Consider the following 57,671-nt stretch of genomic DNA (forward strand, 5'->3'; position numbering starts at 1 on the left):
ATTTGTCTAGTGTCCATGAACTTAACATCCTTGTTGCTTTCGTTAGCATATTGAATAACTAACACAAGCTCAAAACCCTTGTCTTTTAAATTAGCCAAAATTGTTTCAGCTGTAAATCCGTCAATTGCAGGGTAGTTATGATTGATAGACAAACAAGGGATTGATAGCTTTTCACAAAATGCAATTGTTGCTCTTGAAGCAGAAACATCATCATATCCACCGATGTAGACAGCAATACTATCGGCAGGCCTGGTAACAAAGCTAGATTTATTGCCTGTTACGCTTGTTCCTGATTCAGATTGATTTGAAATTAATAACAATAATATCAATGAAATTGATTTAAGCATGCCTCCTCCTATTTTTAGTAAGCCACACAACACACGATTTAATTGTACAAGAATTACAGCTGTAAGAAAACATTGACATTAATTTCAGAAATCCTTGATATCTGCTGGATTATGTATTGATGATAATACTGGTCAGGTCACTGATTCACTACAGGTGAACCGACAAAGAAAACGTCAGGTGTTAGGTTTGTCAGTGACCAACTTATTAACAGGGAATGAAAAATGATGACACAACCAAAGAATATAAAAGCACTGATTCAGACGGCGCATTATTTGCAAAGGCCAGACATTGAGCTACTGGATAAACTGCAACAGTTGAAAGATGAAATTGTGCGGGTCTCACATCAACCAGAGCCGGATTTAAAGTTACACAGATTTTTAATGAACCACTTGAAAAGAACACAACAACAGTTGTCAGAGTTTAGAAAGTCAAACAGCTTCGATGGTTAATTTTTACACACTATAAAAAGAATTTTCCGACACCGTAAAAGGGGGAATTTTCTGACACCGTAAAAGGGAAGGTACGAGGGGGTAAAAAAGTAAATAACACTGTATCTGGAAAAACGAACGCCCCGACATTTTTTTATTTTTCCAGAATTTCACTTTGTTGGCATAAACCTAGCAAAGATAGCTTTTGTGTTCTGACCAACAAACTTGTGGTCTAGGTGTTTGGCAGATGCATTGATAAACGATGAAATAATCCCTAATCTTGGTACAAAACTTGGTACATCTGGTTTACATAATCAATATAACCTTTGTTTTCAGTGATTTATGTGGTCAATATGACTCTTGGTGTCGGCACCATTTCTTCTATTCAATTCATCCGACCAATCACCGAATAAATTCAACCTTTTGACTTAAATGGCCAAGGCTTCTTTGTGCTTTAAAACCCATAAGATTGGATGGTTTCTTTCGACCAACTTTAATAAACTAAAGTGTAATCAATCAAAAAAGTTGGATGACAGTCAATATTCCTTCAGTTGCTTTCTGGATGAAGATGGTTCGCCACTTTTTGATGTCATTCTACAAAATTGGGATGAATTGTATTCAGAGGAATGAATTTTAGGAATTTAAAGCATCCATGGTTCTGGCATAATAAGGTTGTTTTAACGGTTGTTATGTTTTCAAATAAACTGGTAAATCCGATTATGATTGAATTTTTGATGAGTCAATGAACCACAAGCCATTAAACCAGCACGCCATTCAATGGGCTTCAGCCTTGTTGATGGTGATGATGGTTGGTTTTTATGCTTGGAGCTTTGTTTACTCAGTCTTGGTGCTTGACAGCTCACGTGATCTTTACCGAGCCACGCAAATCAGTCAATTAACACATTTCCCCCTGCTTGGACCGGATGTTGGCGGCATGTTTCATACCGGACCACTCTGGTTTTATATTTTGGCCATTCCAGCTTTTTTTGGTTCGCTGCCATGGGTGGCATATTTTGTCGGTGTCTTGGCCGGTTTAAAGTTTGTTTTTGCCTACCTGCTGGGACGAGACTTGATCAATCGTCGTTTTGGATTGATATGGGCTTTGATGCTGTTGATACCTGGTTGGCAATTTTTAAGTCAGGTTTTTATCAACCACACCAATTTGCTTGAAACCCTTTCCTTGTTATTCTTGTTGATGTTGTATCGTTATTACCAGCGGGGTGACATCAAATATGGTTTATGGTCAGCCTTGGTCTTGGGTTTGGGTTTCCATGCACATCCGAGCTTTTTGGTGCTGGTGGTGTTTTATGTTCCGCTTATTTGGCACAGCAAACATCCTGTTGCTTTCAGCCACTTGCTGATTGCTGTGCTTTTATTTTTGTTGCCATTGTTACCCTATCTGATTGATCAAGTGATCAATGGGTTTCCTGATTGGACCAGATTCTTACAACATGATTCGCTACAAAACCAAATCAAAGCCAGTGGATCGGCCTTGCATGCAGACACCCATATTCTCCTGCATTTCTGGCAGAACCTAAAGGCCGTTTTGTTCGGTGGTCCTGACCGAATCATCACTTTTGTTGCTGCAGGGTCTCCTCAAATGGGCCTGTGTTTAGCTTGGCTATTTGGGCTGGTTGTGGTGACGTCTTTGTTGGGAATTGGCTGGATTATGAGTGGTTCAACTCAATTCAGAAAAGGGTTGGTGCATGGGTCAATATGGGTTTTGTGTGCTTTGTTTTTGCTAACAGCACTCAGGTCGTTTACGCCTTTTTATATGTTATTGCCCATCATTGCTTTGGTACACGGTATTTTGGCCCTTGGCTTTTATCAAGTGATCAGTGGCCTGAAAAATGCTTGGCATTTATGCCTGCCCATGCTGTTTGTACCGCTGGTCGTTTTGCCCTTTTGGGCACTGCAAAAAGCGGCAGTCAATGGCCAAGTCAATTTTGGTTCAGTGATGAATGTGAATGTCGAAATGTCTGATGATTGGACCAAACAGCAGAACACACTGGATCTGATGAGCATCAATGAAAGCCAGCCCATTGCAGATTATTTTTGTGATCAATCAGTGACATTACATGGCCCCTTCACTGCGGTGTTGGACGTCACAGCAGCTGTTCCCTTGTACTTTTATTGTGATCAGTTTGGTTTGATTTTGGGTGGTCAATTTAAGCCGGCCTACAAATCGATCTTTGTCATGCACAAATCATTTTGGGATCAAACGGGATTGGTGCCACAGCAGTGGTTGTCACCATCATGGGGGCTGACTGAGGGTCATCAAAATCACAATTCAGCACAAGGCTTAAGTCTGCCGGTATTTAATGATTATGTGCACCCTCCCAGATCAAACCATCAGCTGAAAGCCGTTAAAACCCATCAACTTGAGATTCAGAGCAAAGCTTCCAGTTATTTGGTTTTAAGTAATATGTTGCCCTTCAATGTGCAGTTTGCTGTGAAGAATATCACCGCAAATCATCGGCCCGTTGAATTAGTGGTGGCGAATGCCGCCAATCGTTTGTATCATTGTGCTGACTGTCAAAGCGAGCCAGTTACATGGCGCATATCACTCAGCACCAATGACATCAATGTGATTGACATCAACACCCTATAAACCCAATTTTTTCGGATTATTTTGAATTTAAGCCCAACTAAAATCAACAGTGACTATTTCAAAGCAGCTTTGATCTATGCGGTTTTGGTTTTGGTTTTTTTCTATCCGGTCTTCCAAGGCAAGGTGATCACGCAAACTGACTTTTTGAATTTTGTCAGTCCTTGGGATGCAGTTAATGTCGAGGGATTAACGGCACCCAGCAACAGCCATTTACAGGACCAAAGCACAGAGTTTTTGCCTTTTTTTATGGAAGCCAAAAGACAGTTTGCGGCGGGTGATTTTCCATTGTGGAACCCTTATATATTTGCCGGAAACCCATTGTGGGCCAACACCCAATCAGCACTGCTGTTTCCTTTGAATCTGTTTCACTATGTACTTGAGCCCCCATTGGGTTTCACCATCAGTGCCCTATTGAAATTGTTTTTTGCTTGTTTCTTTATGTATGTATTCATCAGAAAGCTCAGTCTGGCTCATTATCCAGCCTTGTTATCGGGGGTTGCTTTTGGTTTTTGTGCGTTCACTGTTTTTTGGCTGAACCACCCTCACATCAATGTGGTTTGTTTGATACCGCTTAGTTTTTATATGGTCGAGCGGTTGTTACAGCAGCGCGATGCCAAAAATATAAGTGGGTTTGCCTTGGTGGTGGCTTTGACCTTAATTGCGGGGCATGTGGAAATTGCGTTCTTAACCGCAGCGGGTTGTGGTTTGTATTATCTGATCAGGTTGGTACAACTGAAAAAATTCACCATAAAAGCATTGTTGGCATTTTTTACCGTGTATGGCTTTGGATTGTTGTTGGCTGCTGTTTTGGTGTTCCCATTCATTGAGTTTTTGTTCAATACAGCGATCTGGACTGAGCGCGATGCAATCAAACAGTTACACATTCCAACAGCTGGTCTGATTAATTTGTTCATGGGGGAGTTTTTTATATTCAATGGCTGGCATGACAATCAAATTGGTTTTCATGCCTTCAGTCCATACGTGGGTGTGGCTTGTTTGCCATTGGCGGTATATGCAGCGCGAGTCAACTTTAAACAGTCTTTGCCTTTTTTGCTTTTGACCTTGCTTTCATTGGCGGTGGCCTTTGGCGTCAATCCATTTTATTTTTTGGTTAAAAGCCTGCCTTTATTTAACCACTTACCCCTGTTTTACTTTTCTGTGTTGGCTGCATTTGGTACGGCTGTGTTGGCAGCCATGGGTTTGCACCAAGTCATAAAGCAACAACCTAAAATCACTGACATGGTGGTTTTACTGGCTACAGCCGCCTTAACTTATGTGGCCATCAAGTGGTTCTGGCAACCGGGTGATTTAAGTCCGTTTGTGCAATCAGCAACTGACTTGGTCACAACAGTCAGGGGTTATGCTGATTGGTTGATTCTGGCCTTGGTGTTGGTTATATTGTTGATGACATTGGCCAACCGCTTTTCTGCCATGGCCTCGGTGTTGCTGATTGCTTTGGTGTTTGTTGATTTGTTTCAACAGGGACATGAGTGGAATCCTGTGGTGGAAAAGGCCCACGCCTTACCAACAAAAACACCAGCGGCATTGAACTTTCTTCAATCCCAATCACCCCCTTTCCGAACAGTGGGGTATGATTATATTTTAAAACCCAGCACCAATATGTTGGCACAGGTGCATGACATCCGTGGTTATGATGTCCCTGTGATTGATCGCTACCATCATTTTTTCAACCAAGCCCTGAATGGAAAAGACGCTTTTTGGTATTATGATTTGGCGGCATTTGACCCGGATATTTTGCCATTTCTAGATATTTTGAATGTGCGTTTTTTGTTGTCGAAAAAGGATTTGAGTGCAAAAATCCCACCACAAATCGAACTTGTTTATGACGATGAAATTAAAATATATCAAAACCAACAAGCCAAAGGATTGGCTTATATGGTGCAGCAAAGTCTTTGGGTTGATTCAGCCGAACAGGCATTAGCGCAAGTCATCAACCAAAAACTGAATTTGTCCGATGTGGTGGTTTTAGAAGGTGATCAAGCAAAACATTTGGATGAAGGGCCTGTCGGCTCAATCAGCAACCATCAACACATTGAATACGGTACAATAAAAGCCAACCAAGTCGATATGCAAGTCACAACAACGCAAAACGCCTGGTTAATTTTTTCACAAAATCACTACCCGGGTTGGCAAGCCAGTATCAATGGTGAAAAAACAACGATATTTGCTGCCAATTATGTACTCCAAGCCATTAAAATACCCGCTGGGTCTCATTCAGTGACATTTACTTATAAACCTTTCAGCTTCACATTAGGCTGGGTGGTCAGCTTAAGCAGTTTGATATTTGCCTTATGGATAATCAGAAGAAAAACAAAATAGTCATCATCATGCCAGCATACAATGCTGAAAAAACCTTACAGGACACGCTTGACGCCATCCCTAAGGATTGCTGTGATGAAATCATCTTGGTGGATGATTGCTCCTCTGATCAAACAGTGAGTCTGGCCAAGTCACTTGGACTCAGTGTTTTTGAGCACGAAACCAACAAAGGCTATGGCGGCAACCAAAAGCTGTGTTACCAACAGGCATTGGATGCTGGGGCTGACATCATTGTGATGCTCCATCCGGACAATCAATACGACGCCAGTTTGATTCCATTTTTTACGGGCTTCATTGATCACGGCGTCTGTGATTTTATGTTGGGTGCTCGCATCAGAACACGCAAGGAAGCATTGCATGGTGGCATGCCATTTTATAAATATTTCAGCAATCGGATGTTGACCTTGATGATGAATGTCATTTTGGGCCAAAACTTAGCCGAAGGGCATTCAGGCTTTCGGGTTTACCATCGCAAAGTATTGGAAACCATTCCATTTGAGAACAATGCCGATGACTTTTCATTTGATGCCGAATTGATTACTCAAGCGGTTTATCATGGCTTTAAATTGGGTGATGCACCGATGCCGGTTCGGTATTTTTCTGAAGCATCCAGCATCAGTTTTAAAGACAGCAGCATTTACGGTTTGAAAATAATCAGTACTTTATGCAAATTCATGCTGACCAAGTTAAAAATTAAAAAATCAAAATTATTCAAAGATAAATCAGCCTGATTCATTGTTAACCATGACTTCTCGCACTGTTTAATAACATTTCTTTCATACATAATGATATCATTATGATATTAAGTAGGAGAAAGAAAATGGTTACTGAAAAAAGAATCAATGCCAAAAGTGGCATTCCCATGTTGTTGCTGTTTTTGTTGTTGTTGGCATTAGACATTGTGTTATTGATCTATGCCGGAAAGTCCAGAATCATTCCATTGATAATATTTGCTGTGTTGATGTTGCCGACCATCCTAGTCATGATGGCGGGGTTGTTTATGGTGAACCCCAATGAATCCAAAGTATTGCAATTATTCGGCAAATATGTGGGCACGGTCAATGATTCTGGCTTACGCTGGGCCAATCCTTTTTACGGTAAAAAAGCGGTTTCATTGCGTGTGCGTAATTTTGAAAGTGGCCAATTAAAGGTCAATGACAGTGCCGGAAATCCGATTGAGATAGCCACTGTAGTGGTATGGAAAGTGGTGGATACAGCAGAGGCGATATTCGAAGTTGATGACTATGAGTCTTTTGTTCACATCCAAACTGAAGCTGCTTTGAGAAATTTAGCCACTGCACATCCCTATGAGTCACACAACGATGAAAAAATCACATTGCGATCAGATCCTCAAGGCATTGCTAACCTACTACAAAAAGAAGTACAAGATCGCTTGGATAAAGCCGGTGTGGAAGTGATTGAAGCTCGAATCTCTCATCTGGCTTATGCGCAAGAAATTGCTGCATCGATGTTAAAACGACAACAGGCGCAGGCCATTGTTGCAGCCAGAACACAAATTGTTGCAGGCGCTGTGGGTATGGTTGAGTTGGCCTTGAATCAATTGAGTGAGAAGAACATCATTGAATTGGACGATGAGCGCAAAGCCGCTATGGTCAGTAATTTATTGGTGGTCTTGTGTGGGGAGGAAAATGTCCAACCTGTGGTTAACTCTGGTAGTTTGTACTGAACCAATGGCCAAGAAAAAATCATTTCCCTTAAGGATAAATGAAGACACCTTATCAGCAGTCCAACAATGGGCTGCTGATGATTTGCGCAGTGTGAATGCGCAAATTGAATATGTATTGAGAGAAGCACTGCGCCAATCTGGAAGAATTAAAAAGAAGCCTCCAGGCAATAAGTAAGACTTCGGTGTGAAGTGGTCATTGGTCGCTCATTTCTGTGACACATGACCTTAAAATAGACATGATATTTATGATAGAATTTATTTGACCTTGAGAAATATAATAAATGAATGAACACTGAGTTGGACCGAGAAATATATCAACAATTAAAAATCATTGCCAATAAACTCATGTCCAATGAACGAAATAACCACACCTTATCACCCACTGATTTGGTGCATGAAGCCTTTGTTAAAATTAAATTCCCTGCGCTTACAGATTTAGCAACAGAACATGGTGTTTTCATACTTGCCAGACAAATGCGACGCTTATTGGTTGATTATGGCAGGCAAAATTCAGCCCTAAAAAGAGGGGGTAATCAGCAAAAAATCATGTACACCGATGCCCTTGGCATTCACAACAATAATTTGACTGATTTTTCAATCATCAGTGCTGCCATTGATGATTTGGAAGCCATGGATAGCAGGGCGGCAAGGGCCATCGATTTGTTTTACTTCACCAGTATTGATAAATGTAAAACGGCAGAAATTCTGAATATTTCAGTACCTACCTTGGAAAGAGATTTGCGTTTTGCCAAGGCACACATCAGTCATTACCTGAGTGAACAGGCTTAATGCCAGAAGACCAGCAAAATCCCTTAACCCGAGGCCAACAGATCAGGCAACTGTTTGACCAATGTTTGGATTTGACTTTGTCAGAGCAAATCGATTTGATACAACATTCAGCGGCATCGCCTGAGGTAAAAAAACATGTTTCTCAACTGCTGCAATTCAGTGAAGCAGAGATAGAATTGACGCAAGCCGTGGTTAACCGGGTTCAGCTAAGCTTAGACATTAAACCGATTGTCCCTCAAATGAAAATTGGTGCTTATGAATTGATTAAGCCCCTGGGTGAGGGTGGCCAAGGAGAGGTCTGGCTGGCCTGTCGCAGTGGCGGAGATTTTCATCATCAAGTTGCGATTAAATTCCTTAAACCTGTGCACAGCCAAATTGAATTGGCTCGATTCCAAAGTGAACGAGAGTTGTTGGCCAGTTTAAAACACCCCAACATTGCCCAATTACTTGATGGTGGCGAATTGGATGACAACAGGCCATACATGGTCTTGGAATTGGTTGAGGGATTACCATTACTTGATTACTGTAAACAAAATCAATTCACCCTCAAAGACTATTTAAAATGCTTTTTACAAATATGTGATGCCATCAGTTACGCCCATGCCCATTCGGTGATACATCGAGACATCAAGCCGTCAAACATTTATGTCACCCATGATGGCACCGTCAAGTTACTGGATTTCGGTATCGCTAAATTCATGGACAAGGATGAAGTCAAAACCCAAACCTTGCCTATGATGACTTTGGCATACTCAAGTCCAGAACAGGTGACCGGTTCACCGGTTTCAACCACGACGGATGTATACACCCTGGGTTTGCTGTTGTATGAAATGTTGACCGGTCAAAGGGCGCAAGCCGTTAAAAGTGATGTACCGGCTGAGTTGATGCATGAAATCACTCAATTAACACCCATACTACCCAGTCAGTTAATCCAAACCATAGACTTTAAGCGCAGTTATGGGCGCAGTCAGCTCAAAGGGGATTTAGACAATTTAATTTTGATGGCAGTACGTAAAGAACCGGCACGACGCTACCAAAGTGTTGAAGCCATTTCACAAGACATCAAAAATTTTCTCAACGGAATGCCATTATTGGCCGCAGGTGACAGCCATTGGTATCATGCCAAAAAGTTTGTCACAAGAAATCCATTGGCGTCCACCTTATCGACGGTGCTGGTGTTGTTTATGGTTGCCTTACCTTTGGTACTAATAAATAACCAAAAACACCTTAAAGTTGAGAGAGACAAGGCCCTGCTGGCACAAGAAGTAGCCCAAGAACAATCCACCATAGCCAACAGGACAACAGATTTCTTGGTCAATATTCTAGAGTCAGCTTCACCTTTGGCGAATAAAGGAGAAGCCATTGATTTAGATGATGTATTGGCCAGTGCAGAGCGACAGTTGGCCGTAGGTTTGGATGAACAACCTAAGATTAAGGCCACTTTACTCAGTAAATTGGCAGGTATTCAACATCAGTTGGGCCACCATGATCAAGCCATAAAATATTACTTGTCGGTGCTTGAACTGCACCAAGCAGAAGGCAACCTCAGCGGTCAAGCGTATGCTTACGGGCAGTTAGGCATCATGGCATATTTTGCAGATGATGAAACGGCCGCCATTGAGTACCAAAAAAAAGCGATGGCATTGGTGGATGATGTGGCTGATCCAAAAGATTTGGCTTGGTTGCATATTCGCATTGCCACCATTGATGGTTTTTTCAGAAAAGACGAATTGGTCATTGACAGATTGCAGCAAACACTCGAAAGTTTGCTGGCACAAGGCATTGAGGACCAAGCGTTGTTAGGCAGGATTTACAATGAAATGTCAAATGTCACACCTGATAAAGAATTGGCTTTGCAATACATCAGCCTGGCTGCTGAATACGCTGAAGCCTTGAATGGCCGCATGCACCCCTTATTTCAAGTTCGGCAGCAAAACAAAGCTTTGAAGTTAAAAGAGCTGGAACGGTATGCAGAAGCAGAAGCCATTTTTATTGAAAACCGTGAAAATGCCCGAAAACTGTATACTGAAGAACATCCTAATTATTCGAGTGTCACTGCGGAGTTAGGTGCTTTGTATCATGACCAAGGGAAATATCAAGAGGTTAAAGCCATTTATGCAGAAGCCATAGACATCAGTCAGCGGGTTTCTGGTAAAAAAAGCCTCAATTATGTGCTACAAATAAACAACATGGCCTACTTATATGAAGACATGGGTCAATTTGAATTGGCCGAACCATTGTACCGAGAATCCATTGAATTAAGACAAAAGTACCATTCTGGCAGTCCATATCGAATCGCCAGCAGCCGCAGTAACTTGGCTCGATTGTTGTCAAAAATGGGACGACACCAAGAATCACAAAAAATATTGGATGAAATTATCCCAATTTATGTAGCGTACCAAAAATCGAACCTGCAAAATGACATCACCGCCATTGCCAATTTTATCGGCCAAAATCCCAGCACAGCCACTTGTCAAAGCGCTTGGCAAAAAATAAATACCTTGTTGCCAGCGTTAGAGCAGTTGTCAGATAAAAGTTGGCGACGCATGTTCAATGAATTGCGGCTGGGCGAGCTGGCCTATGAATGTGGCAGGCAAGAATTGGCAGAATCTTTGTTGTCTGCGGCTGCCAAAAAATCCATGCAAATATACGCAACGGGATCAGACGGTCAAAAAATGATCCAATTTAAAGTCAATTCTCTACTCGATTAAATAGGCCTTGAAGGCACTGAACAATGGAAAGTCGTACCAAGAACTTCATTGCAGAATGAGATTAATTTTTATCCAATAAGCCTTAATTCTTGATGGCATAAAATCCGATTCTTTCACTATTTCAATTTTTTTTTAAATACTTTGATGGAAATTAAGCTGAATTACGCTTTATAGGGTAATGACAAATGTCATTGTACGTAGGATTTTTATTTACCTGTCCTACCGAATGCTGGATTAATTAGGGCTATTAATGCAAGCATTCTACTTATATCGACTCGTTGGCATGTGGGGGAAGCTGCACTCAACGGGTCTTTTTTTTACTTAAAGGTTGGTGGCTGAGGTGATCAATCATCAACAGTTATTAACCCTTAAAATACAATCTCTGATTCAAGGCCATACCTGTGGTGATTGTCATGGGGTGAACCAAATTGATCAAGCAGGGCAACTCCCTTCGCTGATTAAAGCTGAAGCCTTTCAGCCATTGTTGCTCCATTGGGCTGCCAGTTTTAGATATTTAATATTGGGCGATGATTTTGAGTAAAAGGGGCTATTCGTTTTCTGCCGTGACTTCGAAGTTCAAGATAGATTCACCATCTGTTTGTACTTGAAACACCAGGGGCCGGCAACACACATAACAGTCTTCAACATAGGATTGATCAGACACTGAACAGTCAACAACAGCTTCAAAAGTTTCCCAACAACATGGGCATTGAACCAAGGTGGTAATTAATCCATTCATCTTTGTGACTAAGACCTATATTCATGACTTTCTTCACTATAGTCATTTATAGGTATATTTTAAAGTGTAATAACCACATGCTTAATAACATCAGTAATAATCAGTGCTTAATTACACTGCAGATACGTTAAAATTTAAAACTGATAAGTTAAATCGTCAGGGTATAAATCAAAGCCACTGCTTTATTAGGAAAGATATGAAATATAAATTATTGGGCATAATTGGCCTGTGTTCCATTCTTTTGTCTTGCGCAGACAGGAACAAACCGCTGGATACAAATCTTGTCATTGATACCATTGCTTTTGGATCTTGTAATAAAGAATATGAAGCGCAACCATTCTGGGCTGAAGTTGCAGCCCAAAATCCCGATCTGTGGATATGGTTGGGTGATAACATCTACGCCGATACAGCTGACATGACATTGATGGCCGAGAAATACCAGCAACAACAAGATATACCTGAATACAATGCCTTCAGAAGCCGTATACCGATAACCGGAATTTGGGATGACCATGATTATGGGATGAATGATGGTAACAGAACCTTCAGTCAAAAGGAGGCAGCCAAAGGTCAATTCATGAAATTCATGGGCCTGGATTCGACTCATGCGGTTAATCAACATTCGGGGATTTATCAAAGCCTACAATTCGGCCAACCCCCACAGCAAATTAAATTGTTTTTGCTGGACACCCGAACCTTTCAAGACCCCTTGGTCAATTTACCCAAGGGCAGTGAGAAAAATTATGCCGTCAACCCAGGGACCATTCTGGGTGCCGAACAATGGGCTTGGCTCAGTAATGAATTGCATCAATCTGACGCCAATATCAATTTAATAGCCAGCAGCATTCAAGTGATTGCAGCAGATCACCGTTATGAAATGTGGGCTAATTTCCCACAAGAACGTGAAAAACTATTGGATTTGATCGTTGCATCAAAAATCAAAAATCCTTTGATATTGTCAGGTGATCGTCATTTGTCTGAAGTATCAAAAATCAACTGGCATGGACAAATTATTTATGACATCACTGCCAGTGGTTTGACTCACTCATACAATGGCACGGAGGAGTACAACTCACATCGTGTGGGTCATTTAGTCACTGATACCTCTTTTTCAACCATGAAACTCAACTGGCAGAACAGTACGGTAACAGTCACCCAATTCAGTACCCAAGGTCAGGTCTTGAATCAAGTAGAAATTAAATTACAGTGATCAGCTTACAGTTGTCATTTAATGCATTGATTGAAAAAATTTGAGGCAATCAGTGGATTCATCATTGTCCTCGCTTCAATTTATTCCAGACATTACTTACCATCTAATAACCATTGATGAATTGATTGTTTGTAACATTCAGGCTCATCCAGCGTTATCAATAACAAGCCATTAAAATCAAAGAGGACAGAACCATGAAAAAAACAGCGATTATCAGTGCCATCAGCCTGGTTTCATTATCAGCCATATCAGCCAATAACTTGAAGTTTGACCGGTCTCTAGAAATGTCTACAGATCGCATCAGCGCGGTTGAATTTGATGTTGGGGCAGGGTCATTAAATATTGTAGGGACCACTGGCAACGAAATCAGAATCAATGCAACCATAGAGTCAGAAGATTACAGAAAATTGGATGACTTGGTCGATGCTTTTGAAAATAAAATGTTGTTTTCGATTGAACGACAAAGTGAATATGCCATGGTGTATGCCAAAAAGAAAGAAAGCATGGGATGGGGTAATTCGAAGAACATCATGATTCATTTGGAAGTTGAACTGCCTCGTGGGATGGACTTGGTGATTGACGATGGGTCTGGTTCCATGACAGTAGAAAATATCGCCGGTGAACTCAAAATAGATGATGGTTCAGGGTCCATTACATTGAGAGACATTGCTAACGATGTACAAATAGATGACGGATCAGGTTCAATTCAAGTGGCTGGCGTTAATGGAGACCTCAGTATTGAAGATGGATCTGGGTCGATAGAATTGAAAAACATCAGTGGTTCGGTTGACATTGAAGATGGGTCTGGTGGCATCATGGCAAAAGACATCGGTGGTGATTTCACCGTAGATGATGGCTCTGGTGATGTGGTGGTCAAAAACTTAACAGGGCAATTTACATTGATTGATGATGGCTCTGGATCAGTCACTGTTAACGGCGCGCGGTGGGGCAAAAAATAATCCATTTGACAACACAAACTTAAAGGCGTGGTGATTACCCGCCTTTTTTATTGGGCGCCAGCTGTTTTGAAAGGGGTTGGATGGCTCAATATCATCGGACTTCAACGTGTCTGATTAAAGCATCAACCACCACCAAGCGTTCAACGCCTGATCTTTCTACAACCACCCCAGAGTGATCAGTGGTGAGGCAGGTAAATTCAGTTTCAGTGATGTGTTGATCTGTGGCTTTCATGGCATTGATTTGCCAATGGATGGAACTGAATTGGTCAAAGAATTTTTTCATCATGGCCATGATGTCGTCGATGCCATAATATAAACCAGTATGGGCAGAACTGTAGGTGGCTTCGGGATGAAACAACAATTCGATGGCGTTTAAGTTGGCTTGATTGGATAAGTTGAAATAAAGTTCAGTGATTTTAAGTGGATCATTATTCATACCGGTATTTTGACATAAAAAAGCCCGATTGGTTGATCGGGCTTTAAAATGATTTTTCTGATTTATGATCAGCCAAAGATGGCTTTCAAGATAAAGAAAAACACAATCGACAAGCTGGCACCTGCAGGAATGGTGATGACCCATGAGGCAAAGATATTGCGCACCACTTTCAAGTCAATCGCTGAAATACCGCGCGCCATACCGACACCCAATACAGCACCAACCAAGGTTTGTGTGGTTGAAATGGGCATGCCGGTTCCTGAAGCCACCACAATGGTGACCGAAGCAGCTAATTCAGCAGCAAAGCCGCGTGACGGGGTTAAGTGAGTGATTTTTTGACCAACCGTCCTGATGACGCGGATACCATAAGTGGCTAAACCAATCACAATACCAATACCACCTAACAACAGTATCCATGTTTGCACCCCTGCTTTGGCTGAAACGATACCGGTTTGCGCGGTTGAGACAATGGCAGCAACAGGGCCAATGGCATTGGCCACATCGTTAGAACCATGGGCAAACGCCAAGCCTGATGCGGTAATCACCATCAACACAGCAAACACCTTTTCAACGGTATAAAAGTGAAAATCTTTTTCTTTCTTCTTGTCGACTTTAATCCTGGAAATAAAGAAGGCACCAATCAATGAAACAACCACCCCTGATAGAGCTGCATAGGTATAAGCTTGAGGATCAGTCAACTCTAAACCAACGTGTTTAAGTCCCTTCTTGATTGTAACCAGGGTCAAAACAAAGGCAGTAATGAACATGTAAACAGGTACATACCGTTTGGCCATATCCAAAGGATTCTTTTGTTTCAAAATCAGGTGATGTACGGTTTGAAATATCAAAAAGGCCAGAAAGCCTGCGATCACTGGGGTGATGATCCAACTCATCACGATGTCACCGACTTTACTCCATTTGATTGCTTCAGTTCCGATACCCACTGCTGCAAAACCCACCACAGCACCGACGATTGAGTGCGTGGTTGATACTGGCCAACCCTTTTTTGAAGCCAACAATAACCAACATCCGGCAGCCAGCAAAGAAGCCAACATACCAAAAATAAGCAGTTCAGGATTGCCCGCAATAGAATCGGCATCAATGATGCCTTTGCGGATGGTAGATGTCACTTCACCACCCGCCAATACTGCGCCAGCAAACTCAAAGATGGCCGCAATGATGATGGCCTGTTTGATGGTGATTGCCTTTGAACCGACGGATGTTGCCATGGCATTGGCAACGTCATTGGCGCCGATACCCCATGCCATGAAGCCACCAAAAACACCGGCAAGAATGACGTACGTTAGGCCATATGTTAATTCGAATTCCATAAATTTCCCCTTTATTTAGCCAGCAACAACTCTAAACGACGACCAATGCGTTCAGCTTGGTCTGCCACATCACCTGTCATATCAATTAATTTATATAAAAACATCACTTCAACCGGCGGTAAATCATTTTCCATTGAGAACACCTTGGCTTGTAAGCTGTGCTGCATGCCATCGGTTTCAGTTTCAATTTTATCGAGTTTGGCTATTAATTTTTCAACCACTTTGACTTCAGCGCCACGGAATCCTGTTTCATACAACTCATCCAACTCATTGACACTTTGTTTGGCTTTCTTGGCAGCATCAACACACCTTTCAACGAATTCAATGAATTGCTCATACAGGCTGGCAGGCACTTGTAATTTACGCACCTTAACCATGCTTGAAATTTGTTTACTGAGGTTAGCTACTTTGTCTTGAACCAACACCAACTCAAGTAAATCTTGTCGTGGCACAGGCATGAATAAACTTTTCGGCAAATTGGCTCTGATGTCATTTTTCATGTCATCGGCTTCATTTTCCAATTGTTTGATCTGTTCGCATATTTCATCGACTTTCACCCAGTCATTTAAATTGGCTGCCTTAAACATATCTGGTAATAAAGTCGCTGCTTGGTATGCAGTTTTGATGTGGTCTTGTAAAGGTTCAACTGGAGATCGGCCCAGCATATCTGAGAGAAAGCTTCCCATAATTTTAATGTCCAAAATAGATTTGCCGATATTATACGTTTCAATTGTTACATTTTGATGACGATTTTGTCACAAACAATTCTGATCATCATTTTGTCTTGCCAGCATGGCTGGCCATGCATTGAATCTTTATGCACAATGCTTGAAAGGGGTCAAATCAAATCCACCAATTCAGGATAACAATACAGCAACAACAACATCAATAATTGTAAACCAATAAAGGGCATGACACCCCGGTACAAATCACGGGTTCTGACGTCACTTACCCCCCGCAAATAAAACAAAGCAAAACCAAATGGTGGTGTCAGGAATGAGGTTTGTAGGTTGATGGCAATCATGATGCCCAGCCAAACTGGGTCAAATCCCATCATCAATAAGATTGGCCCAACAATCGGTATCACCACAAAAGTGATTTCAATGAAGTCCAAGATAAAACCCAATAAAAACAACACCAGCATCACCAACAACAGGGCCATGGCTTTACCACCCGGTAAATGAGTCAGAAAATGCTGTACCGCTTCATCACCATGAAAACCTTTAAAAACCAAAGAAAATAAGGCCGCACCAATCAGAATCATAAACACCATCGCAGTGACTTTGACTGTTTCCTTCAAGGCTTCGCGCACCATATCAATGGACAACATCCGATTGATGGCCGCCAACAGCAAAGCGCCCATTGAACCGACCGATGCGGCTTCAGTTGGGGTGGCTATACCGGAAATGATGGAACCCAAAACGGCCAAGATTAAAAACAGTGGCGGTAACAAGGATTGTAAAATGGCTGATAAACTGGGTTTGTTGTCTACTTTGATTTCGGGCATGGCTTCAGGCCTGCGTATCCTGACCCACAACAAGTACAAGGCATACAACAGCACCAACAAGAAACCAGGGACCAATGCACCCATGAATAAGTCTTGAACCGAAACAGTTTTTGGGTTGAAAATCTGTAATTGGAGTTGTGCTTGTTGGTAGGCATTGGATAACACATCTCCCAATAAAACCAAAACAATCGAAGGAGGAATGATTTGTCCCAAAGTACCCGAGGCACAAATGGTGCCAGCTGAAAGGGCAGGGTCATAACCCTGTTTCTGCATCACTGGCATGGCCAATAAACCCAAGGTAACCACAGTGGCACCAACGATACCTGTGCTGGCAGCCAATAACATGCCAACAATCAATAAGGCAAAGCCCAAGCCGCCTTTTTTACCACCTAGCAGCGCCGCCATATTCTGTAACAAAGATTCTGCCAACTTGGCTTTTTCCAACACCACGCCCATAAACACAAACACCGGCACAGCCATCAAAGTTGCATTGTTTAATATGCCATTGAGTCGATTGGGTAAAGCCGCGATAAAATCGGCATCAAACCAACCGGTTAAAAAACCAATCAAGGCGAACCACAAGGAAACTCCACCCAAAGTAAAAGCCACCGGGAAACCAGCCATCAAAGTGCCGGTCACAGTAAGGAATAGCAACAATGCCCACCAAGCTTCCATCAGTTGGCTGCCTCATGGTGATCATCCTTGTCATCGGCGGTATTGGGTTTTTTAAACAAGGAAACCAACACATAAGCCAACATAGAAAGTGGCATCAGCAGCAACAGGGTTTTGAATAAAAACATCAAAGGCAGTCCACCAGTTTCACCAGACCCTTCCAGACGCAACCAAGCATCCATGACGTACTGGAAACAGGACCAAACCACAAAGCCCATCATTGGAATCAACAACAACAAAGTACCCCAGAAATTCAGTCTGCTTTTCTTATGTGACGAATAACTTTGGTAAAACACATCCACGCGAACGTGTTTGTCGTGGTGCCAAGCATAAACCATCCCCAGCATCAAAGCGGTCGCATGACAATAAATGGCCAGCTCTTGTACTGGAATCCACACCACATTAAATACATTGCGTGAAACCACAGTGACAAAACTGAACAGCACCATGGAAAAGGTAATCCAGCCTAGCATGGCACCGTATTTTTCCATCCAATGATTGGTCTTTTGGTTCATTTTGTGCAAAGTTAAAAGACAGCGATTCTACCATGCCAGCCAAAAAGCTGTCACGGTGAATGGGAAACAAGCTGAGCCAAAAGCTGTTTGGTTGACATGACAAACATTCGCCTGGATGTGCGCCAAGGGGGTGCGGTAAAAAGCAATTTTAGTAGCGGTCAACCCAGCAAAATAACGTCACTGTACAAAAGCCCATAAAACCGCCACAACCATCAAAACCGCGAACACCACACGAATCATCCTGGCCTGGACGGGTTGTTGCAAGCAAGGTCTTATGGCACCACCCAATGCCAGCCAAAGGGTGTCAACCACCACAGCCACGGTAAAACAAATCACCGCAGTGGATAAAAACGCCATGGGAACAGAAGGTGTTGGTAATAAAAACTGTGAAAATAAACCCAACAAAGCGGCATAGGCTTTGGGGTTAAGTAAATTCAAGATAAAACCATCAATAAAGCGGGGTGGTGCAGAGGATGCCGCAGTGCTTTGGTGGGGTGCTGTGGCTATTTTTACCGCCACATACAAGATGTACAAAGCACCGATTATCTGAACGGTGATTCTTACCGATGGGAAGGCTTCAAACAAACTAGCAAGCCCTAGGGCAGTGCCTAAAATCACCACAATAAGCCCAGTCAGAATACCGGTTAAAAAAGGCAGGCCATTTTTGAATCCTGAGGTGGCACCGATACCAGCAAGTCCCAAAGTGGCAGGTCCCGGAGAACCCAACAACAAGGCAGTGGCAGTGATTAAAGAAGTAATCGCTTCTGGCAAAATCTGTTTCCTTAGGGTGCAAAGAGTCGGGGAGTTTACCATGTCGCATGAGGTTCGGGTTTTAACTGAGGACACAAGCTTGTTCCTGTGCGGCATTTTTCCCGTATAATTGATACGGTATGATCATTTAATTAATAAGGAATGTTGGATATGGAAGTTTTGGAAACATTAAAAAATAATTTTGCTTTTGACGCATTCAAACCAGGTCAAAAGCAGGTGATAGAAAAAGTGTTGGCGCAGCGATCTGCAGCCGCCATATTCCCCACTGGTTCGGGCAAGTCCCTGTGTTACCAATTACCCGCAACCCAATTGCCTGGCTTAACCTTGGTGGTTTCGCCCTTGTTGTCATTGATGAAAGACCAGTTGGACTTTTTACTTAAAAAGAACATCAAGGCCGCCAGATTAGACCATTCTTTGGAACGCGCTGAGTACAACCAGGTGATGAGTCAGGCCAAAAACAAACAACTAAAAATACTGATGATTTCAGTGGAGCGGTTCAAGAATGAACGGTTTCGTGCACAATTGAAACATTTGGACATCGGCTTGTTGGTGATCGATGAGGCGCATTGTATTTCTGAGTGGGGGCATAATTTCAGACCAGATTATTTAAAGTTACCGCAATACCAAAAAGAATTCAACATCCCACAAAGTCTGCTACTCACAGCCACAGCAACGCCCAAAGTCATTGCCGATATGCGAGCCAAGTTCAGCATCGATGAGGATGATGTGGTGGTGACAGGTTTTTATCGCAATAATTTATTTTTACAAATGAGCCCGACCTTGGCTGTTGACCGCCATGAAAAATTGTTGGCACGGATCAAACAAGACATTACAGCCCCAACCATTGTATATGTGACTTTACAGAAAACGGCTGAAACGGTGGCGGCCTATTTGGCAGCAAACAACATCCATGCACAACATTACCATGCAGGCATGAAACCAGATGAGCGTGAATTGATACAGAGCCAATTCATGCAAGGAAAATTGAACGTTATCGTTGCGACCATTGCTTTTGGCATGGGGATAGATAAAAAAGACGTCAGGCGGGTGTTGCACTTTGATTTACCCAAGTCCATTGAAAACTATTCACAAGAAATCGGCCGAGCTGGACGAGACGATGCAGCATCTTTGTGCGAAATATTTGCCAACAACGACAGCCTACAAGTGCAAGAAAATTTTGTTTATGGTGACACCCCCGAACAGACATCCATTCAGCAATTGTTGCATCAGATTCAACAAACAACAGAACCATTTTGGGAAACTAAATTGTTGTCCTTATCCAATGAACTGAACATCCGGACCTTACCGTTGAAAACCCTGTTGGTGTATTTAGAATTGGCTGGCATCATCAAGCCCAAATTCACTTATTTTGAAGAATATTCATTCAAAAACATAAACAATACGGCAGATTTGATCAATCGTTTTACAGGTGAGCGGCGTCATTTCATTGCTGCCATGTTTGAACATTGTGTGGTCAAGAAAACTTGGACCTATGTAGATGTTGAAGCCATCATAACAGCTTACAACACCGATCGTGGACGCATCATGACTGCTTTGGAATGGTTTGATGAACAAGGCATGATTGAATTACAAGCCAAACAAGCAGTGGAGCGATTTGACATCATTGAACGTTCCTTTGATTTGACGGTGTTAAGCGCCCAGTTACATCAACTGTTTATCAACAAAGAACAAGCTGAAATTGAGCGCATTCACAATATGTTGGCGATGTTCGAATCAACATCATGCCTCAGTAAACAGCTGGCCAGTTATTTTGGAGAAGAATTGCCCATCGATGCTTGTGGGCATTGTTCAGTGTGCGTCACGGGTCCTGCCAGTTTCAAAATCGTTCAGCAGAGCGCGTCTTTACAAGCATTGGATTTGCCCTCATTAAGTTCGGAATTCATCGGTAAAATGGGCGCTGCTTATACGGCGAATAACTTGACCAAGTTCCTTTGTGGTATACACACGCCTGTTTTCAGTCAATTGAAAATCAGGGCGCTACCGCATTTTGGACTGTTGGAAAACCATCCGTTCAGCGAAGTGCGTGCGTGGGTAGCAAGCAATGAACAAAACCCACGCTGATTTAAAATGTGTACAGACTTAATTTCAGATTAAATTAAGCACAGCACCAACCAATCCACCGATGACCAATACATGAGCAGCAACAAAACTTAAGGTAAAGCCAAGTCCTCTGGATTTGGGGTCAGCAATATAGGCTTTGTAATAAATCATGCGACCGATGAAAAACACCAGACCCAAACCAGCAGCCGTTAATGCGTGGACATAATGTGTAAATAACAACATGCCAGGCACAAATACAATGAGCTGTTCCAATGTGTTTTGTTGGACTCTGTAATAGCGTTCGAACATTTCATCGCCAGAAACAGCAGGTGCGTTGATGTTATAAGTGCCACGCGCCTTACCAACCATAAATGAAATGAATGAATATTGAAGTAAGACCAAAACCAAAACAATAACTGCGTATTCCATAATGTACCCATTTGATAAAAAGTATATAGATTTTACCTTGGAATGGTGGTGAACGGCGCAATTATAATGGCGTACTCTTCACCACACAGTCAAACCCTGAGAGTTTTTCTATGTGTTGCTGAAGATGCGGGTGCTTGAGTTGAAACATCTGGTACAGCAATAAATGATCCCATAAACAGATTAAATGAAAACCAGCATATGAGGGTTGTTGTGGGAATAAATCAGCCTGGTTTTCAAGCCAGTTCATGCCTTGAGTCACAGTGGCCCTGAGTTTATCGAAGCGCTTGAGATGTTGGGTGTTGATACCGCTTCTTTCAGCCATGATCAGCTCCACTTCTGCTGTCATCACGCCATTCATCACCGCCCGTAGATTCAGTTGATTGACATCATTGGTTAACACTTGATAACTGTCTGTTGGATCAAATTTACGGACCAAATAGGCAGCAATGTGATCTGATTCATAAATCACCTGATGGCCATCCACTAAGGTTGGCACTTTCATCAATGGGTTGTTGGCAAAAATTTCAGGTGTGCTGTCAGCGACGTTACCTGCATCAACCAATTCAACCTCCAAAGACAAGGCATCAATCAAGATTCGATTTTTTCGAGCAAAATGTGATTTGGGGGTATAGTAAAGTTTCATGTTTTGATTATAGTTTAATCGATTGAATGGGCGCGCTTACATTCTAATGTTGTGGGCTTGATGTATTCCAGGAATTTAAGCTTTATCTGTCGCAATGTCCTAAAATGTCGTCTTATTGTCTTATCAGACAATCGGATTTTGAGATATACTTAAAATCATGCACAACCCATCATCACACAATGTGGCATTTGTCGGTTATGACCAAATTCAACTGTTGGACATCTTTGGGCCATTGGAAGCATTTAAGTGTGCTAATCGGGTGATCAAATCCACTCCTTACCATACATTTATTGTCAGTGAATACGATACTTTTGTCAGTGAGTCGGGTGTCAGGGTCTGCTCTGACCACAAATTCAGCGAAGCAATGAACATCGACACTTTGGTGGTTACTGGAGGCAGGGGGACCAGAATTCCAGCCATTGCCAACCGCTGTATTTCATGGATCAATGAACAATTTGAATCAGCAAGCAGGGTGATTTCAGTGTGTAGTGGTGTGTTTTTATTGGGCAACCACCCTTACTTGAATGGCAAGGAAGTGGTGACTCATTGGTCGTTGGCAGATTTGCTGCAAAAGACCTTCCCGCATTTGGATGTAAACCATAATCGCTTATTTATCAAACAAGGCAAATTTCATTCTTCAGCTGGCGTCCTCACTGGCATTGATTTGGCCTTAAATTTAATTGAAGCTGATCATGGGGTGGACGTGGCTACATACGTGGCTAAGCACTTGATCACTTATTTAAAACGATCTGGACACCAGTCACAATTCTCTGAACCGTTGAAATTTCAGTCAACCAACAACTCCCACATTGACCGCATCAATCGTTGGTTGATTGATCATTACAGCGATCCAATTACGGTCAGTCAACTGGCTGAAAATGTGCACATCAGTGAACGGCATTTAAATCGGGTGATCCAAGGCCATTTCAACATGAGTGCCAGTAAATACATTGAGCACATCAAACTGGAACAATCGAAAGTGTATTTGGCCAAACAAAACACCGCTGTGGATGCCACAGCTTCTATGGTTGGTTATGCCTCATCAGATGCTTTTCGACGCAGCTTCAAACGCAAATATGGCATTGCGCCACACACTTACCAATTGCGTTTTCAAGGAGAAATGTAGCTAAGTTCGACTCACCAACCTGGAAAGTCAAATCATGAATCCCCAAGAGCATTCATTAAATGTCCTTAATTGTCGTGGTGTTGTCATCAAGTGATCACATCACTTGAGTTAAGCTCGATAAAACGTGGTGGACATGTGCGATTAAACCCTCCTACAGGTTAACCTGATACTTGTCCACTCACGTTTTTTGGTCAGAAACCCAAAAGTCCGAATTTGTCGTGTTGTTGTCATAACGGCCATTGCTGGATTTCAACTATACTGAATGCATGACAGAGATTCGTGACCACAACATTGCATTTTTAGGCTTTGATCAAATCGAGCTGATGGACCTCATTGGCCCGCTTGAGGCTTATAACAATGCCAACAGGGTTCTTGAGACCAATCATTACAACACTTTCATAGTGAGTGAACATGACAACTTTGTCAGTGAATCGCATTTGAAAATCAGCAGTGATTATTTGCTTGGTGAAGAACCAGAGATCAACACCCTGGTGATTCCAGGTGGTCGCGGTGCCAGAATTCCTGAAATCATCAAGCCATACCAGCAGTGGTTTGATAACAATTATCAAACCATTGATCGCATTGTGGCGGTATGCACGGGTCTATTCATGATTGCCGAGCACCCGTTTTTAATGGATAAAGAGGTGGTGACACATTGGAGTTTCGTCGATCGATTGAAAATTCAACACCCGCACTTAAAGGTTTGTCCTGATCGATTGTTTATTCAACAAGACAATTTTTATTCAGTAGCTGGGATCCTCAGTGGCATAGATTTGGCTTTGCATTTAATAGAAGAAGACTGTGGGGTTGATGTGGCGACTTTCGTGGCCAAGGACTTGATCACTTATTTAAAACGATCTGGTCATGAATCACAATTTTCAGAACCCTTGAAATTTCAATCGACCAACAACACCCACATAGATCGGATCAACCGCTGGTTGATGGGTCATTACAGTGAGCACACCACTGTCAACGAATTGGCCAGCAAAGTACATGTCAGTGAACGACATTTGAATCGATTGATCAAAACACATTTTCACATGAGTGCCAGTAAATACATTGAGCACATCAAGTTGGAACAGGCCAAAATTTATTTGGCCAAAAAAGACACTGCTGTGGATACCGCAGCGTCCATGGTTGGCTATGCATCGGCTGATGTGTTCAGGCGCAGCTTTAAACGAAAATACGGCATGGCCCCACACACTTATCAATTACGTTTTCAATAAGCCAGCTTATTAAAGGAGAATAGACATGAAAATAATCAGTCTAATACTTGCCACTTTGTCGGCAACCAGTTGGGCCATAGCCATGGACTTCAATAACGAGGAAATGCTTCAATCCATGCAGCAGATTAACCAATTCCAGATGGTGTCAGACCAACTGGCAAGTGCTGCTACCCCAGAACTGCACCAGTACCAACACCTCAAAGACGCTGGATTTAAACACATCATAGTTTTGAGCACGGGATTACATTTGGTTGAGAAAATCCATGCCGAAGCCTTGGGCATGACTTTTGTACAAGTCAGCGTGTCGCTGACGAAGCCAACCAATGATTTATTTTATGTATTCAGTGATTTGCTGGAAGCCTATGGTGATGATCCGGTGTTTGTTTATAGTGAACAGAATTGGCGAGCGGCCACATTTGTACACCGCTATCAGGGTTTGATATCTGCCGGTTTATTGGCAGCTAAGTAAGCCAATTTGAATTAGGGGTCAAACAGGTGAAAACAAGTATGATCCACAAGTTTTAATGGTGTTTCATAAACTGTCGGTACAATACCGGGACCATAAACAGGGTCAACAATGATGAGAAGGCCAGTCCGAAAACTATTGACGAAGCCACTGGTCCCCACAGTAAGGATTTGCCCCCCAGGCCTGCGGCCAATGAAAACAGCCCAGCAATGGTTGTGGTGGTGGTCATGATGATTGGTACCACACGCCGGCGGGCAGCATAAATGGTTGCATGTAAGGGTCGCTTACCGTTTTTGATTCGCTCATTGGCGGCATCAATCAGTACTATGGCGCCGTTAACCGCGATTCCTGTCAAAGCAATGATGCCATACAAGGTGTATAAACTCAGGGGGTTGTTGGTGGCGAATAAACCAAACACCACGCCGGTAAAGGCCATCGGTACAGTCACCAATATGAGGAAGGGCTGGAAGTAACTGCGTAACTGAGTGGCCAAAATCAAATAAATCAAGCCCAAACCTAACAGGAACAAGGCACCCATGGCACCCAGGCTTTCATTGACGTCATCCAACTCACCTGAAAAATCCAAGTCGGTGTTGGGGTATTGGTTTTTGATTTGATCCCAAGCCGCCACGATGTCGGCATTGATTGTTGGGGTGTCAGTAAGTTCAGGGTTGATTTCTGCTTCGACTGTGATGGCGCGACGCAGATTATAATGCTTGATGGTACTGCGGCCTTGGCCGGTGGTTTGGGTAAACAAGTGGCCTAGAGTTGTCTGTCCACCGTTGGGCAATGCCACTGGATCATTCATGATTTCATCAATGGCTTGCAGGTTGCGTTTTTTCGCTCGTACTCGCATTTCGACTTTTTCGCCTTCATCGCGCATCAAGGCGACAATTTCACCGTCTAAATGCAAGCGCAATAAGCGCGAAGCGGTGGCTGGATCCAGTCCCAAATTGCGGATGTTTTGATGGTTCAATTCAAGCACCAGTTCTGAGCGGCCGGGAACATCATTGTCAGCCACATCGCGTGAACCTTGTTGTGTTTCAACGATATGTTTCACTGCATCGGCCGCTGCACGCAATTCAACAAAATCGTCACTGCGCACTTTGACACTGACAGGCTTGCCTGCCGGCGGTCCACCCGAAATTTCCAAGAAGGAAACAATGCCATCGCCGGGCGTATTGACCAAGGTCTCGCGCATCGCTTCAACCACGCTTGACACCGAACGCATGTCGCCGGTTTTGGGCATCAAGGAAACTTGAATCTGACCGTATTGATCACCGACCAAGATTTCAATTTCGGTGAACTTAATCCCAGCCAAAGAAGTGATGGCTCGGACTTCATCCGCTTCGACGAATTGTCGCAGGCGTTTTTCGACTTCAATGGTTTGTGCCAAAGTTTGTTCCAAGGGTGTATTGGATGGCATATCTACATTGACATAAAACAACCTGAAAGGATCAAAAGTAAAAAATTCACTGCGGACTTTGCCTGATTGCATGATGTTGATGGCGCCGAAGAAACACAGGATGCCAAACACAATAATGACATAAGGTCTGCGCAACATAAAACACAAAGCTTGGGTGTATTTTGTGCGCAATTTACGGGTCCATCCATGGCGCCAAGACTGCATTCGATTGGAGCCACGGGCCATTATTTTTTTAGTGGGTTTGGTCGCGATGCTGAGGCCTGAAAGGATGTATTTAACGGGGTTAAAGCGGCTGCGAATCTTGATCGGTTTTTGGCGTTGTGTACTTTCTTCACTGCCAATCACATGCGATGGCAAAATCCAAAAAGCTTCAATCAAGCTGATGGCCAAGCCCAGGGTTACCACAAACGGAATGACGAACATGAAGGCACCTAATATGCCAGGCAATAACATCAGAGGCAAAAAAGCGGCCATGGTGGTTAACACCCCCGCGGTCACTGGCGCGCCGACTTCACGCAGTGATTCCAAAGCGGCCGTTAGTGCATCGGCCCCGCGTTGCATGCGGTAAAAAATGGCTTCGACCACCACCACAGCATCATCAACCAACATGCCCAAGACAATCACTATGCCCAATAGTACCGAAACATTTAAGGTGTTGCCGGTCATGTTCAAAATCCACAAAGTACCCGTGATGGAAAACACAATACCCAAGGTCACAAAAAAGGCAATTTTAAAGCCCAAAAACAACCAACAAACAAACAGCACCAAAATCAGTCCCAATCCAGCATTGGTTTGCATGATGGCGAGGGCTGACCGAGTTTGGATGGTTTGGTCATCAGCCAAAATCAGTTGAATGCCCAGGTCAGACACTTGTTTATTTTTTTCATCAATATAAGCATTGATGCGATCAACCAATTGCAAAGTATTGACCATAGACACTTTGGTCACCGCCATTGATACGGCTGGTTTGCCTTGGTAGGCTGCCAGCTGAGAGGCATCTTCTCGACCACGTGCAATGGAAGCAAGACTGTCTAAAGTAACTGCTGAACCACCCACGGCAGGTAATTGAATTTGTGCCACTAAATCAGGATTGTCGGTGGTGCCTGAAACTCGAACCAACCATTCATTGCCGGCCACTTTGGCACTGCCGGCAGACACATCACGAAATGCGCCGCGCACAGTTTCTGCCAGCTGTGCTGCATTCAAACCATGGGCTGCGAGTTGATCAGGATCAAACTCAACATGCAGTTCCGGATCATGTAAACCAGACGGTGTCACTTGATCAACACCTCGCAGGCCCTCTAAATCTTCTTTGACTTTGCGTGCTTGGGAACGCAGCACTTCATCATCGGCTTGGCCGGTAACCACCACCAGTGCAGTTGGAAACCCATTGGATGTAGTCAATTCAATGATTAAAGGATCATCGGCATCATCAGGTAATTCAGCAGAGGCTTTGTTTTGAATTTCACGCCTCAGGTCATTGATTCGTTTGTCAAAGTTTCGTTCACCAATGTCTCTGAATCTTACCAAAATATTGGAAATTGATTCACGCGAAGTGGAATTGGTGAAACTGATGTCTTGGACGTTCTTAATCGAATCCTCTAGTGGAGAAGTGACCAGTTTTTCAACATCTTCGGCAGAAGCTCCAGGTAACACCGTGCTGATGTTAACCCAATAAAAATTAATCTCAGGGTCTTGCTCCCTGGGCATGATGAAGTAAGACATCAAACCCATCGCCACCACCACAGTGAACAGGATATTGACTAATGGGTGGTTGGTCAGCAATCTGGATAACATAGGGATGTCCTCACTTAAGCTTGATGGCTTGACCATCCTGTAAACGTTCTCGCCCGCCAATGATCACTTGCCAATCGGGTGTTACGCTCATCGGCACAGGCCGGCCTTCTTGTGCATTGGGTAAAGGCATGAATTTGGCTTGCTTGTCGTTGACAATAAAAACGCCTAATTGACCTGCCCGTTTAACCACCAAATCGGCAGACAGTAATTGTCCCTTCAAATACCACACCAACTGTCCTGTTTGGCCGACAAGCACTTCAGCCAATGGTTTAAAACGAGCGGTTTGTAATGACGATTGTTGTTCAATCACTGGTGATAATTGGATCAATTCAACGGGGATTTCCTGGTTGTTTTGGCTGAATACAATGCGATCTGCGGTGGCCAATTGACGGCTTAAATGGTTTGGGATATTGGCATGAATTTGTTTGTCAGAAAGTTGGACCAAATGCATGATGGGCGAACCCAATGTCAATAATTGTCCTTGTTGGGCTTGTCGGTTGGTAACCACGCCATCAAAGGGTGCGGTGATTTGCGCTTTATCCAATTGACGCGTGGCAATTTTTTCGGCCACTTTTAAGCGCAACAATTCAGCGCGCAAGACCGCCACATCGGTTTCTCGACCGAGTAAGTCATCGGCGGAAATGTATTGGCTTTGCTTTAATTCATTGGCCCTTTTCAGGCGCAACTCAGCTTGCTGTAATCTGGCTTGTGCCGCCTGACTGTTGGCTTTGGCTTGGTCCAATTGTAAGTTCAAATCAAGGACATCCATGGTCAATAACAAGTCACCTTGTTTAACCTCATCACCGACATCAACATGCAATTCACTGACCACTGCGGTTAATTCAGAGGAAAGTTGGGTGTTGTTCACTGACATGACTTCGGCATTGGCAGTGAGGCGGCGTTCAATCAAGACAGCTGTCAAGGGTTGAGTCGTTACTGGAACGCTCGGCTGCGATTCAGGTTGGGCAGATGCTGACAAGGTGATTATGAATAATAGTAGGTATCGCACGTTAAAAACTCCAGAAACTCAGGTGACATCGAATCTATTTTGATTGAATTGATACAGGACATTTTAAATGATTTGTGCTGGTTTTGGGCTTTTCCTTCTCAATTGGAAACACTTTGACCCACTGGGTTTGGGTTTTTATGCTTTTATTTGTAAACGATTACGTCCTTTTTTCTTGGCTTGATACAAGGCCTCATCAGCCACTTTGATGGTTTGTTGTGCATTGGCTTTGTGAATAGAATCAGTCAAGCCAATCGAGATGGTGACTTGAACGCCCTTGGGTTTTTGATTTTTGCGCCGATTGACCACAAACGGGGTTGCAGCCACATTTTCTATCAAAGCCTGTAAGTGGGTTTTGATTTCATCGGCGCTGTGGTTGCTGAATACCACGGTAAATTCTTCACCGCCATACCGATAGGCCTTACCGCCCCCACTGACTTGGCCAATTTTGGCTGCAATCATGCGCAACACATCATCTCCCACGTCATGTCCATAATTGTCGTTGAATTTTTTGAAGTGATCGATATCTACCATGGCCAAAGCATAAATTCCCAAGCTGCGTTGCAGTCTTTCCTCCAGTGCACGTCGGCCCGGTAAGGCCGTGAGTTCATCCACATATGCCAAATGCCAGGACTTTTGTAAGGCGCTGAATAACAATGTCATAAAACCAGCGACAGCCGTTAAGCTCAATGCCAATGTATTGTGTTTGAAATGGAATGACAACGCCAACACCATCAAGGTGACGATGGCATTGAACGCTTGTCTTTTTTGTTGGATGGTAAAAATTAAAATCAGTACCGCAAAAGCAAACAACAATAAGAGCCAAGTGCTTTGCCCCAATGGTGTCGATTCAAACCAACTGCTGGGTAAAATGTGTGGGTGCAACCAAGCAGCTAACCACGTTGGTTGTCGAACCCATAATCCGTAACTGGTCGCTGCAACCATACCAACCAAGGTATGTGACAACCAAGCGGAATAGGTCATCAAACCTTTTTCCGCCAACACGCCAATTAACACGACCACCAGCAGGATCCCGATGAAGGCGATGTTCATCGCTTGGGCATTCAATAGCAGTGAATGATCAAGCAGCACCCAAGCCAAAAAACAGGCGAGGCTGAAATAAAACAATCCACTTAAGTTGTAATAAAACGCCATCAAAATAACCGCAGTGAACAAGATGTACGGCAACAAGGGCAGGGCTTGTTGTAGTGGCAAAGGTAATTTCGAAAAAAAGAAATAGACCAAAACAGCACCCATGGCAAGCAACAGCGAAGGTAATATGGTTTTAACAGGGTTCAATTTATAATAACTTCAAATAATTTCACAAAGTGTTGTCGATGCCTCTTGAATAGATTGATGCACAATAAAAACAGCCTCCACCAGCTGTTTTTGACGAAAGCCTGTCAGACAACTTTAAACAATGATAAACACAGATTGATGAAAATGCTATGATTACTCTTCCACTCCGATCAGAGGTATGCAATGGAGCCTGAAAATCCTATTAAAAATACAGGTGTTTGTGACAAAGGTTACAGTCGCCATTTATTGCTTCATTCAGTTGAATGAAAAATCGCCTCACCCCAAATGCTGCATTATCAGCGCTAAAAAATCACGACCAAGTCTTTGTTGAACTGTTCAAACATGGCTCACTGGTTGTCGAAATGTATCAACCGGTCAATGTCGATTTACAACAGCCACACAACCGAGATGAGCTGTATGTGGTGGTTTCAGGCTCGGGTTGGTTTGTTAACGGCGCCAGTCGTCATCCCTTTGAAGCCGGTGAAGTGTTGTTTGTTCCTGCTGGCACTGAACATCGATTCGAACAATTCAGTGATGATTTCGCCACGTGGGTTATTTTTTACGGGCCAGAAGGTGGGGAAAACCCATGAATATTTTTGCTAATGAATTAATTAAATGAGGAATGAAATGAAAAAAATAAGTTTAATAATTATCGTGTTGATGTGCCAATTTACGGCGCAGGCAGAGAACGTCAAAGCTTTGGTTGGCGGCATGTTGATTGATGGATTTAAGGACCATCCCATTCAAAACTCTGTGGTCATTATTCGTGACGACAAAATTGTTGCAGTCGGCCAAAAAGGGCAGATAGAGATTCCTCAAGATGCGGAAATCATTTCCACTGAAGGCATGACGGTGCTACCCGGTTTATGGGACATGCACGTGCATTTACAAATCAATGGTCATGCCGACTACAAGCATTGGCACAGCACCTATCCACCCAGGTTTGAAAAGGAAATCATGCCGGCATCGGCCCACCAACTACTGATGGCAGGTGTGACCTCTGCCCGTGATTTGGGTGCACCGCTGGAAACCATCATCAATGTCCGTGACGCCATCAATCGTGGTGACATACCTGGCCCAACCATGTATGTTTCAGGACCTTTTATACAGAAAAAACCATACCCTGGAACTGAGCTGTATCGTTGGGGCGTAGATGGAGCCAAAGACGCACGGGCCAAAGTGAAAAAGTTGGCAGATGCTGGGGTCGATGTGATCAAGTTGATCGATCAAGATCAGATGAGTGAAGCCGAATTGATGGCGGTGGTAGATGAAGCGCATAAAAACAACATCCCAGTGGTGGCCCATGCCCATCGCCCTGAAGAAATTTTGTTGGGATTAAAAGCAGGTGTGGATAATTTTGAACACACTGGTTTATCGACCGCACCTGAATACCCACCAGCCGTGATAGCTGGCTTGCGTGAGCGGGCGGCACAAATGAACATCGGCCCTTTGTTTTGGACGCCGACAGTGGAAGGTTTGTTCAATTATGATTATGTGAAAAACAACACCGAAAAATTAGACAATGACAGTTGGCATTTAGACATGCCACAAGACATCATTGATGACATCAAGGGTTCCATCCAACACCCAGACCAGTTACCGTACTATCAAATCACCAGCAAGCGTAAACCCACTTTGAAACGTAAATTCCAACAATTGATTGATGCCGGTGTGGTGTTGATGGTTGGGACCGACAGTGGCATACCGTTGAAATTCCACAGCCAATCAACTTGGAACGAAATGGATATATGGGTGCGTGAAATGGGTGTGTCACCCATGGACACCATCCGTGGTGCCACCTATTGGCCGTCGGTGATGATGAAAGTGTCTGATCAAGTGGGCACCATCACTCCTGGTAAGTATGCCGACATCATCGCGGTCAAAGGCGATGTGTTGCGTTACATGAATCTGTTGCAACGTGTGGACATGGTATTCAAACACGGTAAGCGAGTTAAGTAGCCCGCCGACCCTATTGGCTTTCCTTTTTATGGGTGGCGGTGGGTTTTGAATCAGTAATTAACATGAAAAAACTGGCGTTATCAGGCCAGTTTTTTCGCATGTATGGGTAAGTAAAATTGGAAAAATCCCATGCGAACTCACTTCTTTGTGCTGTTTTTAATCCTAATAACCCCTGTGCATGCCACTGAACAATGGGTTCATGCTGCCAGCCCCAATCCTTTGACTTACACTGGTTTCGGTGATGCCATCGATGTACTGGACAACTGGATGGTTATTGGTGATCCTGAGAATGATGATCAGGCGATTGATGGCGGTGCGGTTCATGTGTATGAAAATTCACAAGGTCAATGGCAATTGTTTGATACCTTGTATGCAGATGAGGCCGATAATTTTGATGAATTTGGCTCGGCGGTGGCGATTGAACGATTGCATGATACTGGTGAGGTTTGGATCATGGTCAGTGCTTTGGGTGATGACGATACAGGCAGTGACAGGGGGGCGGTGTATGGCTTTCAAATGCTTGAAAATCAGCCCATCACTTATGAAGTCAAATTCACTGGAGATACATTCTCCAGAGACTATGGATCTTCTTTGGCTTTGAATTACGATTATGTCGAGGACATCAGTACCTACTTATGGGTTTTGGTTATTGGCGACAAGTCGGCTGTCCGCTATGTAGACCCAAACAACCCCAACGGTGGCACCCGTGCGACTGGTGATGCCACCATTTATAAAAGGTCAGGTGGTTTACCCTGGGAACAAGAGCCCATTCAAGGCTTGGTTACTTTAGACAACTTAGGCACCAATGATCAATTCGCTGCGTCGGTGGCGACTGATGGGATATATGTGGTGGCAGGAGCCCCGTTTGCTGACAATTCTGCATTGGGTAATGAGGGTGTGGATACGGGTGCGGTTTATGTGTATGTTCGTTCAGGAATCACTCAGACATGGAGCTGCTGCTCCACCATCAGGGCAACACAAACCACCCGTGGTGCGCGCTTTGGTTTCGATGTTGATGTGGCCAAACAATTCAACGACAACGTTTATATCTATGCTGGGGCACCCTTTGAGGAAGACCTGTCCGGTCGACGATTAGGCGCCGCCTATGTCTGGTCAAATGGTAACTTGATTCAAAAGTTTCAGCCCACTGTGATTGTTGGCGGTGCCGGTGAAAATTTTGGCACGTCGGTCTCGGCCAATGGTGATGCCTATTTTGGCACCACTGAATTTTTAGTCGGTGCGCCGTTGAGTGAGGACTATAAAGGACGCATTTATCAATACACTTTTAACCCTGATTATAATGGAAGCAATGATGTGTTTATTGAACGGCAACAAATGGTGGCAGATAATCGCAACCAAATGCCTTGGGACTTGGGGCAATTTGGCAAAAATGTAGTGACTGATGGATTGAATCACGCAGCCAGCAGTGAGTCAACTTACCTGGGTTCACACAAAAGTGTTTATACCAAGGAAGCGCCTATTTTTAAGGATGGATTTGATTGATTGAAATTTAAATCTGACGGTGTTTAATTGGTTTCAAAACCAGCGGTAAAAATCACATCCCATCGGTATGCAGTGACATGGTAAATGGCATTAAGCAGGATTTGAAAATTATTGCCTGTGGTGGCATTGGGTTGGTATTCACCGGGTTGATACACCACCACTTTTGACAACCAATCTGGGCATTGTAAGGTGTAGCCGAGCAGGTGCTGATTGCCATTGTCTGGGTAATTGCTTTCAAACAAGTTTTCAATGTCACAACTTGTGGCGCCCAAATTGAAGTCCATTTGTGGGTAACGTTCATCCGGTGTGTTGTTGAAATACGGGTAATTATTCAAAGCAATGCCATGACTGGGGTTATCGTAAGTGGTGGTGCCGGTATAGTTGATTTGATGGCTGCCTATAAAATGATCACCACCCACGAATATCACATCTTGACCATTGACGGTGTCCCAGGGTACTGCGCCAGTGGCTTCAGACCCAAGCAGGTCTTGTATGGCCTGTTTACCTGTGGTCATGTAGATACCGTGATGAAAGGAAATAACCCCGCCACCGGTCTGTAGAAATTGTTCAACAGCAGAGACAAAAGCCGCTTGGCGGCCGCTGGCATTGTTGCCATTGTTGGGGATGCGATGCGCAAAATAGATCAACACTTCTGGGCGGTTGGCATCACTGCTTGCGAGACTCAACAAAGCCGTAGCTTGTTCAATGTCATTGGTGGCTACCTCAGTGATGGTGTTGGTGTTTAAGGTGGCCGCACTGTTCAAGGCCGAAGACAAATCGCCCGGTTGCATCAAGTCAGCATCGCCTAGACCATGTGGATTGACTTCATCAGATACTATCAACACATCAATTGGATCATGCACGGGCAAAGTCTGTGCTTGGCTCATTGAGTTGAACAACAGAATAATAATAATGACTTGGGTTGATGACTTAAACACAATACAAACATTTTAAATCAAACCATCGAAAAGAACAGGAAATACGTCACATCAATGACATAAATAATCAGCTCAGCTCACTGAATCGACCACCGGCTGGCGATTTGAAAAGTAACTTTTCAAAAGCCAATGCGTTAATAAAAGGACCCTTGACCCATTGTTGTATAGAAATCTTTACTCTCTCTCCTCTTCTTTCTATACGTCAATAGGCCAAAGGCCAAACTTGGTGCCAGATCAGGCAGACACGTTTTACCTACTTCCTGATCTCGGCGCTTTTTTGGTGATAAATCAATCCTTCTGCAGCGGCCAATTTGGCCGAAATATTGGCCAATACACCTCGGCCCGTGTTGTTGATTTTTTGCGTTGATAAGACTTTTAAAAATTGGTGCACACTCAAACCACCTGAAAATTTGGCCGATCCTGCTGTTGGTAAAGTGTGGTTAGGACCTGCACAATAATCGCCAAAGGCCACCGCAGAGTTCTCGCCAATAAACAGCGAACCATAATTGGTGAACAAAGCCGTTTTCATCGACTCATCACAAACCATCAAATGTTCAGGTGCGTAATCATTAATGAATGACAACGATTGTTTTTGGTCATCTGACAACAACAGCACGATGTTGTCATTGGCCAGTAAAGCTTTACCCTTGTCATGATCAGCCAACAAGGTGTAAAGCTTGTCTAACAGTGCGGTTGATTCACTGACCACAAGGCTGATGGCATTGGCGTCATGCTCAGCTTGGGCCAGTGCATCATACATCAACCATTCGGGGTGTTTGATCTGGTTGGCATAGATTAACAATTCACTGGGACCCGCCAAAGTGTCAATTTGGGTGCGGTGTTGTACCTGAGCTTTGGCTTGATTGACGTAGGCATTGCCTGGTCCGACGATCATATTCACGGGTGCTGTTTGTGCAAAACCGTAGGACAAGGCACCAATGGCTTGGGCACCACCAATGTGTAAAAATTGCGTTGCACCGGCCAAACTGGCAGCCGCTAACAAAGCAGGGTGGTCAGATGGCGAACAAGCCACCCTGACCGGACAACCGGCCACCTTGGCTGGGACCAAAGTCATCAAGGCCGTTGAAATCAATGGAAATTGACCGCCAGGTATGTAGGCGCCGATGCGTTCAATCGGTTGATATACAAACCCAAAATCACCCATTTCATCACTGAATTGGTCATTTTTTAAATCTTTGATTTGAAATTGGCAATATTTTTGGATGCGACGATAGGCACTTTTAATCGCATCTTTAAGCCCTTGATCAATGGCATAATCATCAAATGGTAATAAATCAATGTACTAAGCTTGTTGTTGGTCTATTTCTTGGCTGATGGCCTGTACTGCTTGGTCACCATGGACTTTGATTTTGTGCAATATTTTGGCCACCGTGTCTTCAATTTTGCTCTGGTCTTTAAAAGCAGGTCGCTGGTAATCTTTGACCAGACTGTAGTTAACGTTCATTGTTGCGGCTCCGCAAATCGTTGACAATTTCTTGAATACTGACGCCTTTGGCTTTGGCCATCACCAGCGTGAAGAACAACAAATCAGCCGCTTCCCAGCGCACGTGGTTGTGGTCAGTGGCTTCAATCAACTCATCGCATTCTTCTTTCAGTTTTTCTATTTGTAAAGCTTCGCTGGCGAACAATGCTTGGGTGAAAGATTGGCCTTCTGGCGAATTGATTCTGGCTTCAAAGACTTCGTCCAAATAGTCCAAGGAATAATTTTTGGTCTGGCTGGCAAAACAAGAATATCGCTCAAAATGACAGGCGTTGTTTTGCTGTTCAACCAAAAACAACAGGGTGTCGCCATCACAGTCGACATCCACTTGAACCAGTTTTTGGGTGTTGTTGCTGGTTTCACCCTTGGTCCACAGTTGTTGGCGTGAACGTGAAAAATAGCTACCAGTGCGTGTCTTTAGGGCATGTTCCAAAGATGCTTTGGATGAATACGCCATCATCAATACTTTGTGCGTCTTGGCATCTTGCACCACGGTCGGTACCAAGGCGGTTTTATTGAAATCAACCAATGACATAAAGGCTTGGTTCAATGACATGTGGCCTGAGTAGATGGCCATACCAATTTGTGAATTGGCACCCTGGGCATTGATCCATTGCAAATCCTCATAATGGGTGATGCCACCGGCCACCGTCACTGGAATCGGCGATGCCTTGATCACATCGCTGATGCGTGGTTGGTCTATGCCTTGCATCATGCCTTCTTTTTTAACTTGGGTATAAAGAAACTCGCCACAGTTTTCTGCCCAATCCGCAATGATGTCCAAAACTTTCACATCTTGGGTTTTTTGCCACCCGTGGGTAGTCAAATAATCATCTTTGGCATCGATGGCAAAAATCAGTGCTTGGCGCGGTAATTTTTTGACCCAATCTTGACTGGCAGAAGTGCCAAGAATGATCTTGGTGGCGCCGGCTGCCAAATAGCTTTTTGCGGTTGCCAAATCACGTATGCCGCCGCCGACGCGACAGGGCCTTTGACGCAACATTTTTTCAATCAATGTCTGGTTTGAGCCCTTGCCCATGGCGGCGTCCAAATCAATGATTGCCACTTCACCATATAGGGCGAATTGTTCCAACAATTCAAAAACGTCTGTACGTTCAATGATCTTTTTGTCACCTTGTTCCAGTTGAACGGCTTTGCCATCCATAAGGTCGATACTGGGTATTAACATATTTTCTCCGGTGTTTTCATTTGGCAACCACAACAGCGTAATGGGTGTTATCGAATGGAACGTATAAGCTTATATGCTCCCATGTTCCGAGCTCCCATGCCTTGATTTGTCTGCCAGATAAAACCATTATTTTAAGGTTATGTGTTCCTTATTTTGATGTTGTTATTAATTAAAAACGCTTTGATTTGACCAACGGTGTATTCACCGCGGTGAAACAAACCAGCGGCCAAAACCGCATCAGCGCCAGCATGAATCGCATCTAAAAAGTCTTGCGGCCCTTTGGCGCCTCCGGACGCTATCACTTGTACCGGAAAATCTGCACCGAATTGTGCCAGTAAATCGGTGTCGAATCCACTCCCAGTGCCATCTTTGTGCATGGCTGTGAGTAAAATTTCACCCGTGCCACGATCAACCACTTCATCGATCCATTGTTGATACGCTATGGGGACACGTTTTGAACCGCCGTGGGTGTAAATGGCCAGTTCGCCATCAGCTTCCAGATTGACATCAACAGCCACCACAATACTTTGTGAACCATATTGTTTAGAGATTTGATTGATCAATTCTGGTTTTTCCACAGCCATGGTATTCAATGTCACTTTGTCAGCACCCGCGTGGAAAAATTTGTGCACATCATCCAATGTTTTGATGCCGCCGCCTACGGCAAATGGAATCGATAAATGTGTGGCCACTTGATAGACCATGTCTAAAGCGGATTGTTGGCCATCGACAGAGGCTTTGATGTCGAGAAAAACCAATTCATCGGCCCCTTGCTGTTCGTACATTTTGGCCAGTTCAACGGGATCGCCCATATCGATTAATTGTTTGAAATTGGTGCCTTTGACCACCCGCCCATAAGCCACATCCAAACAGGGTATGATGCGTGCGGTTAAATCTGAATTGGAATTTTTGTCATTGACATACATATTGAATCAACTCCTTACCAAAAGCGCCGGATTTTTCAGGGTGAAACTGAAAGCCATATAAATTGCCCCTTTGTACCGAGGCACAGAAAGTTTGGCCATAAGTCACCTTGGCCGTAGCGAAGGGACATTCGGTGACCGCAAACGAATTCACAAAGTAGGCAAATTGGTCTTTCAAGCTCAGTTTATATGAATCCAACTGAGCCCACCCGACCATTGGGGTTTTGGGGTGTGCAAGTTTTTGACAGCGGCCGGGGAACAAGCCCAAACCGACTGCTTCAGGGTCTTCATCACTGCCCTCGAACAACACCTGCATGCCTACACAAACACCGACCAAGCGTTTGCCATTGCGACACCATTCCAATAAAAATTCTCGCCAACCAGAAGCCTCAATCTGCGCCATCACATAAGCAAAACGACCTTGACCCGGCATTACTAAAACATCAATGTCCTTGAGCAAAGCAGGACTGGGTTTTTGCACGGTGCTTAACTCACAACCGGCTGCTTTGATCGCTGTTTGCATGCTCAGTAAGTTACCTGAGTTCAGGTCGATGACACCCACTCTGGTTGCATTGGAGCCTGCATTCACCGGAGCATTCAAGGATGTATTTAAATTGGTGCTCATAATCAAAGCACCCCTTTGGTTGACCGTTCACCTGCCACAGGTTGTAAGGCTTCTTTCAAGGCATATGCCAGTGCTTTAAAAGCACCTTCAACCAAGTGGTGGTTGTTGCGAAAATACTGGTTTTTTAGGTGCAGACAGACCTTACTGTTGATAGCCAAAGTGTAGAAAAAGTGTTCCCACATTTCGGTATTGATGCCACCTAACATCGGTTGAGAGAAAGGCAAGTCAATCACCGCGTAAGGTCGACCACATAAATCAACAGCACACAGGGTCAAGGCTTCATCCATGGGCAACAGTCGTTGTCCATAACGCTGGTTGGGTTTGGCGGCCTGCCATGCTTGGTACAAGGCTTCGCCCAGACAAATGGCCACATCCTCAATGCCATGGTGGTCATCAACTGCCAAGTCAGCGGTGACCTGTAAATCCATGTACCAGCCTGCGTGAGCAGCCAGTTGGTCTAACATGTGATCAAAGAATGGTAGCCCGGTATTTATATTTTTTTCACTGGGGTTGCCATTGATGTCTAATGACAATTCTATTTGAGTTTCTTTGGTGTTTCTGGATACCTTAATCATAGTAAAGTCTCAAGTTGGTTGATGTTTTCAAGGACCACATCGGCCCCCGCTTGGTATAAGTTTTCAGTGGCCGCGGCTGTGTTGGCGCCAATGCCGATACACACACAGCCTGCTTGGGTTCCGGCTTGCATGTCATCGACCGTGTCACCACAAAACCAAGCTCGATCAGCCTGTGTAGCGGACAACACTTTAAACAGGCCTTCTGGATCTGGTTTTTGTGCTTTGACATCATCAGCGCTGATGATGAATTTGGGTTTAATATTCAGTTGTGCAACCCCTTGTTCGGCTTCCTTTCTGGGACGACCGGTGACAATCGCTGTGATTGGCTGACTATTGAACAATTGTTGTTTCAAAGGGTCCAGTAATAAATTTTGTTCTTGCGCTACCAAACCAAGATTCAAATCATCGCCTAAATACAGTTTTTGAAATGTTTCAACCACCGATTCATAAGCCACTTCAACGCCCTGTTGTTTTACCAATTCTGCTGCCAACACCCAGTCATTGTTAAAGCCACCTTTGGCTCTGGTGACTTCAATGTCAGTTTGGTTAACGCTTTGGCCGGTTAAAATGGCTACGGTTTGGATGATGCATTGGTCATAGCTTTTGGAAGTGTCAATCAATACCCCATCCATGTCAAAAGCCAAAACTTCAGGCGCTAAGACCAGCTGCAAGGCTGAGGTCAATGAGGTGATGTTTTCAGGGATGGTTATTCTGATCGCATTGGGTAATCCAGCCAACTCAGTTTTGATTTGGATGCGCCGTTTACGCATCACCGCAGCGAACAATTGTTTTTGCATTGGATTGGTTTCAAACAACAAAAAATTACCTTTGCTGGCAAATGATTTTAGGCCATTATTTGATAGCAATTGCTTCACTGTTTCACGGTTGTTGGCAATGGTTTGACAATAAGCTTTGATTTCATCTTTGGCTTGCCAAGCTGCTACTGCCAGTTGTAAATTGGCTCGAGATACATTGAAGGGCATGGCAATTTTGCGAAATTGTTCGGTCATTTGCGGCGTGCCAAATAGATAACCGATGCGCGCACCAGCCAAGCCGAAGGCTTTGGAAAAGGTGCGTAAGGTGACTAAATTATCATAAGCGGTGTAATCAATGGGTGAATCTTCATTGGCGAATTCCACATAGGCTTCATCCAAGAAAACCCAGGCCCCTTTTTGTTGTGCGGTTTCTATCAAATCAAGCAAAACATCAACAGCCAAATATTCACCAGTGGGATTGTTGGGGCGAGTCAGAACCACCCATTGCCTGGCTGACATGTTGTCTTTTAAGGTTTTGGTATCAATCGATAAATCATCGCAAGCTGGGGTGAAGACGGTATCATTTTGCCACACCCTTTGGTTGTGGGTGTATTGACTGAAGCAGGGTTCTGGTATCAACAAAGCATAACTGTTCAGCTTACTGTGCTTATACAACAATTCAATGCTTTCATCTCCGCCATTACTTAACATCACACTGCCAGGCGTTAAGCCCATGTCGCTGGCCATTTGATTTTCCAATTCGGTGCGATCCGGGTAACGCCACAAGTCTGTGACATTCAACTGAAAGGATTTCAGCCATGCCGGCTGTGAATCTGCCCTTTCATTGAAATCGAGTTTAAGGCTGGTGTTTTTCATTGTGTTAAATCACTTTCCTGATGGGTAATTCAAGGATGTCGGTGGCACCGGCTTGCTTCAATTTAGGGATTAAATCCTTGGCCGCCACTTTGGGAATTGCGGCCCTCACAGAATACGCATCTGAATTAAATAATTGACTGACGGTGGGTGAGCGCATGGCTGGTAACAAGGCCACAATTTTTTCGATGTGTTCACTCAAACAATTCATTTCCAACAACACGCGATTTCTGGCATTCATCACCCCATTGATTAACAACAACATGTCATCAATGACGGCTTTCTTCGCCGGATCTTGCAAAGCGGCTTTGTTGGCAAAAAATTGTGTGGCACTTTCATACACCACATCGCAAATTTTTAAACGATTGGCTTTGATGGTGCTGCCGGTACTGGTGTTGTCGATCACCATGTCAGCATCTTCGGGAGGAAAAACTTCGGTGGCTCCATAAGAGCGGATCAAAGTGGCGTCAAATCCATTGTTTTGCAAAAACTGTTCCGCCAAATTCATGTATTCAGTGGCCACAATGATTTTTCGTTGTTTCAATGATTCATAATCCCAGTCCTCAGGAATACAGGCCACAATTTGTACTGGGTTAAAGCCCAAGGGTTTAATCACTTCTACCTCAGCGCCTTGTTCGGCAATCCAATCTAACCCAGAAAACCCTATGTCGTGCTGTCCCAGCTCCACCAATGATGGGATGTTTTGTCCTTTAAGTAATTTGATTTCAAACCGTTCATCTGAACATGTGGGGCGGTAATTTCTTTCATCTCCCATGATGTCAATACCAATGTCTGACAGCAATTTAACGATTTCTATTTGTAATTTCCCTTTGGGAATGGCCATTTTGATTTTCATGTTATTTTCTCTGTTATATTTGTTCGGTTCAGGCCGGTTATTTGGCCAAAAAAAACCCCGTATTATTGACGGGGCTCAGTGAATTAAATGCGAATATCAGCGGCGCCGTCAGTGATTAGATAAGTGATGGTGGTGTGCTGTAGTGATTCGATTGTTCATTGATTTATATTATGTCAGTTATTTAAGTCCAAAAAAAAGCCCCGTTTGGTAAAACGGGGCTTTAAAGAATGCTTTTTCTTATGGCACTATGCCACCCCGTTGTCAGTTAACGAATGGTGATGGACATGTGCAAATCTTGTGATCATGGTTCGCATGTTAGAGAGTATCGAATTTTTTGTCAATGGATTTTAAAAAGTTTTTAGCAAAACTTTAAAATTCAATACAATTGTTTTTAATCACCCTGAAAGGTATATTCAATGAACCACTTAACATTGCAGGTGCATTATGACTGATAAGTCTATCGGGTTTTTTATTTTGTTGTCAGCGGTGACTGCTGTTGTGGCTGAACCGATTCATGAAGCGGGTGTTTTGTCATTACAAAAATTGATGAACTCTGGTGAGTTGACCGCAGCGCAGTTAACCCAACATCATTTGGAGCGGATTCAACGACTTGAACCCAAACTGAATGCCATCATCAGCCTTAATCCAGATGCGCTTAAAGACGCCAGACATTCCGATGTACTCAGAAAGCGCGGTGAAATCAAAGGACCCTTACATGGCATTCCAGTTTTATTGAAAGACAACATAGAAACAACAGGTGCTGTGGCCACCACCGCAGGGGCATTGGCCTTAAAGCACAACATAACCAACCGCGATGCCAGCTTGGTGAAGAACCTCAAAGCAGCCGGAGCGATTATATTGGGTAAAACCAACTTAAGTGAATGGGCTAATTTCCGTTCGGAACGATCATCCAGTGGATGGAGTGCAATCGGCGGACAAACCAACAACCCCTACGACTTTGCCAGAAACCCTTGTGGTTCAAGTGCCGGATCAGCCGTTGCTGCCGCTGCGGGGTTGGCGACCTTAACTGTAGGTACCGAAACCAATGGCTCTATTGTTTGTCCAGCCAGTGCCAACGGTGTGGTGGGTTTGAAACCGACCTTGGGTTTGGTCAGCAGAACTGGTGTGGTGCCCTTGGCGCACAGTCAGGATACTGCTGGACCCATCACCCGTTCGGTCAGTGATGCTGCCATGCTGCTGACAGCCATGCAGGGCCATGATGTCAATGATGCGATCACACTGGACGCTAGAGCACATCAACAACGGGATTATTCAAAGGCATTGCAAATCGATGGCATCAATGGCAAACGCATCGGCATTTTGCGCAGTTCCAAAGGCTTTCACAGTGAAGTGAATCAACATTTCGAATTGGCCATTAAAGAGTTCGAGGCGGCCGGTGCCACCATGGTTGATGACCTCAGCTGGCAGCCACCCAAGGGGTTTTGGGACGCCAGCTATGAGGTGTTGTTATTTGAATTTAAACATGATCTGAATCAATATTTAGCCAACTTACCCAATGCATTATCAAACTTGACTTTGATCAACATCATTGCCGACAATGTCAACAATAAAGCCGTTTCAATGCCATGGTTTGAGCAAGAAATATTGGTCAAAGCACAAGCCAAAAGTGACTTAAGCAGTGATGAATACAAAGCGGCATTGGACTTGGTTCAACAAGCGACCCGAGCCAACGGGTTGGATGCTTTGATCAATGAACATCAACTTGATGCCATCATTGCTCCCACAGGGGACCCGGCATGGACCACTGATTTAATCAACGGTGATCATTTCGGTGGCAGTTCTTCATCATTGGCGGCGATTTCTGGGTATCCGAACATCACTGTGCCGATGGGAAATGTTCACGGCTTACCAGTGGGTCTATCGATATTTTCAAAGGCCTATCAAGAGCCCACCCTGATCGCCATTGCATATGCCTATGAACAAAGAACCCAACACAGAAAGCCGCCTTTGGATTGACCTTTGCTGCCATCCAATGAAATAAATGTATAATATTTAGCATGAGAATTTATTTCTTGGTGTTGATTTTGCTGTGCCTTTATGGCTGCCAACATACTGTGGATTCAATAGATGAATCGACTGTCTTAAACAAATTGTATGAACGTCATGAGCAGTGGCAGGGTGTGCCTTATCAACTCGGTGGCATGAGCCAACAAGGCATTGATTGTTCAGGGTTTGTGGCTTTGACGTTTGCCGAAATGTTTGATCTTAATTTACCCAGAACGACCCATCTACAGTCACAAATAAAAGGACAAATCCCTTTGGACATGATTCAAGCGGGTGATTTGTTGTTTTTTAAAATCCCGCAACAAAAAAAATATTATCACGTGGGCATTTACCTGGAAGCCGGACTTTTCCTGCATGCCTCAACGTTAAAAGGGGTGATGATCTCCGATTTAAAAACCGATTACTGGCAACATAGTTTTTGGCAAGCCACCAGGGTACTTGATTAAATTATTTAGGCGATGTTGGTTTAAATGAGCATGGAATGCTGTTTGCTTCCTTACCTAGACTTGGTTTTTTTAATATTTTAAACGTTTACGCTTTATAAACCACATTTTTCAAGTTATCCTTATGAGTCAAGGAAGGTCAGAGGAGAGGAGCTGTTCACATAACCACGATTATGCTGGCGAAGCTGTTCAAAAATTTGGAACCATTAAATATTATCGGGGTTATCCTAAATGAGTAAAAAACTATTAATTATCTTACTGTTGATTTTATCAACAAGCAGTTTTGGTCAATTTGAAGTGTTGTCACAAAGCGAACATTCGGTTTCTTGGTTGGATGAATTGCAATTCAAACCTAAGAAAACAATCAAATCACAAAGTCTGGCATCCAATGAGGCCAGTATTGTTGGTGAATACATCAAGCAAGCTTACAGTTCACCATCACCTTATCTGGGGAATAACACCAGCAGCACACAGTTGGTTTGGACTGATGTGATTCATTATGCCAGTGGTACTTATATTTCACCCTATTTCAGTATGATGGATTTGGGCCCTGATGATTATGTGGTTTTGCGCTCTCCGGACAATTCAAGAAAATGGGTGTATCGTGATCAAGGCATTAATGGTCAAGGCACTAAAAGTGGATTTTGGGGCATTCCCATTCATGGCAACACGGCCATAGTTGAACTCTATGTCAATTCAGCCACTGGTGGTAAAGGTTATCAAATCAGCGAATTTGCCAGGGGTTATACCCGCGCTGAAATGGGCTTTGATGGGGAATCAATATGTACCACGGATGACACACAAGAAGCCAAGTGTTATATGAATTCAGAACCTGAAGTTTATGAAAAAGCACGGGCAGTGGTCAGAATCTTATCCAATGGTAACGCCCATTGTACCGGCTGGTTGGTTGGAGATGAAGGCCATATTTTGACCAACGAGCATTGCGTCACTGACCAGTCTTCGGCCAACAACCTGACTTTAGAATTGATGGCTGAAGGGGCTGATTGTGCGACAAACTGTAGTTCGGCATTGGGTTGTCCAGGTATTGTTGAAGCCACCGGGCCAACATTCATCACGGACAGTGGTCCTTTGGATTATGCCTTGTTGATGCCTACCAATACGGTGAATGATTTACCAACAACTTATGGCTTCATGCAATTGCGTGCAACAGGTGCGGTTTTGAATGAACAAATTTATATCCCACAACATCCTGCCGGTTGGGGCAAAAGGGTGGCTTTCAGTTCAAGTTATCCAGATGATGTGAACAACAACAACGGCTTAGGTACGGCCAACAGCATCAGTGAAGCAGGCTGTAGTGGGCCTGAACCTGATGTGGGTTATTGGCTAGACACCCAAGGTGGTTCATCGGGTTCGCCAGTCTTGGGTTACAGTGATCACAAAATCGTTGCTTTACACCATTGTCGTGGCAGTGCTTCATGTACCACAGGTAATTCAGGGTCAGATGACCCCAATCGTGGCGTTCCAATTCAGGCCATTATCGCTGATTTAGGAGCAAACTTACCCAATGGTGCAGTTTGTGATTCGCCCGATGCGCCGACCAACGTCAACGCTGTTGCCAATGGCGATAACCAAATTGATGTCAGCTGGTCCTCACCTGGTGCAGGTTCATTTTTATACGATGTCTACCGTGCGGTTGGCAACTGCTCTTCCACAACTTATGAAAAAATAGCCACTGGTGTCAGCGGTACCACTTATGTAGATACCGATGTATCAGGGACTTCAGAATATGCTTACAAAGTGAAAACATATGACACGGTCGAAGCATGTACTTCGGTTTTTTCATCATGTGATACAGCTACAGCGACGGGTATATGTACCTTGGCTCCGACTTTTTCAGGGGTAGAGCAAGTGGTTAATCAAAAGCAAAACACTTGTGCGGTTCAAGTTGATTGGTCGCAATCGGTAAATAATTGTGGGGATGATGTGGTTTATAACGTATACCGCTCACCCTTAGAAGAATTTACCCCCTCAGCAAATAACTTGGTTTCTTCTTGTGAAACCGGCACTACCTTTACAGACACTGGCATGGTATATGGTCAGGATTTTTACTACAGTGTTCAAGCAGAGGACAACAGCAACAATGGATCTGGTATGTGTTCAGCGGGTAATGAAACCAGTAACTTGATTAATATGGGGGTTGTTGCCACAGGTCCAGACAATGTTGCTTTCAGTGATGACATTGACTCAGGCACTGGAAATTGGTCTACCCAAGCTGGCACCGCTGACAGCGGGACTTCTGCTTGGGAAATCAATACAACCACAGTTAATTCAGCACCCAATTCTTGGTTTGTTTCAGATGAACCAACCACCAAAGATCAGTTATTGATCTTAGATGAAATCATCAATGTTAGTTCAGCTGGATTGGAACTCAGGTTCAATCATAATTTCAATACCGAAGCCACATGGGACGGCGGGGTATTGGAATACACCACGGATGGTGGTGTCACGTGGTTTGATATTTTGGCAGGCGATGGCGGCAGTGTTGCAGCCAACCCTGATCGAATTATCCAAAACGGCTACCCCAGTGCACTGCGAGGTGGTCCAGCCACTGGCCGCGATGCGTGGAGTGGCACCAGCAGCGGTTGGCAACAGGTTGTTGTTTCACTCAGTGATTTTGTTGGTGAAACGGTGCAATTCAGGTGGCGGATGTCTTGTGATGGTTCTGTTTCTGGTGAAGGTTGGTATATTGATGATGTTTCAGTGGTAGAACCTACCCAATGTGACTTCAATGACCTGATTTATGCCGATGGATTCGGCCCCACTCCTGATTAATGAATATTAATGCGCGTACATTGTTGAATGGATGTACGCGTGCTTGTTCCATTGTGATGAATCACGCCATAGCTATGGCGTGATTTTTTTTGTTCAATCGAATGGTTTCAAATCAATCACGAGAAACCCAGCACCCACAACATTAACTTGAACAGCGCACGCTTCAATTTGTAACAGATGGCCAGCAGGCAGGCATAAACTGTGCTGATTGATTTGCACTTTTAGCGATTGATAGGCCGCATACACAAAGACCAAGTCACCGCAATGAATATCAAGATTTTGTCGTTGTGAGTAAGTTTTGATTTGAGCAGAACATGTTTGTTGATTGGTCATCACATTGAAACCTTCAATTGGTCGCTTATGCAACTCTCCCAAGGTTTGATAGGAGCCATCGAAAGCAGCGATTGACAGCGGTGAACGCAAATCATCGAAGTGTCGTTGATTGTGAGTCAGTTTGATGCCGTTGCCTCGCAATAAAATCAATTGTCGGTCATAGCCGCTGAAATCTGAAAACACACCATCTTTATTTACGCTGGCAATGCTCAATCGCCAGTCAAAATTTTGTAAAGTTCCACCCGGGCTGATGGCCAATTCTGTGGTGTTGCCTGAGCCATTTTTCCAAGGGATGGTTTTGTATTGATCAGGAGTGATGATTTTAAACATGATGACATTTAACCGGCTGTGCAGGCTGTTGTCAATTATTGTCAGTTCCATTCAAAATGTAGATTTTTAGAAGCATTTAAAAATAATTATCGCGTTGGGTATTAACCCTGCTGTCAAGCTGATTTATTTTTCATTGATATTGAGAGTGAATTTATAGAAAATTATCACCCAATACATTTCTGGTATGGTTTTTGATGGCCATGTTGGGGTAACCGTTTAAATTTCGAAATAGGGGAAACGATGAAAATCAAAAAATCGGTCGTTACAATCGTGATGGCATTATCAATGTTCACTACACAATCTCAAGCACAAAACAATTTCTTTCAACAAATGCTGCAAGAAATCATTGATATCATCAATGCATCTGAATATCAGGTACCAACGATGAACACCTTTGCTCAACTTCCAGAGCCCTTAACTGATGCTGACTTTCATCTGTACAGCGATGAAAAAGTGCAACTGGGTAACATATTGTTTTATGACAAAATACTCAGTGGCAACATGAATGATTCTTGTGCCACCTGCCACCATGGCATGGCTGCAACAGGTGATGGTTTGTCATTATCGATAGGTGAAGGGGGATCAGGCTTAGGGGTTTCGCGTGATACCGGTTATGAAAACGACGCAGTGCACGAGCGAGTGCCACGAAATGCCCCACATGTTTTCAATGCTGGAGCCAAGGAAATGACGGTGATGTTTCACGACGGTCGGGTCTTTGCAGATGCCAGCCAACCCAGTGGTTTTTCCAGTCCCGCAGGCGCTGACTTGCCTATGGGCTTAGACAACACTTTAGCTGCTCAAGCGATGTTTCCAGTGACTTCAGGCACAGAAATGGCAGGTCAGGCCGGAGAAAATGAAGTGGCAGATCAAGCGGCAGTGGGTCGCTTGGCCGGTGTCGGTGGCGTCTGGGACTTGTTGTCTAAAAGGATACAAAACATCCCCGAATATGTGACTTTGTTCCAAGCCGCTTTTGAAGATGTCAATCAAGCATCGGACATCACTTATGTACACATTGCCAATGCCTTGGCTGCCTTTGAGGCAGTGGTTTGGCGTGCAGACAATTCTCCGTTTGATCAATACTTACGTGGCGACAAAGGTGCCATGAGTCCCAATCAAATAGCTGGGATGAATTTGTTTTATGGTGATGCAGGTTGTGCAGATTGCCACTCTGGCAAGTTGTTGGGTCCGGCCGACAGTTTTAAATCCATCGGCATGATTCAGTTTGGACCGGGTAAAGGAGACAACCTGGATGGATACAATGATGGTCAAGATGATTTTGGTCGTGAACGTGTCACCGGTGATGTAGCCGACCGATTTAAATTCAGGGTGCTTTCAGCTCGAAATGTTTTGTTAACCGGCCCCTGGGGCCATACCGGTGCATATGATAATTTGGAAGACTTGATTAAACATCATTTAGACCCGGTTGAAGCCACTTTAAATTATGATCGTTCACAAGCAAAATTGCCCATTCGTGATGATTTAGATGCCATTGATTTTACGGTTTTGGATGATGACAACAGAACCGCACAAATCTTGGCCAGCAGTGAGCTTACACCGCGCAACTTAAACGCCACTCAAATTGCCCGCTTGATTGATTTTCTTGATGCGGCGACAGACCGTCGCAGCGTTAACCTAAGAAATGAGGTGCCTCGTCGGGTTCCCAGTGGACTGCCCGTTTTTGATTGATCAATGGCCTTCATCAAGAGGTGAGTTTTTCACCTCTTGATGATTGGTTTATCTGTGCCAAAAGTCAGTTTATTTAATAATTTGCAATAAGGGCTGAACCTTCATCAACGGCCTCAATCTAATCCAACAGTTTAATTGAGTCATTTATCATGCAAGGTTTTCACTGGGATTATGAAGTGTTTTTGTTTTTGGCGGCGGTTTTGACATTGTTGGCTTGGTTGTACAGCAGACAGAAAAAAGCACGAGTCAGTCAATATAAATATATCCGATTCACTGCGGCTGCGGGTAGTTTTTTCCCCTTGTTGTTTTTGATTTTATCCGTCAGGTCATTTGCGTTTGAACCATTTCGCATTCCGTCATCTTCGATGATGCCAACCCTATTGACCGGTGATTTCATCTATGTGGATAAATCTGCATATGGTTTAAAAATGCCGGTATTTCACAACACTTTGATTGAAACCGGTCAGCCGAAAAAAGGCGATGTGTTTGTGTTCAGATCAGTCGAGGACCCATCAATTGATGTGATCAAGCGGGTGGTGGGCGTGCCCGGTGATCACATTCGATACGATCAAAGAACCAAACAACTTTTCGTTAATGAACAAAGGGTTAATGAACAGTTCATTGGCTCCTATAAAGGTTTTCATGATGACATCAACCCCCAAGGATTGAACCAGAAACAAGCCACCACGGGTGAACAACAACACACTGTTTTGTATTCAAATGGCGTGCATCGCAGTTACCAATACACTGACTTGGTGGTACCGGAAGGTCATTATTTTGGCATGGGTGACAATCGAGATTTCAGTAAAGACAGTCGGGTGTTTGGTTTGATTCCAGCAGAAAATATTGTGGGTCAGGCTAAATTTATCTGGATGCATTGGCGACCGAACGCTTTTATCGACGGGCTTAAACGCATAGGTAATCTACTGTAGGAGGCATTTTGATGGTGAAAGCTTGGGTATGTGTGACCTCTTATTTCAACGACCGAGCCACGCCGGTAACCACACCCCAAATAATCAGTTCAGTTTCACCGGTAATGGGTATGTCTTCATAGTTGCTGTTTTCAGCTTGTAGGCGCAAACCTCCTTGGGTACATAACCGTTTAACAGTGAACTCGTTGTTGACCAAAGCGACCACAATGTCTTTGTTGGTGGCGGTGTATGATCGGTCAATCACCAGCATGTCATTTTGAAAAATACCGGCACCGATCATTGAATCACCTTCCACCCGAGCAAAAAACGTACTGGCTGGGTTTTTAATCAGCAGTTGGTCTAAACTCAAAGCACCTTCCAAATGCTCCTCAACCACACCAGGGAAACCCGCTGAAATATTACCCGTGTAAAATGGGATGTCGGTGTAGCTTCCTTTTGGCTTTAATAGGGTTACTTTACTCATGTGGCTTGGCTGTTCAGTGATTGTTTGTAAGTTCTTATTAAACAACAGCCCACCATGGATTTAAACTGTTTTGTGTTAATTAGTGCTGAGACTGGCGATTAAAGTGCTTTTGCATAATTTGTCCTTGTGGTAGGTTGGGTATAGACTCATTTATCATTGAAAGCGTACTGAGTATGATACAAATAAAAAGTTCACAACAACTCAAACGCCTGCGCCGATTGGCATTGGCTTCACAAGGATTGTTGCAGGCCGAAGCTTTTGGGCGGGGTTTGTCAGCCGCTCGCCGAGCCATCGAACACATGGGTTATGTTCAGCTGGACACCATCTCAGTGGTGGAACGGGCCCATCATCATGTGCTGCATACCAGGGTGCCTGGGTTTAAGCCAGGCATGCTTGAACAAATGATGCAGGACAGAGATGTCTTTGAATATTGGTCTCACGCAGCGGCCGTTTTACCGGTTGAAGATTTTCGTTTTTCTTTGCCGTATAAACAGGCGATAAAAAGGGGACAAATCCATTGGTATAAAAATCCCGATCAAAAGCTGATGACAGCGTTGTTGGCACGCATCCGCAGTGATGGCCCGTTGCGATCCAGAGACCTAGAAGTTACCAGTAAGAATAAACCCAAAGGTGCTGGCTGGTGGGATTGGAAACCAGCGAAAAAAGCGCTTGAACAACTGTACATGCAAGGTGACCTGATGGTCAGTAAGCGCGAAGGTTTTCAAAAATCCTATGACCTCACCGAACGGGTGCTGCCAGCACAAATCGATACCCGCATGCCAAGCACAGAGGAATTCGCTGCTCATTTGTTGGATCAGCAGTTGCGCTGTCATGGCTTGGTTTCACTCAAAGGTTTGACTTACTTGCGTCGCAATGCGGCACTCAGGTTGGCGATGAAAAATCAGCTCAATGAGCGCTTGGCACAGGGTTATCTACAGGCCATCCAGTTACCCAATAATGAGGTGTACTGGCTCGAATCCGACCGACTTGAAGCGCCCATGCCACGTGTCAGTAAACGCTTGCATATCTTGTCACCGTTTGACAACAGTGTGATTCAGCGCGAACGACTCAAAGCCTTGTTCCAATTCGACTACCAAATAGAATGCTATGTGCCCGCGGCCAAACGCCAATATGGTTACTTCAGTTTGCCGCTGCTTTATGGTGATGAATTCATTGGTCGCATGGACTGTAAAGCACACCGAAAAGCGCGCCATTTGGTTATCAATTCACTGCATTTCGAAACGCATGACCATGATCCAGAATCAGTCATCCAAGCCTTGGTCACCGCATTGGTTCGGTTCCGTGATTTTCAGCAATGTGACAGCATGGCCTTAGACAAGGTCAAACCGAAAAACCTGCATTCAGTTTTACACAAGGCATTACAGCAAGCTTGAATCACTGGGTGGATTGATTTGGCGAGATTTTTCGATGGCTTATCAGCCACAAGCCCAAATAAACCAAGCCGCCATTGATCAATAAAATTTCATAACCAAATTGATAGCCGCCGAGCCAGGCTGAACCATAATTGGCCAATAAATATGACAACACAGGTGCAAGGATGGCAATCAACGGAATCCATCGGCCTCTGGGTGTTTTTTGACTGAGCACCCCAAAGGCAAATAGACCCAACAAGGGACCATAGGTGTAACTGGCGGCTTTGAGTAAGGCATCAATGGCATTGGTTTGCATGTGGTAATAAAACAGCACCACCGTGATGAAAACCAATAAGGAGAAACCCAGGTGAATGATTTGTCTGAGGCGCGGTTTGTCCTCATCCTGTTTATCTAAAATATCCAAATAAAATGAAGTGGTCAATGAGGTCAAAGCCGAATCGGCACTGGAATAAGCACTGGCCAATAAACCCAAAACAAACACAATGGCCAATTCCACTGGAAAATGAGTCAATGCCAAGCTAGGAAATAACAAATCTGATTTTTCAGGGAGGGCCAGATTAAAGGCATCGGCGTAGAGGTACAAGCCTGAGCCGAGTAACAGGAACAAGAAATTCACTGCCACCAAAATCAATACAAAGGAATACATGTTTTTTTGTGATGATTTGAGGTTTTTACAGGACAGGTTCTTTTGCATCATGTCTTGATCCAAACCGGTCATCACAATCACGATCAGGATGCCGCTGAGGAATTGTTTGTAAAAGTTTTTGCTGTCAGTCCAACCATCGGCAAAGAACAATATTTGGCTGTACTGGCTGTCAGCCATCAGCTTGATACCGTCCCAAGTGGTGACCCCTAAATGGGCTGCCACGAAGATCAAAGCACCGGCGGCTGCAATGATCATAAAACTGGTTTGTAGCAGGTCACTCCAAACAATGGTTTTGATTCCGCCCTTAACCGTATAGGCCCAAATCATCGCTATCGAAATCAAGGCCGTGAGCCAGAATGACAAGCCAAATTGAGCAAGGATAAAGGTGTGCAGCACCAAAGCCACCAAGTACAGCCGAAAGGCACAACCAACCACCCGTGAGAGGATGAAAAAAGCCGATCCGGTTTTGTGTGCATGCCAACCAAAGCGTTCTTTAAGGTAGGTATATATGGTGGTGTAGCCACCGCGGTAATACAAGGGCAGTAGCACCTGAGCAACAATGGCATAGCCTATGATGTAGCCCAACACCATTTGGAAATAGGAAAACTGTGATCCGGCCACCCAACCAGGAATGGAGATAAAAGTCACGCCGGATAAACTGGCACCAATCATGCCGAAGGCCACCACTGGCCAAGGTGATTGGCGGTTACCAATAAAAAATGCTGAATTAGACGCCCTGCCAGCCGTTAGCCGAGCAATTAACATCAAAAAAGCAAAATACAATCCAGCCACCAGGGCCAAGGTCATCGGTTCAATACGCATACTGGCATTGTACTATGAATGTATTTCAACCGAAAATAGTCATGTCTTGTTGGGTTTTGGCCCCAGCAAGCCTAAATTCATTGCGGACCTTTAGGCTTGGCTTGATTGGTTTGTAGCAAACTCAATACGAATTACCCACGCCCACATCTGAAACTTCAGTCAACGTGCCGGTATAGGTGTTGTCAGTGGCATCATTGTAGTGCGCATCGGTGTTGAAAAAGATACCAAGGTCATTGTCATACAGTTTGTTGTAATTGAGGTAATTGAGCGTGACATCGTCATTTGAACTGAGTCCAACGCCAACCACTATGCCGGTATCAAAGTCGATGGAATGATTTCCAATGAACTGGTTTTTATAACTGGTTTTGGAGCCAGTATCCAGGCACCGGCCACCCGCATCAGCCAAAATTGAAAGGCCAACCCTGCCGATTCGAAGGGAATTGCTTTTGATGGTGTTGTAGGAAGCGTTGTTCAAGCGCATGGCAGTGGTGCCGCTGTCTAAAATTTGATTACTGCTTATTTGATTGCGGTTGCTTTGTATCAAATGAATGCCATAACTTTGACTTTTCAAAATTAAATTGTCCTGAAAAACATGGCGATCACTGTCATCTCCACACACCACTATGCCGACGAAGTTTTGATAGAACTCGTTGTTGATCACACTGTTGTTGTTGGCAACCAAACCCGGCACATGATTGGCAATCCGAACGCCTTCGGCAGACATTTTAATGAAGTCGTTATTTTTGATCAAAGCATGGCTGCCCGATGAAATGATCACACCATTGCCTGAATCATAAAAAGTGATGTCATCGACTTCGAGCACATCACTGCTTGAGGCATTGATGCCGACCCAGAATCCGGTGATGGCACCACCACCTCTGATGGTTACTTTGTCTTGGCTGTAGACAGAAATACCCACCAAGTCATTGGTGCCTGATAAGGTATGACCATTCATGTCTAAGGTTACATTATTGGCTTGTATTTCAAGCGCATAATAACCACTGGTACAATGTAAATCTGCGGTCATCACTGTGTTGGTGGTGATGATGTCTCCACAACTGAGGGCATGGCTCTGTTGGCTTAAGCACAACCCCATCAGGCTGGCTGTAATCAATAAAATTTGATTGAAATTCATAAACGACTCCTTAAATTATCTGTTGGTATTAACAGGATTCGTTAAAGCCAAGTAATTCATGACATGATTCAAGCAAATAATTCCCTCAGGAATGAATTTAAATAGGTGTCAGTCAAGACAAGGTTTGGTTTTTAACCAAAGGTCGTTGCTTCAACCAGGCAGCGACATCACTCAGTCCAGTCCTTTGAGCATGTCTTCATAGTGTAATTTTACTTGCGCAAAATCGATTTGATTCAAAAATGAAGTATATGCCAAGTAACTCAGCAGAAATCGCAGGTCTTTGGCCCAGGGTGGTAAATACTTCGGTGTTTGACACAAGCCAATGGCTGACAGGTGGTGTAACACAGGAATGTCCTCAATGTCGAGCTTGCCACAAAACAACAAGCGCAAACAATCGGTTCGACCGTTGACGACAATGGCACGCAAAAAGTTGTGGACTCGCATCAATCCCTCAAGATACACAATGTCTTTGGTGAACGGTGCGCCGCCAGTCAGAACCCCACCCCTGAACACCCTGCGGGCATTTTCATAGGCTTGTTCTTGGTTGCCAATGCGGGTCAAAAAGTATTGATAGACCTCGAGAAAATCAGCGCCTTCTACAGCCATCTGAATCGCCAAGACCCGATCTGCCAAGCGTTGTAAGCGGTCAATGTCCATGGAGCCGGTGATGAATTCAGCAAACACCGCTAAACCTTCTTGGGTTTTGGTGGTCCCTGGGTGACCCGCTTGCAGTATGGGTAAGTCAGTTTGTGCCATGCCATTGAGTGAAGTGGCTACATGGATGTAGGCCTCGTGGTTGATTAATTGCCGGGTGTCTTTGTCGGTAAAACAGGCATTGCGACGAATCCGAATTTGTTTGGCACTGGCCAGTGCGTTGGCAGACAATTCATCCACCACCAGGATTTCTGGTGCGTCATCACCAAATATATCCAGCACTGCTTTTTTCATGTCAGCAGCGACCGTTTCGGCCAGAAAACAAGCCGGCTCAGGTGCGCCCAGGTCGATTTTACAGAATGTACCAATCAGTGAATCGATTTGCTTGGCCAAATCCAATGAGGTGCTTTTTTGATCGACCAAGGTATCCAAAGGCGAGCCATACAAGCGACTGGAATAAGTATAAAAAGCATCGGTTCCGCACGCCATCAAAAGGTGTGCTGTGTTCTCAATGTTGTCAGCGGTGCGTTGAAACCAGTCATTGACCACACATGTACCTTGCATGTGGCGGCGTGCTTCAGTCAGCGCCGCAAAAACGTCAGTGGGGTTAAACGTTGGGTATTCAACGTGAGGCAATGCTTGGGCTTTTTGCCTGAAAAATTCTTCTTTGACCGACTCAGGCCAACTGATGTGCGCCAGTATCCGAATCGGCTTGGTGGCTTGATACAGCAAGCTGTTGATTTTAATGATGTTGTTTTTATCAAGCACTGATTGTCTCCTTAAAGCTTTTTATGTTGTTCATATTTGGCTGCTTATGGTGTGATTGAATCAATCATCATAGGATGACCGATACTTAATCAGCAGGCGTTCAATGAGTCTACTCAATTCACTCAAAGACTGTAAAAGTTGGTAAATAGAAACAAATGATTTTAATGATAATATTTAGCATTAAAATCAATCCAATCCAATCAAGATTACAGCACAAAGATGGCTTCATATTGTAATCTATTTTAGTGACGTTCCTATTCCCAACGATTTTAAACCAATCCACAATCTTAATAATCCAAACAGCACCCTTGCAGATCGTTTTATCACGTATTGTAAGTATGAATTTGTGGGCATTGTTATGAGAGGTTAAGGTGGCGGTTAACCTGCAAATGTCATTTTTCGGTGATTTTAAGAAAGTCTTCAATTATCGACTTTTGAGCGGATTAATGTCCGTTTAAAGAATGAGATTCAAATCCAGACATATAAAACTAATTTAATTTACTTATATTAAATTACATAAAAAATGTTATGAGATTGAATACGCCGTTCTGTGCTTATATAATCGTCAATTCCCCAGTGGTTTGTCCTCGAAACACATCATTGCTATTCAATAAAAAGACAAGGAAGGTTCAGAAAGTATTATGAAATTCAATATATTAATCAAAACGCTGCAGTTGTTGTTGGTATCTGCTATTGGAATTCTCAATGCAAACTCAAGCCCATTAACAAACAATGATTTAAAAGAAATCACTGCTGATATTGAACTGATTAATCAGTTCAAAGAAGAACAGACCATCGAAAAAAACACCAAGTATTTATATAAAAAGTTTATTAATTACGACATATTGTTAACTCAATACAAAACCCTTCATTCCTTCAACATGGAAACGGATGAGTTTAATAACAGAGTTCATCATAAAATTAAATCAGCACTTCATATGATGAATAACGATTACCCTGTGCCTGAATTGTCATCATTTTCATACAGGGAATCAAACAGAGGTGGGAGTGGCATCA

General features: G+C 43.8%; 51 protein-coding genes (1 of these 51 only partly in view). 24 read left to right on the forward strand and 27 right to left on the reverse strand.

Annotated features, from left to right (window positions below; translation table 11 throughout):
- On the reverse strand, window positions 1-347 hold a 347-nt coding region (locus CCS90_RS14910), incomplete at its 3' end, for a hypothetical protein (RefSeq protein ID WP_180236488.1).
- A gap of 222 nt (window positions 348-569) precedes the next feature.
- Between CCS90_RS14910 and CCS90_RS03990 the strand changes: the two genes are divergently transcribed.
- From CCS90_RS03990 to CCS90_RS04030, 8 genes are all read left to right on the forward strand, one after another.
- Window positions 570-797 (forward strand): hypothetical protein, encoded by a 228-nt coding sequence (locus tag CCS90_RS03990; protein ID WP_099018198.1) that lies wholly within the window; start codon window positions 570-572, stop codon window positions 795-797.
- 721 nt (window positions 798-1,518) lie between these two features.
- On the forward strand, window positions 1,519-3,387 hold the full coding sequence (locus tag CCS90_RS04000; RefSeq protein WP_099018200.1) for a glycosyltransferase family 39 protein: 1,869 nt from the start codon (window positions 1,519-1,521) through the stop codon (window positions 3,385-3,387).
- 21 nt (window positions 3,388-3,408) lie between these two features.
- A complete protein-coding gene (locus tag CCS90_RS04005) occupies window positions 3,409-5,727 on the forward strand; it encodes a YfhO family protein (protein ID WP_099018201.1) in 2,319 nt (772 codons plus the stop codon).
- Between the two features lie 8 nt (window positions 5,728-5,735).
- Window positions 5,736-6,458: a glycosyltransferase family 2 protein gene (locus CCS90_RS04010; RefSeq protein ID WP_099018738.1), complete on the forward strand. Its 723-nt coding sequence runs from the start codon at window positions 5,736-5,738 to the stop codon at window positions 6,456-6,458.
- A gap of 89 nt (window positions 6,459-6,547) precedes the next feature.
- The gene (locus CCS90_RS04015; protein WP_099018202.1) at window positions 6,548-7,414 is read left to right on the forward strand and encodes an SPFH domain-containing protein; all 867 of its coding nucleotides are present in this window, start codon (window positions 6,548-6,550) and stop codon (window positions 7,412-7,414) included.
- Window positions 7,415-7,418: 4 nt separating this feature from the next.
- Window positions 7,419-7,589 carry a type II toxin-antitoxin system antitoxin gene (locus CCS90_RS04020; RefSeq protein ID WP_099018203.1) on the forward strand — a complete coding sequence of 57 codons (171 nt, stop codon included), beginning with the start codon at window positions 7,419-7,421 and terminating at the stop codon, window positions 7,587-7,589.
- Window positions 7,590-7,699: 110 nt separating this feature from the next.
- The gene (locus CCS90_RS04025; protein ID WP_099018204.1) at window positions 7,700-8,203 is read left to right on the forward strand and encodes an ECF-type sigma factor; all 504 of its coding nucleotides are present in this window, start codon (window positions 7,700-7,702) and stop codon (window positions 8,201-8,203) included.
- Window positions 8,203-10,914 carry a serine/threonine-protein kinase gene (locus CCS90_RS04030; RefSeq protein ID WP_099018205.1) on the forward strand — a complete coding sequence of 904 codons (2,712 nt, stop codon included), beginning with the start codon at window positions 8,203-8,205 and terminating at the stop codon, window positions 10,912-10,914. Before CCS90_RS04025 ends, CCS90_RS04030 begins: the two co-directional genes overlap by 1 nt.
- A gap of 547 nt (window positions 10,915-11,461) precedes the next feature.
- Here the strand turns inward: CCS90_RS04030 and CCS90_RS04040 are convergent.
- Window positions 11,462-11,653, reverse strand: coding sequence for a CPXCG motif-containing cysteine-rich protein (locus tag CCS90_RS04040; protein WP_099018207.1), 192 nt, complete (start codon window positions 11,651-11,653; stop codon window positions 11,462-11,464).
- A gap of 196 nt (window positions 11,654-11,849) precedes the next feature.
- Here CCS90_RS04040 and CCS90_RS04045 point away from each other — a divergent pair, with 196 nt between their 5' ends.
- Window positions 11,850-12,863 carry an alkaline phosphatase D family protein gene (locus CCS90_RS04045; RefSeq protein ID WP_099018208.1) on the forward strand — a complete coding sequence of 338 codons (1,014 nt, stop codon included), beginning with the start codon at window positions 11,850-11,852 and terminating at the stop codon, window positions 12,861-12,863.
- Window positions 12,864-13,057: 194 nt separating this feature from the next.
- On the forward strand, window positions 13,058-13,822 hold the full coding sequence (locus CCS90_RS04050; RefSeq protein ID WP_099018209.1) for a DUF4097 family beta strand repeat-containing protein: 765 nt from the start codon (window positions 13,058-13,060) through the stop codon (window positions 13,820-13,822).
- Window positions 13,823-13,913: 91 nt separating this feature from the next.
- Here the strand turns inward: CCS90_RS04050 and CCS90_RS04055 are convergent, their stop codons facing one another.
- The 6 genes from CCS90_RS04055 to CCS90_RS04080 form a co-directional block, all read right to left on the reverse strand.
- A complete protein-coding gene (locus CCS90_RS04055; protein ID WP_162846804.1) occupies window positions 13,914-14,258 on the reverse strand; it encodes a nuclear transport factor 2 family protein in 345 nt (114 codons plus the stop codon).
- Window positions 14,259-14,326: 68 nt separating this feature from the next.
- Window positions 14,327-15,589, reverse strand: a complete 1,263-nt coding sequence (locus tag CCS90_RS04060) for an inorganic phosphate transporter (protein WP_099018211.1) — start codon at window positions 15,587-15,589, stop codon at window positions 14,327-14,329.
- Between the two features lie 11 nt (window positions 15,590-15,600).
- Window positions 15,601-16,275: a TIGR00153 family protein gene (locus CCS90_RS04065; protein ID WP_099018212.1), complete on the reverse strand. Its 675-nt coding sequence runs from the start codon at window positions 16,273-16,275 to the stop codon at window positions 15,601-15,603.
- A gap of 152 nt (window positions 16,276-16,427) precedes the next feature.
- Window positions 16,428-17,771 carry a TRAP transporter large permease gene (locus CCS90_RS04070; protein ID WP_099018213.1) on the reverse strand — a complete coding sequence of 448 codons (1,344 nt, stop codon included), beginning with the start codon at window positions 17,769-17,771 and terminating at the stop codon, window positions 16,428-16,430.
- Window positions 17,771-18,283 carry a TRAP transporter small permease subunit gene (locus CCS90_RS04075; protein WP_099018214.1) on the reverse strand — a complete coding sequence of 171 codons (513 nt, stop codon included), beginning with the start codon at window positions 18,281-18,283 and terminating at the stop codon, window positions 17,771-17,773. The genes CCS90_RS04070 and CCS90_RS04075 overlap by 1 nt, the downstream gene beginning before the upstream one ends.
- A 177-nt stretch (window positions 18,284-18,460) precedes the next feature.
- Window positions 18,461-19,054, reverse strand: coding sequence for a LysE family translocator (locus CCS90_RS04080; protein ID WP_099018215.1), 594 nt, complete (start codon window positions 19,052-19,054; stop codon window positions 18,461-18,463).
- 150 nt (window positions 19,055-19,204) lie between these two features.
- On the opposite strand from CCS90_RS04080, the gene CCS90_RS04085 reads away from it, so the two are divergent.
- Complete coding sequence (locus CCS90_RS04085; RefSeq protein WP_099018739.1) at window positions 19,205-21,136, forward strand: RecQ family ATP-dependent DNA helicase; 1,932 nt, start codon at window positions 19,205-19,207, stop codon at window positions 21,134-21,136.
- A 24-nt stretch (window positions 21,137-21,160) separates the two neighbouring features.
- Here CCS90_RS04085 and CCS90_RS04090 read toward each other — a convergent pair whose 3' ends face one another.
- Together CCS90_RS04090 and CCS90_RS04095 are read right to left on the reverse strand one after the other, a co-directional pair.
- Window positions 21,161-21,544, reverse strand: a complete 384-nt coding sequence (locus CCS90_RS04090) for an MAPEG family protein (protein ID WP_099018216.1) — start codon at window positions 21,542-21,544, stop codon at window positions 21,161-21,163.
- A 61-nt stretch (window positions 21,545-21,605) separates the two neighbouring features.
- On the reverse strand, window positions 21,606-22,187 hold the full coding sequence (locus CCS90_RS04095) for a glutathione S-transferase family protein (RefSeq protein WP_099018217.1): 582 nt from the start codon (window positions 22,185-22,187) through the stop codon (window positions 21,606-21,608).
- 157 nt (window positions 22,188-22,344) lie between these two features.
- On the opposite strand from CCS90_RS04095, the gene CCS90_RS04100 reads away from it, so the two are divergent.
- The 3 genes from CCS90_RS04100 (at window position 22,345) to CCS90_RS04110 (ending at window position 25,008) form a co-directional block, all read left to right on the forward strand.
- Window positions 22,345-23,313, forward strand: a complete 969-nt coding sequence (locus tag CCS90_RS04100; protein WP_099018218.1) for a GlxA family transcriptional regulator — start codon at window positions 22,345-22,347, stop codon at window positions 23,311-23,313.
- A gap of 266 nt (window positions 23,314-23,579) precedes the next feature.
- The gene (locus tag CCS90_RS04105) at window positions 23,580-24,539 is read left to right on the forward strand and encodes a GlxA family transcriptional regulator (RefSeq protein WP_099018219.1); all 960 of its coding nucleotides are present in this window, start codon (window positions 23,580-23,582) and stop codon (window positions 24,537-24,539) included.
- Between the two features lie 25 nt (window positions 24,540-24,564).
- Entirely contained in the window at window positions 24,565-25,008 is a 444-nt protein-coding gene (locus CCS90_RS04110) for a protein-tyrosine phosphatase family protein (protein ID WP_099018220.1), read from the forward strand.
- Window positions 25,009-25,060: 52 nt separating this feature from the next.
- On the opposite strand, the gene CCS90_RS04115 is transcribed toward CCS90_RS04110, so the two are convergent.
- The 3 genes from CCS90_RS04115 to CCS90_RS04125 all read right to left on the reverse strand — a co-directional run bounded on the left by CCS90_RS04115 (window position 25,061) and on the right by CCS90_RS04125 (window position 30,533).
- Complete coding sequence (locus CCS90_RS04115; RefSeq protein ID WP_099018221.1) at window positions 25,061-28,228, reverse strand: efflux RND transporter permease subunit; 3,168 nt, start codon at window positions 28,226-28,228, stop codon at window positions 25,061-25,063.
- Window positions 28,229-28,238: 10 nt separating this feature from the next.
- Window positions 28,239-29,237 (reverse strand): efflux RND transporter periplasmic adaptor subunit, encoded by a 999-nt coding sequence (locus tag CCS90_RS04120; protein ID WP_099018222.1) that lies wholly within the window; start codon window positions 29,235-29,237, stop codon window positions 28,239-28,241.
- 135 nt (window positions 29,238-29,372) lie between these two features.
- Entirely contained in the window at window positions 29,373-30,533 is a 1,161-nt protein-coding gene (locus CCS90_RS04125; protein ID WP_099018223.1) for a GGDEF domain-containing protein, read from the reverse strand.
- Between the two features lie 263 nt (window positions 30,534-30,796).
- Here CCS90_RS04125 and CCS90_RS04130 point away from each other — a divergent pair, with 263 nt between their 5' ends.
- The 3 genes from CCS90_RS04130 to CCS90_RS04140 all read left to right on the forward strand — a co-directional run bounded on the left by CCS90_RS04130 (window position 30,797) and on the right by CCS90_RS04140 (window position 33,995).
- Window positions 30,797-31,123: a cupin domain-containing protein gene (locus CCS90_RS04130; protein ID WP_099018224.1), complete on the forward strand. Its 327-nt coding sequence runs from the start codon at window positions 30,797-30,799 to the stop codon at window positions 31,121-31,123.
- 37 nt (window positions 31,124-31,160) lie between these two features.
- Window positions 31,161-32,492: an amidohydrolase family protein gene (locus CCS90_RS04135; protein ID WP_099018225.1), complete on the forward strand. Its 1,332-nt coding sequence runs from the start codon at window positions 31,161-31,163 to the stop codon at window positions 32,490-32,492.
- A 129-nt stretch (window positions 32,493-32,621) separates the two neighbouring features.
- Window positions 32,622-33,995 (forward strand): hypothetical protein, encoded by a 1,374-nt coding sequence (locus CCS90_RS04140; protein ID WP_099018226.1) that lies wholly within the window; start codon window positions 32,622-32,624, stop codon window positions 33,993-33,995.
- A gap of 23 nt (window positions 33,996-34,018) precedes the next feature.
- On the opposite strand, the gene CCS90_RS04145 is transcribed toward CCS90_RS04140, so the two are convergent.
- The 9 genes from CCS90_RS04145 to hisG all read right to left on the reverse strand — a co-directional run bounded on the left by CCS90_RS04145 (window position 34,019) and on the right by hisG (window position 42,230).
- A complete protein-coding gene (locus tag CCS90_RS04145; protein ID WP_099018227.1) occupies window positions 34,019-34,882 on the reverse strand; it encodes a hypothetical protein in 864 nt (287 codons plus the stop codon).
- 304 nt (window positions 34,883-35,186) lie between these two features.
- Window positions 35,187-36,233, reverse strand: a complete 1,047-nt coding sequence (gene hisD, locus CCS90_RS04150) for a histidinol dehydrogenase (protein ID WP_099018228.1) — start codon at window positions 36,231-36,233, stop codon at window positions 35,187-35,189.
- A gap of 3 nt (window positions 36,234-36,236) precedes the next feature.
- A complete protein-coding gene (locus tag CCS90_RS14915) occupies window positions 36,237-36,398 on the reverse strand; it encodes a hypothetical protein (RefSeq protein ID WP_180236490.1) in 162 nt (53 codons plus the stop codon).
- Window positions 36,388-37,623, reverse strand: a complete 1,236-nt coding sequence (gene hisI / locus CCS90_RS04155) for a phosphoribosyl-AMP cyclohydrolase (protein ID WP_099018229.1) — start codon at window positions 37,621-37,623, stop codon at window positions 36,388-36,390. Before hisI ends, CCS90_RS14915 begins: the two co-directional genes overlap by 11 nt.
- Before the next feature lie 137 nt (window positions 37,624-37,760).
- Complete coding sequence (hisF, locus tag CCS90_RS04160) at window positions 37,761-38,549, reverse strand: imidazole glycerol phosphate synthase subunit HisF (protein WP_099018230.1); 789 nt, start codon at window positions 38,547-38,549, stop codon at window positions 37,761-37,763.
- Complete coding sequence (gene hisH / locus CCS90_RS04165) at window positions 38,536-39,171, reverse strand: imidazole glycerol phosphate synthase subunit HisH (RefSeq protein ID WP_099018231.1); 636 nt, start codon at window positions 39,169-39,171, stop codon at window positions 38,536-38,538. The genes hisF and hisH overlap by 14 nt, the downstream gene beginning before the upstream one ends.
- A 2-nt stretch (window positions 39,172-39,173) precedes the next feature.
- The gene (hisB, locus tag CCS90_RS04170) at window positions 39,174-39,746 is read right to left on the reverse strand and encodes an imidazoleglycerol-phosphate dehydratase HisB (RefSeq protein WP_099018232.1); all 573 of its coding nucleotides are present in this window, start codon (window positions 39,744-39,746) and stop codon (window positions 39,174-39,176) included.
- Complete coding sequence (locus tag CCS90_RS04175; protein WP_099018233.1) at window positions 39,743-41,377, reverse strand: aminotransferase class I/II-fold pyridoxal phosphate-dependent enzyme; 1,635 nt, start codon at window positions 41,375-41,377, stop codon at window positions 39,743-39,745. The genes hisB and CCS90_RS04175 overlap by 4 nt, the downstream gene beginning before the upstream one ends.
- 4 nt (window positions 41,378-41,381) lie before the next feature.
- Window positions 41,382-42,230, reverse strand: coding sequence for an ATP phosphoribosyltransferase (hisG, locus tag CCS90_RS04180; RefSeq protein WP_099018234.1), 849 nt, complete (start codon window positions 42,228-42,230; stop codon window positions 41,382-41,384).
- Between the two features lie 444 nt (window positions 42,231-42,674).
- On the opposite strand from hisG, the gene CCS90_RS04185 reads away from it, so the two are divergent.
- From CCS90_RS04185 to CCS90_RS04195, 3 genes are all read left to right on the forward strand, one after another.
- Window positions 42,675-44,207 (forward strand): amidase, encoded by a 1,533-nt coding sequence (locus CCS90_RS04185; RefSeq protein ID WP_099018235.1) that lies wholly within the window; start codon window positions 42,675-42,677, stop codon window positions 44,205-44,207.
- A gap of 41 nt (window positions 44,208-44,248) precedes the next feature.
- A complete protein-coding gene (locus tag CCS90_RS04190; protein WP_099018236.1) occupies window positions 44,249-44,701 on the forward strand; it encodes a C40 family peptidase in 453 nt (150 codons plus the stop codon).
- Window positions 44,702-44,929: 228 nt separating this feature from the next.
- Window positions 44,930-47,491 carry a trypsin-like peptidase domain-containing protein gene (locus tag CCS90_RS04195; RefSeq protein ID WP_099018237.1) on the forward strand — a complete coding sequence of 854 codons (2,562 nt, stop codon included), beginning with the start codon at window positions 44,930-44,932 and terminating at the stop codon, window positions 47,489-47,491.
- A gap of 93 nt (window positions 47,492-47,584) precedes the next feature.
- Here the strand turns inward: CCS90_RS04195 and CCS90_RS04200 are convergent, their stop codons facing one another.
- Window positions 47,585-48,154, reverse strand: a complete 570-nt coding sequence (locus CCS90_RS04200; RefSeq protein WP_162846805.1) for a HutD/Ves family protein — start codon at window positions 48,152-48,154, stop codon at window positions 47,585-47,587.
- A 240-nt stretch (window positions 48,155-48,394) separates the two neighbouring features.
- Here CCS90_RS04200 and CCS90_RS04205 point away from each other — a divergent pair, with 240 nt between their 5' ends.
- Window positions 48,395-49,840: a cytochrome-c peroxidase gene (locus CCS90_RS04205; RefSeq protein WP_211337024.1), complete on the forward strand. Its 1,446-nt coding sequence runs from the start codon at window positions 48,395-48,397 to the stop codon at window positions 49,838-49,840.
- A gap of 149 nt (window positions 49,841-49,989) precedes the next feature.
- Window positions 49,990-50,772: a signal peptidase I gene (gene lepB / locus CCS90_RS04210; protein ID WP_099018239.1), complete on the forward strand. Its 783-nt coding sequence runs from the start codon at window positions 49,990-49,992 to the stop codon at window positions 50,770-50,772.
- A 40-nt stretch (window positions 50,773-50,812) separates the two neighbouring features.
- Here the strand turns inward: lepB and CCS90_RS04215 are convergent, their stop codons facing one another.
- Window positions 50,813-51,235, reverse strand: a complete 423-nt coding sequence (locus tag CCS90_RS04215; protein ID WP_099018741.1) for a LexA family protein — start codon at window positions 51,233-51,235, stop codon at window positions 50,813-50,815.
- 173 nt (window positions 51,236-51,408) lie between these two features.
- On the opposite strand from CCS90_RS04215, the gene CCS90_RS04220 reads away from it, so the two are divergent.
- Window positions 51,409-52,629 (forward strand): winged helix-turn-helix domain-containing protein, encoded by a 1,221-nt coding sequence (locus CCS90_RS04220; protein ID WP_099018240.1) that lies wholly within the window; start codon window positions 51,409-51,411, stop codon window positions 52,627-52,629.
- A 1-nt stretch (window position 52,630) separates the two neighbouring features.
- Here CCS90_RS04220 and CCS90_RS04225 read toward each other — a convergent pair whose 3' ends face one another.
- The 3 genes from CCS90_RS04225 to CCS90_RS04235 all read right to left on the reverse strand — a co-directional run bounded on the left by CCS90_RS04225 (window position 52,631) and on the right by CCS90_RS04235 (window position 56,654).
- Complete coding sequence (locus CCS90_RS04225; protein WP_211337025.1) at window positions 52,631-54,097, reverse strand: sodium:solute symporter; 1,467 nt, start codon at window positions 54,095-54,097, stop codon at window positions 52,631-52,633.
- 121 nt (window positions 54,098-54,218) lie between these two features.
- On the reverse strand, window positions 54,219-55,232 hold the full coding sequence (locus tag CCS90_RS04230) for a NosD domain-containing protein (RefSeq protein ID WP_099018242.1): 1,014 nt from the start codon (window positions 55,230-55,232) through the stop codon (window positions 54,219-54,221).
- Window positions 55,233-55,403: 171 nt separating this feature from the next.
- The gene (locus CCS90_RS04235) at window positions 55,404-56,654 is read right to left on the reverse strand and encodes a peptidase MATCAP family protein (protein WP_099018243.1); all 1,251 of its coding nucleotides are present in this window, start codon (window positions 56,652-56,654) and stop codon (window positions 55,404-55,406) included.
- A 641-nt stretch (window positions 56,655-57,295) separates the two neighbouring features.
- Here CCS90_RS04235 and CCS90_RS04240 point away from each other — a divergent pair.
- On the forward strand, window positions 57,296-57,671 hold the 5' portion of the coding sequence (locus CCS90_RS04240; RefSeq protein WP_099018244.1) for a carboxypeptidase-like regulatory domain-containing protein. It continues 3,761 nt past the right edge of the window; 376 of the gene's 4,137 nt are visible here — the first part of the coding sequence; it begins with the start codon at window positions 57,296-57,298; the stop codon falls past the right edge of the window.

The sequence above is a fragment of the Marinicella litoralis genome (assembly GCF_002591915.1).
GTDB lineage: Bacteria > Pseudomonadota > Gammaproteobacteria > Xanthomonadales > Marinicellaceae > Marinicella > Marinicella litoralis.

Coding starts and splice junctions, on each gene's coding strand:
- CCS90_RS04025 (WP_099018204.1), top strand. CDS start 7,700: ATGAACACTGAGTTGGACCGAGAAATATATCAACAATTAAAAATCATT.
- CCS90_RS04055 (WP_162846804.1), bottom strand. CDS start 14,258: ATGAATAATGATCCACTTAAAATCACTGAACTTTATTTCAACTTATCC.
- CCS90_RS04090 (WP_099018216.1), bottom strand. CDS start 21,544: ATGGAATACGCAGTTATTGTTTTGGTTTTGGTCTTACTTCAATATTCA.
- hisF (WP_099018230.1), bottom strand. CDS start 38,549: ATGTATGTCAATGACAAAAATTCCAATTCAGATTTAACCGCACGCATC.
- CCS90_RS04185 (WP_099018235.1), top strand. CDS start 42,675: ATGACTGATAAGTCTATCGGGTTTTTTATTTTGTTGTCAGCGGTGACT.
- CCS90_RS04085 (WP_099018739.1), top strand. CDS start 19,205: ATGGAAGTTTTGGAAACATTAAAAAATAATTTTGCTTTTGACGCATTC.
- CCS90_RS04000 (WP_099018200.1), top strand. CDS start 1,519: ATGAACCACAAGCCATTAAACCAGCACGCCATTCAATGGGCTTCAGCC.
- CCS90_RS04040 (WP_099018207.1), bottom strand. CDS start 11,653: ATGAATGGATTAATTACCACCTTGGTTCAATGCCCATGTTGTTGGGAA.
- CCS90_RS04065 (WP_099018212.1), bottom strand. CDS start 16,275: ATGGGAAGCTTTCTCTCAGATATGCTGGGCCGATCTCCAGTTGAACCT.
- CCS90_RS04145 (WP_099018227.1), bottom strand. CDS start 34,882: ATGAGCCAAGCACAGACTTTGCCCGTGCATGATCCAATTGATGTGTTG.
- CCS90_RS04215 (WP_099018741.1), bottom strand. CDS start 51,235: ATGAGTAAAGTAACCCTATTAAAGCCAAAAGGAAGCTACACCGACATC.
- CCS90_RS04030 (WP_099018205.1), top strand. CDS start 8,203: ATGCCAGAAGACCAGCAAAATCCCTTAACCCGAGGCCAACAGATCAGG.
- hisI (WP_099018229.1), bottom strand. CDS start 37,623: ATGTTAATACCCAGTATCGACCTTATGGATGGCAAAGCCGTTCAACTG.
- CCS90_RS04095 (WP_099018217.1), bottom strand. CDS start 22,187: ATGAAACTTTACTATACCCCCAAATCACATTTTGCTCGAAAAAATCGA.
- CCS90_RS04075 (WP_099018214.1), bottom strand. CDS start 18,283: ATGAACCAAAAGACCAATCATTGGATGGAAAAATACGGTGCCATGCTA.
- CCS90_RS04060 (WP_099018211.1), bottom strand. CDS start 15,589: ATGGAATTCGAATTAACATATGGCCTAACGTACGTCATTCTTGCCGGT.
- CCS90_RS04105 (WP_099018219.1), top strand. CDS start 23,580: ATGACAGAGATTCGTGACCACAACATTGCATTTTTAGGCTTTGATCAA.
- CCS90_RS04070 (WP_099018213.1), bottom strand. CDS start 17,771: ATGGAAGCTTGGTGGGCATTGTTGCTATTCCTTACTGTGACCGGCACT.
- CCS90_RS04230 (WP_099018242.1), bottom strand. CDS start 55,232: ATGAATTTCAATCAAATTTTATTGATTACAGCCAGCCTGATGGGGTTG.
- CCS90_RS14915 (WP_180236490.1), bottom strand. CDS start 36,398: ATGAACGTTAACTACAGTCTGGTCAAAGATTACCAGCGACCTGCTTTT.
- CCS90_RS03990 (WP_099018198.1), top strand. CDS start 570: ATGATGACACAACCAAAGAATATAAAAGCACTGATTCAGACGGCGCAT.
- CCS90_RS04115 (WP_099018221.1), bottom strand. CDS start 28,228: ATGTTATCCAGATTGCTGACCAACCACCCATTAGTCAATATCCTGTTC.
- hisB (WP_099018232.1), bottom strand. CDS start 39,746: ATGATTAAGGTATCCAGAAACACCAAAGAAACTCAAATAGAATTGTCA.
- CCS90_RS04220 (WP_099018240.1), top strand. CDS start 51,409: ATGATACAAATAAAAAGTTCACAACAACTCAAACGCCTGCGCCGATTG.
- CCS90_RS04100 (WP_099018218.1), top strand. CDS start 22,345: ATGCACAACCCATCATCACACAATGTGGCATTTGTCGGTTATGACCAA.
- CCS90_RS04175 (WP_099018233.1), bottom strand. CDS start 41,377: ATGAAAAACACCAGCCTTAAACTCGATTTCAATGAAAGGGCAGATTCA.
- CCS90_RS04195 (WP_099018237.1), top strand. CDS start 44,930: ATGAGTAAAAAACTATTAATTATCTTACTGTTGATTTTATCAACAAGC.
- CCS90_RS04140 (WP_099018226.1), top strand. CDS start 32,622: ATGCGAACTCACTTCTTTGTGCTGTTTTTAATCCTAATAACCCCTGTG.
- CCS90_RS04130 (WP_099018224.1), top strand. CDS start 30,797: ATGAAAAATCGCCTCACCCCAAATGCTGCATTATCAGCGCTAAAAAAT.
- CCS90_RS04135 (WP_099018225.1), top strand. CDS start 31,161: ATGAAAAAAATAAGTTTAATAATTATCGTGTTGATGTGCCAATTTACG.
- CCS90_RS04205 (WP_211337024.1), top strand. CDS start 48,395: ATGAAAATCAAAAAATCGGTCGTTACAATCGTGATGGCATTATCAATG.
- CCS90_RS04010 (WP_099018738.1), top strand. CDS start 5,736: ATGCCAGCATACAATGCTGAAAAAACCTTACAGGACACGCTTGACGCC.
- CCS90_RS04015 (WP_099018202.1), top strand. CDS start 6,548: ATGGTTACTGAAAAAAGAATCAATGCCAAAAGTGGCATTCCCATGTTG.
- CCS90_RS04190 (WP_099018236.1), top strand. CDS start 44,249: ATGAGAATTTATTTCTTGGTGTTGATTTTGCTGTGCCTTTATGGCTGC.
- lepB (WP_099018239.1), top strand. CDS start 49,990: ATGCAAGGTTTTCACTGGGATTATGAAGTGTTTTTGTTTTTGGCGGCG.
- CCS90_RS04110 (WP_099018220.1), top strand. CDS start 24,565: ATGAAAATAATCAGTCTAATACTTGCCACTTTGTCGGCAACCAGTTGG.
- CCS90_RS04200 (WP_162846805.1), bottom strand. CDS start 48,154: ATGTTTAAAATCATCACTCCTGATCAATACAAAACCATCCCTTGGAAA.
- hisG (WP_099018234.1), bottom strand. CDS start 42,230: ATGAAAATCAAAATGGCCATTCCCAAAGGGAAATTACAAATAGAAATC.
- CCS90_RS04020 (WP_099018203.1), top strand. CDS start 7,419: ATGGCCAAGAAAAAATCATTTCCCTTAAGGATAAATGAAGACACCTTA.
- CCS90_RS04225 (WP_211337025.1), bottom strand. CDS start 54,097: ATGCGTATTGAACCGATGACCTTGGCCCTGGTGGCTGGATTGTATTTT.
- CCS90_RS04045 (WP_099018208.1), top strand. CDS start 11,850: ATGAAATATAAATTATTGGGCATAATTGGCCTGTGTTCCATTCTTTTG.
- CCS90_RS04050 (WP_099018209.1), top strand. CDS start 13,058: ATGAAAAAAACAGCGATTATCAGTGCCATCAGCCTGGTTTCATTATCA.
- hisH (WP_099018231.1), bottom strand. CDS start 39,171: ATGAGCACCAATTTAAATACATCCTTGAATGCTCCGGTGAATGCAGGC.